Annotated in this window: 48 protein-coding genes; 29 read left to right on the top strand and 19 right to left on the bottom strand. The window is 55.0% G+C overall.

Features of this window, described 5'->3' with window-relative positions:
• The first annotated feature begins 238 nt into the window (after nt 1-238).
• Both ENI00_RS14900 and ENI00_RS14895 read left to right on the top strand, forming a co-directional pair.
• Nucleotides 239-694: a GatB/YqeY domain-containing protein gene (locus ENI00_RS14900; protein ID WP_304104108.1), complete on the top strand. Its 456-nt coding sequence runs from the start codon at nt 239-241 to the stop codon at nt 692-694.
• Between the two features lie 151 nt (nt 695-845).
• Nucleotides 846-2,432: a diguanylate cyclase domain-containing protein gene (locus tag ENI00_RS14895; protein WP_304104106.1), complete on the top strand. Its 1,587-nt coding sequence runs from the start codon at nt 846-848 to the stop codon at nt 2,430-2,432.
• Here the strand turns inward: ENI00_RS14895 and ENI00_RS14890 are convergent.
• The 5 genes from ENI00_RS14890 to ENI00_RS14870 form a co-directional block, all read right to left on the bottom strand.
• The gene (locus ENI00_RS14890) at nt 2,372-2,869 is read right to left on the bottom strand and encodes a DUF2780 domain-containing protein (RefSeq protein ID WP_304104104.1); all 498 of its coding nucleotides are present in this window, start codon (nt 2,867-2,869) and stop codon (nt 2,372-2,374) included. The two genes, ENI00_RS14895 and ENI00_RS14890, sit on opposite strands and share 61 nt — an antisense overlap.
• A gap of 142 nt (nt 2,870-3,011) precedes the next feature.
• Entirely contained in the window at nt 3,012-4,244 is a 1,233-nt protein-coding gene (locus tag ENI00_RS14885) for a cation:proton antiporter (protein WP_304104102.1), read from the bottom strand.
• Nucleotides 4,245-4,267: 23 nt separating this feature from the next.
• Nucleotides 4,268-5,308 carry a magnesium transporter gene (locus ENI00_RS14880; protein ID WP_304104100.1) on the bottom strand — a complete coding sequence of 347 codons (1,041 nt, stop codon included), beginning with the start codon at nt 5,306-5,308 and terminating at the stop codon, nt 4,268-4,270.
• An 89-nt stretch (nt 5,309-5,397) separates the two neighbouring features.
• A complete protein-coding gene (locus ENI00_RS14875; protein WP_304104098.1) occupies nt 5,398-6,714 on the bottom strand; it encodes a substrate-binding domain-containing protein in 1,317 nt (438 codons plus the stop codon).
• A gap of 138 nt (nt 6,715-6,852) precedes the next feature.
• A complete protein-coding gene (locus tag ENI00_RS14870; RefSeq protein WP_304104096.1) occupies nt 6,853-7,707 on the bottom strand; it encodes a YihY/virulence factor BrkB family protein in 855 nt (284 codons plus the stop codon).
• Nucleotides 7,708-7,895: 188 nt separating this feature from the next.
• Between ENI00_RS14870 and ENI00_RS14865 the strand changes: the two genes are divergently transcribed.
• The 11 genes from ENI00_RS14865 (at nt 7,896) to ENI00_RS14815 (ending at nt 20,466) form a co-directional block, all read left to right on the top strand.
• Nucleotides 7,896-9,221 carry a PQQ-dependent sugar dehydrogenase gene (locus ENI00_RS14865; RefSeq protein WP_304104093.1) on the top strand — a complete coding sequence of 442 codons (1,326 nt, stop codon included), beginning with the start codon at nt 7,896-7,898 and terminating at the stop codon, nt 9,219-9,221.
• 340 nt (nt 9,222-9,561) lie between these two features.
• Nucleotides 9,562-10,539 carry a TAXI family TRAP transporter solute-binding subunit gene (locus ENI00_RS14860; RefSeq protein WP_304104091.1) on the top strand — a complete coding sequence of 326 codons (978 nt, stop codon included), beginning with the start codon at nt 9,562-9,564 and terminating at the stop codon, nt 10,537-10,539.
• A gap of 135 nt (nt 10,540-10,674) precedes the next feature.
• Nucleotides 10,675-13,269, top strand: a complete 2,595-nt coding sequence (locus tag ENI00_RS14855; protein ID WP_304104090.1) for a TRAP transporter permease — start codon at nt 10,675-10,677, stop codon at nt 13,267-13,269.
• An 11-nt stretch (nt 13,270-13,280) separates the two neighbouring features.
• Nucleotides 13,281-13,709, top strand: a complete 429-nt coding sequence (locus ENI00_RS14850) for a universal stress protein (protein ID WP_304104088.1) — start codon at nt 13,281-13,283, stop codon at nt 13,707-13,709.
• A 257-nt stretch (nt 13,710-13,966) separates the two neighbouring features.
• Nucleotides 13,967-15,310 (top strand): substrate-binding protein, encoded by a 1,344-nt coding sequence (locus ENI00_RS14845; protein ID WP_304104086.1) that lies wholly within the window; start codon nt 13,967-13,969, stop codon nt 15,308-15,310.
• A gap of 127 nt (nt 15,311-15,437) precedes the next feature.
• On the top strand, nt 15,438-16,472 hold the full coding sequence (locus ENI00_RS14840; protein ID WP_304104085.1) for a branched-chain amino acid ABC transporter permease: 1,035 nt from the start codon (nt 15,438-15,440) through the stop codon (nt 16,470-16,472).
• A 4-nt stretch (nt 16,473-16,476) separates the two neighbouring features.
• Nucleotides 16,477-17,712, top strand: a complete 1,236-nt coding sequence (locus tag ENI00_RS14835) for a branched-chain amino acid ABC transporter permease (protein ID WP_304104083.1) — start codon at nt 16,477-16,479, stop codon at nt 17,710-17,712.
• 2 nt (nt 17,713-17,714) lie between these two features.
• A complete protein-coding gene (locus ENI00_RS14830; protein WP_304104081.1) occupies nt 17,715-18,476 on the top strand; it encodes an ABC transporter ATP-binding protein in 762 nt (253 codons plus the stop codon).
• 31 nt (nt 18,477-18,507) lie between these two features.
• On the top strand, nt 18,508-19,239 hold the full coding sequence (locus ENI00_RS14825; protein WP_304104079.1) for an ABC transporter ATP-binding protein: 732 nt from the start codon (nt 18,508-18,510) through the stop codon (nt 19,237-19,239).
• A 95-nt stretch (nt 19,240-19,334) separates the two neighbouring features.
• On the top strand, nt 19,335-19,790 hold the full coding sequence (locus tag ENI00_RS14820) for a DUF4112 domain-containing protein (protein ID WP_304104077.1): 456 nt from the start codon (nt 19,335-19,337) through the stop codon (nt 19,788-19,790).
• A 28-nt stretch (nt 19,791-19,818) separates the two neighbouring features.
• Nucleotides 19,819-20,466, top strand: coding sequence for a DsbA family oxidoreductase (locus ENI00_RS14815; protein ID WP_304104075.1), 648 nt, complete (start codon nt 19,819-19,821; stop codon nt 20,464-20,466).
• A 39-nt stretch (nt 20,467-20,505) separates the two neighbouring features.
• Here the strand turns inward: ENI00_RS14815 and ENI00_RS14810 are convergent, their stop codons facing one another.
• The 3 genes from ENI00_RS14810 to ENI00_RS14800 all read right to left on the bottom strand — a co-directional run bounded on the left by ENI00_RS14810 (nt 20,506) and on the right by ENI00_RS14800 (nt 24,187).
• Complete coding sequence (locus tag ENI00_RS14810; protein WP_304104073.1) at nt 20,506-21,471, bottom strand: zinc-binding metallopeptidase family protein; 966 nt, start codon at nt 21,469-21,471, stop codon at nt 20,506-20,508.
• Between the two features lie 78 nt (nt 21,472-21,549).
• A complete protein-coding gene (locus tag ENI00_RS14805) occupies nt 21,550-23,847 on the bottom strand; it encodes an FdhF/YdeP family oxidoreductase (RefSeq protein WP_304104071.1) in 2,298 nt (765 codons plus the stop codon).
• Nucleotides 23,848-23,917: 70 nt separating this feature from the next.
• Complete coding sequence (locus ENI00_RS14800; RefSeq protein WP_304104070.1) at nt 23,918-24,187, bottom strand: hypothetical protein; 270 nt, start codon at nt 24,185-24,187, stop codon at nt 23,918-23,920.
• Nucleotides 24,188-24,365: 178 nt separating this feature from the next.
• On the opposite strand from ENI00_RS14800, the gene ENI00_RS14795 reads away from it, so the two are divergent.
• From ENI00_RS14795 to ENI00_RS14775, 5 genes are all read left to right on the top strand, one after another.
• Complete coding sequence (locus ENI00_RS14795) at nt 24,366-25,448, top strand: TRAP transporter substrate-binding protein (RefSeq protein WP_304104068.1); 1,083 nt, start codon at nt 24,366-24,368, stop codon at nt 25,446-25,448.
• A gap of 124 nt (nt 25,449-25,572) precedes the next feature.
• Nucleotides 25,573-26,118 carry a TRAP transporter small permease subunit gene (locus ENI00_RS14790; protein WP_304104066.1) on the top strand — a complete coding sequence of 182 codons (546 nt, stop codon included), beginning with the start codon at nt 25,573-25,575 and terminating at the stop codon, nt 26,116-26,118.
• A complete protein-coding gene (locus ENI00_RS14785) occupies nt 26,115-27,407 on the top strand; it encodes a TRAP transporter large permease (protein WP_304104064.1) in 1,293 nt (430 codons plus the stop codon). The genes ENI00_RS14790 and ENI00_RS14785 overlap by 4 nt, the downstream gene beginning before the upstream one ends.
• An 85-nt stretch (nt 27,408-27,492) precedes the next feature.
• Nucleotides 27,493-28,842 carry a cache domain-containing protein gene (locus ENI00_RS14780; protein ID WP_304104062.1) on the top strand — a complete coding sequence of 450 codons (1,350 nt, stop codon included), beginning with the start codon at nt 27,493-27,495 and terminating at the stop codon, nt 28,840-28,842.
• Nucleotides 28,843-28,896: 54 nt separating this feature from the next.
• A complete protein-coding gene (locus ENI00_RS14775) occupies nt 28,897-29,538 on the top strand; it encodes a response regulator transcription factor (RefSeq protein ID WP_304104060.1) in 642 nt (213 codons plus the stop codon).
• An 8-nt stretch (nt 29,539-29,546) separates the two neighbouring features.
• On the opposite strand, the gene ENI00_RS14770 is transcribed toward ENI00_RS14775, so the two are convergent.
• Together ENI00_RS14770 and ENI00_RS14765 are read right to left on the bottom strand one after the other, a co-directional pair.
• Nucleotides 29,547-31,436 carry a potassium transporter Kup gene (locus ENI00_RS14770; protein ID WP_304104058.1) on the bottom strand — a complete coding sequence of 630 codons (1,890 nt, stop codon included), beginning with the start codon at nt 31,434-31,436 and terminating at the stop codon, nt 29,547-29,549.
• Between the two features lie 156 nt (nt 31,437-31,592).
• A complete protein-coding gene (locus ENI00_RS14765; RefSeq protein ID WP_304104056.1) occupies nt 31,593-32,195 on the bottom strand; it encodes a cysteine hydrolase family protein in 603 nt (200 codons plus the stop codon).
• Between the two features lie 201 nt (nt 32,196-32,396).
• On the opposite strand from ENI00_RS14765, the gene ENI00_RS14760 reads away from it, so the two are divergent.
• Complete coding sequence (locus tag ENI00_RS14760; RefSeq protein WP_304104054.1) at nt 32,397-33,392, top strand: NADP-dependent oxidoreductase; 996 nt, start codon at nt 32,397-32,399, stop codon at nt 33,390-33,392.
• Nucleotides 33,393-33,456: 64 nt separating this feature from the next.
• Here ENI00_RS14760 and ENI00_RS14755 read toward each other — a convergent pair whose 3' ends face one another.
• Nucleotides 33,457-35,889, bottom strand: coding sequence for a response regulator (locus tag ENI00_RS14755; RefSeq protein ID WP_304104052.1), 2,433 nt, complete (start codon nt 35,887-35,889; stop codon nt 33,457-33,459).
• Between the two features lie 213 nt (nt 35,890-36,102).
• Here ENI00_RS14755 and mscL point away from each other — a divergent pair, with 213 nt between their 5' ends.
• A complete protein-coding gene (gene mscL / locus ENI00_RS14750) occupies nt 36,103-36,507 on the top strand; it encodes a large-conductance mechanosensitive channel protein MscL (protein ID WP_304104050.1) in 405 nt (134 codons plus the stop codon).
• 35 nt (nt 36,508-36,542) lie between these two features.
• A complete protein-coding gene (locus ENI00_RS14745; RefSeq protein ID WP_304104048.1) occupies nt 36,543-37,829 on the top strand; it encodes a diguanylate cyclase domain-containing protein in 1,287 nt (428 codons plus the stop codon).
• Here ENI00_RS14745 and ENI00_RS14740 read toward each other — a convergent pair.
• The 3 genes from ENI00_RS14740 to ENI00_RS14730 all read right to left on the bottom strand — a co-directional run bounded on the left by ENI00_RS14740 (nt 37,821) and on the right by ENI00_RS14730 (nt 41,707).
• Nucleotides 37,821-39,629, bottom strand: coding sequence for a PHA/PHB synthase family protein (locus tag ENI00_RS14740; protein ID WP_304104046.1), 1,809 nt, complete (start codon nt 39,627-39,629; stop codon nt 37,821-37,823). The genes ENI00_RS14745 and ENI00_RS14740 overlap by 9 nt on opposite strands.
• A 51-nt stretch (nt 39,630-39,680) precedes the next feature.
• A complete protein-coding gene (gene fabG, locus ENI00_RS14735; RefSeq protein ID WP_304104044.1) occupies nt 39,681-40,436 on the bottom strand; it encodes a 3-oxoacyl-[acyl-carrier-protein] reductase in 756 nt (251 codons plus the stop codon).
• 107 nt (nt 40,437-40,543) lie between these two features.
• Nucleotides 40,544-41,707 (bottom strand): polyhydroxyalkanoate depolymerase, encoded by a 1,164-nt coding sequence (locus ENI00_RS14730; RefSeq protein ID WP_414674264.1) that lies wholly within the window; start codon nt 41,705-41,707, stop codon nt 40,544-40,546.
• Between the two features lie 136 nt (nt 41,708-41,843).
• Here ENI00_RS14730 and ENI00_RS14725 point away from each other — a divergent pair, with 136 nt between their 5' ends.
• Nucleotides 41,844-43,727 (top strand): monovalent cation:proton antiporter-2 (CPA2) family protein, encoded by a 1,884-nt coding sequence (locus ENI00_RS14725; RefSeq protein ID WP_304104040.1) that lies wholly within the window; start codon nt 41,844-41,846, stop codon nt 43,725-43,727.
• Between the two features lie 28 nt (nt 43,728-43,755).
• Here ENI00_RS14725 and ENI00_RS14720 read toward each other — a convergent pair whose 3' ends face one another.
• Both ENI00_RS14720 and ENI00_RS14715 read right to left on the bottom strand, forming a co-directional pair.
• Complete coding sequence (locus tag ENI00_RS14720) at nt 43,756-44,964, bottom strand: MFS transporter (RefSeq protein ID WP_304104037.1); 1,209 nt, start codon at nt 44,962-44,964, stop codon at nt 43,756-43,758.
• 4 nt (nt 44,965-44,968) lie between these two features.
• Entirely contained in the window at nt 44,969-45,589 is a 621-nt protein-coding gene (locus ENI00_RS14715; RefSeq protein WP_304104035.1) for a flavin reductase family protein, read from the bottom strand.
• Between the two features lie 555 nt (nt 45,590-46,144).
• Between ENI00_RS14715 and ENI00_RS14710 the strand changes: the two genes are divergently transcribed.
• Entirely contained in the window at nt 46,145-47,023 is an 879-nt protein-coding gene (locus ENI00_RS14710; RefSeq protein ID WP_304104033.1) for an alpha/beta fold hydrolase, read from the top strand.
• A gap of 190 nt (nt 47,024-47,213) precedes the next feature.
• Here the strand turns inward: ENI00_RS14710 and ENI00_RS14705 are convergent, their stop codons facing one another.
• On the bottom strand, nt 47,214-48,287 hold the full coding sequence (locus ENI00_RS14705; protein ID WP_304104031.1) for a hypothetical protein: 1,074 nt from the start codon (nt 48,285-48,287) through the stop codon (nt 47,214-47,216).
• 234 nt (nt 48,288-48,521) lie between these two features.
• On the opposite strand from ENI00_RS14705, the gene ENI00_RS14700 reads away from it, so the two are divergent.
• The gene (locus ENI00_RS14700; protein WP_304104029.1) at nt 48,522-48,803 is read left to right on the top strand and encodes a hypothetical protein; all 282 of its coding nucleotides are present in this window, start codon (nt 48,522-48,524) and stop codon (nt 48,801-48,803) included.
• Here ENI00_RS14700 and ENI00_RS14695 read toward each other — a convergent pair.
• A complete protein-coding gene (locus ENI00_RS14695) occupies nt 48,800-49,750 on the bottom strand; it encodes a LysR family transcriptional regulator (RefSeq protein WP_304104022.1) in 951 nt (316 codons plus the stop codon). The genes ENI00_RS14700 and ENI00_RS14695 overlap by 4 nt on opposite strands.
• An 88-nt stretch (nt 49,751-49,838) precedes the next feature.
• Here ENI00_RS14695 and ENI00_RS14690 point away from each other — a divergent pair, with 88 nt between their 5' ends.
• The 4 genes from ENI00_RS14690 (at nt 49,839) to ENI00_RS14675 (ending at nt 51,699) form a co-directional block, all read left to right on the top strand.
• Entirely contained in the window at nt 49,839-50,588 is a 750-nt protein-coding gene (locus tag ENI00_RS14690; RefSeq protein WP_304104020.1) for an NAD(P)H-dependent oxidoreductase, read from the top strand.
• Nucleotides 50,589-50,659: 71 nt separating this feature from the next.
• Nucleotides 50,660-50,851 (top strand): hypothetical protein, encoded by a 192-nt coding sequence (locus ENI00_RS14685; RefSeq protein ID WP_304104018.1) that lies wholly within the window; start codon nt 50,660-50,662, stop codon nt 50,849-50,851.
• A gap of 52 nt (nt 50,852-50,903) precedes the next feature.
• Nucleotides 50,904-51,248 carry a PBPRA1643 family SWIM/SEC-C metal-binding motif protein gene (locus ENI00_RS14680; RefSeq protein ID WP_304104017.1) on the top strand — a complete coding sequence of 115 codons (345 nt, stop codon included), beginning with the start codon at nt 50,904-50,906 and terminating at the stop codon, nt 51,246-51,248.
• A gap of 19 nt (nt 51,249-51,267) precedes the next feature.
• On the top strand, nt 51,268-51,699 hold the full coding sequence (locus ENI00_RS14675; protein ID WP_304104015.1) for a DUF3010 family protein: 432 nt from the start codon (nt 51,268-51,270) through the stop codon (nt 51,697-51,699).
• A 35-nt stretch (nt 51,700-51,734) separates the two neighbouring features.
• Here ENI00_RS14675 and ENI00_RS14670 read toward each other — a convergent pair whose 3' ends face one another.
• Nucleotides 51,735-52,244 (bottom strand): acyl-CoA thioesterase, encoded by a 510-nt coding sequence (locus ENI00_RS14670; RefSeq protein ID WP_304104013.1) that lies wholly within the window; start codon nt 52,242-52,244, stop codon nt 51,735-51,737.
• A 171-nt stretch (nt 52,245-52,415) separates the two neighbouring features.
• Between ENI00_RS14670 and ENI00_RS14665 the strand changes: the two genes are divergently transcribed.
• Nucleotides 52,416-53,378 (top strand): DnaJ C-terminal domain-containing protein, encoded by a 963-nt coding sequence (locus ENI00_RS14665; protein WP_304104012.1) that lies wholly within the window; start codon nt 52,416-52,418, stop codon nt 53,376-53,378.
• The last annotated feature ends 91 nt before the right edge of the window (nt 53,379-53,469 follow it).

Raw genomic sequence — 53,469 nt, 5'->3', positions numbered from 1 at the left:
GAAGAAGGTCTTTGACCAATGGGGACTCGTGTCGTTGCTTGATACAGTATTACGGCTTCAGCGCCGACCATGAACCGCCGTATACGGAACCGTACGTACGGTGGTGTGAGAGGACGGCGGGAGTAATCCCGCCTCCTACTCGATTTGGTAATTGAACCTGTGCCGGTTTTCCGTTAAATCTAGCGCCTCTCTCAATTCGAAATAGGTTCCCTTAACCCCCAATAGCAGGAGTCAGACAATGGCGGAATCATCACTTAAGGAACAATTGAGCAACGCGGTAAAAAACGCGATGCGGAGCAGGGATAAAATCCGGCTTGTCACTTTGCGCATGGCGCAGGCTGCCATCAAACAGATCGAGATTGATGAGCGCCGCGACCTGAATGACGAGGACGTTTTGAAGGTGCTGGACAAAATGCTCAAGCAGCGCCGCGATTCCGCCAGTCAATACGATGCTGCCGGCCGCGAGGAGTTGGGCGACAGGGAACGGGCGGAAATGGTGATTGTTGAGGAATTCATGCCCGCCGCCCTCGCTGAGGATGAGCTGGGCGGCCTGATTCGTGGAGCAATCCGCTCAACCGACGCCCAGGGGATGCAGGACATGGGACGTGTGATGAACGAGCTGCGTCCCCAGGTACTGGGCCGGGTCGAGATGGGCTATTTGAGCAAAAAAGTACGGGCCGCGCTGGCGAGCTAATGGGCCGCAACATCGGGCCTGCCCGCCGAATTTACAAGGGAATGGGGATCCATTTTTTGAATACAACAGAGAATGAGCTCGCGCCTTTTGTAACTCAACTCGTGGCGCGAATAGTGACCCAAATCGAGACTCAAATAGCGACTCGAATGCTATGAAGCAGCATCCCTCATTAATGGTGATTCTGCTGGCGCTGGTTGGGTTGGGGTTTTGTGCCGCCCTCAGCCGTGGCTTGTACCTGGAGGAAACCGAAAGCATTACTCAAGAGTTTCGTGCGGATGTTACCCAGCTTACGACCGCCTTTGAACGTGAAGTGCTGCTGAACCTTGAAATCCTGTTCGCTTTGAAGACCTCTGTGGGCATGATGCCGGAGATGAATGCAGAGCTTTTTGGCAGGCTGACTCGGCCGATACTTGAACGCACTCCGGCTATCAAGGCGCTTGCCTGGGCTCCGGTTGTCAAACAGGAGGATCGGACCGGGTTTGAGCAACGGCAGCAGAGTTGGTATCCCGGGTTTGTGTTAACTGAGGAGTCGGCGACGGCGGGCGCTGTGCCGTCGAAAGAGCCGCCTTGGCTCGTTCCTGTGCAGTTCATTGAGCCTATAGCGGATAATCGGCCTGCTATGGGTTTTGATTTGTCGAGCGAGAATAAGCGGAGGACGGCCCTGTTGACCGCGAGAACGACCGGGCGAATGGTCGCGACGGCTGCCATCGAACTGGTGCAAGAGCGGAACCACCAGAAAGGCTTGCTGGTTTTTGCGCCCTTGTACCGCGGTGCCTCCGATACCACACCGAAGGACCGCGAGATGCGCCATTATGGTTTCTTGAACGGCGTATTTCGAGTCGGCGAACTGGTGAATCAGTCGATTCCGACGGCCATCGACAGCAACATCCTGATTCAGGTTGTGGATCGCACTGAGGCGGACCCGGATGTGATATACAGCACTGGCCGCTCCAGCGATGAGCGCTGGCTGAGAAGCCTGATCCACGAAGTACCCCTTGCGCCCATCGCGGGCCGACATTGGGTGATTCAGGCCATGCCCGGGAAGACGTTTGTGAGTGCCAGGCGCGGATACCTGCCTTCCCTTGTTATTGGATTCGGCTTTTTCTTTATCACCTTGTTAGTGTTCTTTGCAGTGCGAAGCCTGCGGCAGAATGCGGAACTGAACACTGCCAAGCACGAGCTGGAGAGAATGTCCCTGACCGATTCGTTGACCGGGCTCGCCAATCGCCGCCATTTTGATCTTTATCTTGAGCAGGAGTGGTTGAGGGCTTTACGCCAGAGTCAGCCGATTTCGATGGTCATGCTGGATGTTGATTACTTTAAGGCATTTAATGATGCTTATGGTCACCCGGGCGGTGATCAGTGTCTGAAACAGGTTGCGCAAGTATTGGAACAGGTGGTGCGGCGACCGACCGATCTGGTCGCGCGTTATGGCGGTGAGGAGTTTGCTCTGATATTGCCCGATACCCAGGATGCTGCTGCGGTCGCTGAGGCCTGCCGTGTTGCCATTCAGGCGCTTGGCATTGTCCATGAATTCTCAGATGTGGCGCAGGAGATCACCATCAGTGCAGGCGTATGTAGCCTGGTTCCGACGAGGGAACTGTCACCCGAGTTACTGATACTGCAAGCCGATAATGCACTTTACGAAGCCAAGGAAGCTGGCCGCAATCAAGTGTTTCAGCCGGCAGGCGCCCAAAGGCCTTGCAGTTGCCCCAGCAACGAGGAGCCAACGCCTTGATCTCCCAGGAAGCCCATTATAATCGGCACAAATTGCTGGATCATGGAGCTGTCCATACCCAGCGCCGAAAAGGCTGACTGAACTCCGCCCATGGACGAAACATTAGAGAGCAGGCTTTCGCTCAGACCGCTGTTGCCGCCCAAAAGGCCTGACAATCCCGACGCTTTGCTTGCGACCGCGCCCATAGTGTCAGTGCCAAGCTGATTTTTCGCCAGTTGTAACAATGCGCCTGTGCCACCAACCGCCTGAGTTTTGGTGATGCCCAGTTGACCCTCGAGTTGACCGACCAATTGCCGGGCATCGCCATTGACTTCGGTTGCGGATGAGAGGGCTTGTGTCGCGCCGGGCATCATGTCATTCAGGCTCAAAGCGCCAGCGGTCGGTGCTAACAGATAGATGCTTGAAACAAAAAGAAACTGTTTGAGAATCGCGTTCATTGATACATCCTGCGGGGTGTCGTCGAGGTTCTTTGTATATTGGGACGATTTAAGCAAAATAAAAGTGCGGAAAACCGAAACACAAAGGATCTCTCGTTGCGGTAATCCTGGCCCGGTGGGCACGCAGGCGCGGCCCGTTCTGCTAAGCCGCGCTCCCCAAAAATCGCTTTACCGTCAAACCCTGGAACAGGATGGAAAACACCACCACCACATAAGCCATGGGCAGAATCAGATCCCTCTCCGGCCCGGCGGGCAGTGCCAGTGCCAGCGCAACGGAGATGCCGCCTTTCAGGCCACCCCAGGTTAACGCCAAAATGGAACGTGAGGTGTGTTCCTGAAACGGTTTTAACGCCATCACCGGTAAACCCACCGCTATCAGGCGCGCCAGCAGCACCAGCGGAATCGCGGCAAGCCCGGCTAGCAGTACCGGCAACGCAAAGGTGACGATCAGAACTTCAAGGCCTATCAGCAAAAACAGAACGGCGTTCAGTACTTCGTCGATTAATTCCCAGAACGTATCCAGATTTCGCTCGGTCGTTTTTGACATTGCATACCGCCGACCATGATTGCCGATCATCAGCCCCGCGACTACCACCGCCAAAGGACCGGACATATGCAGTCGGCTGGCAAGTGCGTAGCCGCCCGCCACCAGCGCAATGGTCACCAGAATTTCGACCTGATAATTGTCAAGCCCACGCAGTAGCCGATACCCCACCCATCCCAGTAAAAAGCCTAACGTCAATCCACCCCCCGCTTCCTCCAGAAACAGCAGGCCGATGCCCGGGAGCGTCGCGTCGGTATCACCCTCTGCAATGCGCAGAATGGCGACAAATACGACCACAGCGACGCCGTCATTGAACAGGGATTCGCCCGCAATTTTGGTCGACAGTGATTTTGGGGTGTCTACCGATTTAAGAATGGCCAGTACCGCGACCGGGTCGGTGGGGGCAACCACAGCGCCGAAGAGCAGGCAGTAGATGAACGGCAGTGGAATCGTGAGCCAGCCCAACGCGAGCCACATTGCGCATCCCACTAAAAATGTGGTGACCACAACACCCAGGGTCGCCAGCAGCGCCACCAGCCATTTCTGGTCGGCCAGATCGTCGAGGTTTACGTGCAGGGCGCCGGCAAACAATAAAAAGCTCAACATGCCGTTCAGTAATGTTTCACCCAGATCAACCTGCCCAATCAGTTGCTCTGCCCAGTGGGTCAGATCCTGTCCGCCCAAATGGCTGACACCCACCAGAGCCAGCGAAAATGCCAGCGAAAATGCCATCACGGCGATACTGGTGGGCAAGCCAATAAACTTGGCATTGATATAGCTGAACAACGCGGAGAGGCTCAGCAAGATGGCGATAATTTCAAACAGCGTCATGTGTTTCTTCGCATTCAGTCCGGTTATAGCACCAGTGAGGTGGCCAGGAACAGCATCAGACCCATGCCGATGATGTCGGTGAAGGTGGTTAGAAAGATGCTGCTTGCGGTGGCCGGGTCGGCACCAAAACGCTTGAGCAGCAACGGTACAGCCACCCCGAAAATGCCGCTGCCCATGCAGGCGCCGATCATGGCGATAAAGATGACAAGACCAAGCATGGCGGGGTTGGCGGAATCGGTGGACACGGCGTAGGCGTACATGGCGATGCCCGCGATTACGCCTACGGCGGCGCCATTGAGCGCGCCCAGCAGAATTTCCTTACGCAGCAATTGTCTGATCGGGTAATCGTTTATTTGCCCCAGGGTAATGCCTCGCAGGGTGATCGCCAGTGCCTGGCAGCCGGTATTGCCACTTTGCCCGGCCAGTACCGGCAAGAAGGCGGCCAGGGCGACGATCTGGGTTATTGTGCTCTCAAACATGCCGACCACGAAGGCGGCGGCAAAAGCGGTGAGCAAATTTACTTGCAGCCAGGGGTGACGCATGCGAAAGGCAGCAAGTACCGGCGTGTTAATCTGCTCTTCTTTTGCCACGCCATACTGTGAGCCGGCCTGTGCGCTCAGTTCCGAGGCAATGCGTTCATACAGTTTCCAGCCGCGCACCTCACCCACCACGTGCTGCTGTTCGTCCACCACCGGGTACATCCGGTAGTGGCGATAAAGCACCTCGCTGACCGCGTCTTCCACTTTTGTGTCTTGCTGAAAGGCGAAGGGCTCGCGCGTCATGATGCTGGACAACGCCTCGGAGGGTTTGGCGAGAACCAGGTCGCGCATACCCACCACACCAACCAGGCGGTCATGTTGAGTCACGAAGATGTAGCTGATCTCGGAAACGTCCGTGCTCTTTACCATGAACGTCAGCGCCTCGGCGACGGTATTGCTGTCCGGTAGCGTGGCGGTTACCGGTGTCATCAGTTCGCCGACGGTTTCTTCCGTACCGGAGAGCACCGCAAGTGTGGCGGCGGCGTTCGGTGCAGCTACTTCGTCCAGCTCCATAGTCTGCGTCATGTCGCGCTCCGGTATTAGTGTTCGAGAGTCAGTGTTGGAGGTCTGACTATAACAGGGGGCTGAGCGGGGAGTGAAGCAGGTCTGGCGCGCTAGCGGGATCTGATCCAGATCTCCACTCGGCCATTGCGTTGGTTGCCGCTGCCGCCAACAGGCATGTATTGCCCGTATCCTGTGTAGGCTACGTCTGGGACACCTGATTGTTGCAGTGCTTTGCGAACTGACAATGCCCGCAGTTCAGAGATCATCTGCGCCCGCAGTTCGTGGCTCTGCATGTCTGCAAATCCGATCAACAAAAGATCTCCAGCCGATTGGTTCTCTTCTTCAAGGTAACGTTGCAGCCTTTGCAAATCCCGCTGTGCCTTGTTGTCGAGTTTTGTGCGCCCTTCGGAAAATCGGAAGTTGACGGTCAGCCGTTGGTAATTTTCGATCAGTCGACGAAAGGTATCCGGAGCGGAATCGTCCAGCGTCGGTTTGATGGCGATGAGATTCTGGGAAATAAATCCGGACTCCGCAACCAGAGTCTGGCCTTTCGGGCCAAGAGCAAACTCGATCAAGCCGGCAGCCAGAGGCGGTGTCTGTTCTCCGATCGTGTACATGAACAGGCGCCGAGAGAGCGGGTAGTCTTCGCTGGCCACGGTCAGTTGGTTGGGGAGAAGTGCCGGCGCGTTGCCCTCTGAAATTGCCAGCAGTTTGCTGTTGCGTACTGAGGCGAGGCCCGAAAATCCGATCCCGCTGGGATCCTGGCTGACGTCGTCGGAAAGCTGATCGTTGGATTCGTAGCGCTGCGCCGTGTCATTCAGTGTGTAAGTTTTACCCAGTATCAGGGATTTGAAGGTATCCCAGGTGCCTGAACGGTTGTCTCTGGCGTATAGCCGAATGGCACGGTCCGCGCCACCAAGCTCAGACCAGTTCTGAATCTGCCCCGAAAATATCTTGCCCAGGGTGTCGATGCTCATCTGGTTGATGGGGTTGGATGGGTGAACCAGTATCGCCAGACCATCGATGGCAATCACGTGTTCGTTCTCCAGGGCCGTCAGGTCAGCCTGGCCTCGAAGCTGTTCCGCTTCTTCAGGCTTTACCGGGCGTGATGATGCCCAAATGTCTGCATTGCCCGCCGAAAGTGTCTTGAAGCCGGTACTGGAGCCGTGGGCCGCGACTAATACATCGGTTGTGCGGTTTCCAATTCGTGTGAAAATGACGTTTTCGTTTGCCTCGCCCGTGCCCTTTGATGAGATCGGATTATCGCTTTTTTCCTCCAAAAAGCCGGTCACCAGCATCGGCGCCAGGGTTGCGCCAATGGTATTGGAGCCGTGAATTTCCAACTCATAGGCTTGAGTTGATAGTGAAAGAGTGGCGGCTAAAACAAGTCTGAACAATGTGACAGGCGTTCGTGTGGCTCGAGACATTATGAGAAAAGCCTATTCAAGACAGATGGTTGAGATCTGTTCAGAATGCTTCATCAATATGACATTGGTGTTTCAGATGCTGTGCAGCGCCTTTTGGTTGGTGAGACTGCAAGTACTACTTGGACGCCATCGCCGGTATCAGTCCGGGGAGACATACCAGGGCAGGCCCAGCTGTTCGCTCCGCTCCAGCTCCGCAATGACCTGGGCGCCGATCAACAGGATAATGGACGCAATTTCCAGGCTGATTAATATCACAATGATGGTGGCCAAGGAGCCATATATGACATTAACGAAGGATATATTGATGAAGTAGTACATCAGCAGCAAACGGGTAGCTTCCCAAAGCGTGGCTGCAACCAGTCCGCCCACCAGGGCTCTGCGAGGAGAGATGCGCACAATGGGTAAAACCTTGTAGATGGCGCTGAACAGAATAAACACACCCACGAAACTGATCAGGTACAGAATTAACCCCGGGGCGTCGTAAAACGCGTTGATCAGGCTGAACAGCAAAGTCAGGGCTAACAGCCCCGCGCCCAGTATCAGAATGAAACCATACGGCAGCACGGCAGACACCCAAAAGCTGCGACGCGGGGTGTCCGGTCGGTGGAAGATGATAGCAATGGAACCTTCCAGCATGCTGAAAGCGAACGAACTGAAGAACAGCATTACCGGGAGGCCGACAATGCCGATGATGTCCCTGGATGCCATAAAAGCCTTAACGGCATCCAGCAACAGGCTGACATGAGCCGGAGCAAAATGCTGTGCCTGTACTGCCATAACTTCCAGCAATTGGTCTTCGTTCACCACGTGAGTCAGTAATACTGCCAGCAGGGCGAGCATCGGCACGGCCGACAACAGCACGTTATAACCAACGCCACCTGCCAGCAATACCCCGTGATTGCGCAGAAAATTGCGTAAAACCCGGTAGGAGAATTGCAGAAACTTCCGGGCCTGGCCTGTGTGTGGCTGGTCGCTATCGGTTGTGCCTGTCATCGATTAATCCTGATACAGAGTTTGGGTATTTCTCACGTCAGATAGAGTGCGATGTTATCTCGGTGTCAAAATATTTAACACTTTTATGCCAGCGTTGACTCGCTGAATGAAGATTTTTTCGCGCAGAGAAAGCAATTGCAGCGAAATCGGCTTAGGCTTGAGTTGTTTTGGTCCTGGAGCTCACGATTATGACCCCGCGTTATCTGTTATTACCCATAGGTCTGACACTCACACTGACTGCCTGTGGGACCGTCGCTCAGCTTTCCGTTGCTGAGGGAACCGGCCCAAACCCGACGTTACCCGGCCCGGACGAATCTTTGATTCCTACCGTCAATATTGCCACAGCGATCGGCTGGCCCACAGGCGGAAAACCGGATGCCGTTGCAGGCACTCAGGTGGTCGCCTTCGCAGACGATCTCAAGCACCCTCGCTGGCTTTACGTGCTGCCTAATGGTGACGTGCTGGTCGCTGAAACCAACGCGCAGCCGAGGCCAGACAGTGGCGGCGGCCTTCGTGCCTGGATCCAGGGAATGATCATGGAGGAGGCCGGTGCCACGGTTCCCAGCGCAGACCGGATTACCCTGCTGCGGGACAGTGATGGTGACGGCGTAGCCGACAAACGCTCGACGTTATTGAAAAACCTGAACTCTCCCTTTGGCATGGCGCTGATCGGTAACAACCTTTACGTTGCCAACACGGATGCCGTCATGCGCTTTCCATACGAGCAGGGGCAGACTCGTATCACTGCCGAAGGCGTCAAGGTGACCGATCTGCCCGCTGGAAAAATCAATTATCACTGGACCAAGAGCCTGATTGCCAGCCCGGATGGCGACACGCTATACGTTGGTGTGGGCTCCAACAGTAATGTTGGCGATAACGGTCTTGAGCAGGAGAAAGGCCGCGCGTCCATTTGGGAAATTGACCCGGACACCGGTCAGCACCGGGAGTTTGCCACTGGCCTGCGCAACCCGGTGGGTATGGCATGGCAGCCGGAAAGCGGCAAGCTCTGGGTCGCCGTCAATGAGCGTGATCTGCTCGGCAATGATCTGGTGCCTGATTACATGACCTCGGTGACAGAGGGTGGTTTTTACGGTTGGCCCTTTAGTTATTATGGTCAGAACGTGGATGAACGGGTAAAGCCGCAGCAACCGGAAAAAGTAGCGCAGGCCATCAAGCCAGACTACGCCCTCGGGCCGCACACCGCGTCGTTGGGGCTGGCCGCCGCCGAGGGCAATACCTTACCTGAGCAATTCCAAAAGGGTATGTTTGTGGGTCAGCACGGGTCCTGGAACCGCAAACCTCGCAGCGGCTATAAAGTCATCTTTGTTCCCTTTGCAGATGGGAAACCTAATGGGCAACCGGTTGATATACTCACCGGGTTTGTCAATGAAGACGACGAAGCCCAGGGTCGACCGGTTGGCGTTGCCATCGACAAGCGGGGAGGGCTTTTAGTGGCGGACGATGTGGGCAACATAATATGGAGGGTCAGCGGCGCAGAATCGCCGGTGCAGTGAACGGCGTCTTTTCGGCCATATATTGGCAATGAATCTTGACCTGGTGGTCGGTTGTCTCCAGGATAGCGGCCGGCTTCGGCCTGGCTATGATGCGTGATTGAGTCATGCGCCTGCCCGGGGCAGTGGGGCCTCTGAGTGTCAGGATCTGAAAATCAACCTTTACTTAACGTAGGTCCTGTCTAAACTGGAATTAAGGAAAAAACACCTCGTCAAACAGGCGTTTTTCCGCCAGTGAATTTTTTCGCTAAAGTTGTAAGAGAGGTCAAACTGTCGGTAAATCTGCCGGATGCAGCTCTTGCCGCCTTCTCTTGACCAAAATAACAATTATTGAGGTGTATTTATGAAACGCCATGCTTTATCCGCCGCATTCACCGGCACCCTGCTGAGTGTTGCCATGTTCGCCTCTCCGGCGATCGCGCAAGACAAAGAGCAGTTTATTACCATCGGCACCGGTGGACAGACAGGCGTTTACTATGTCGTCGGTCAGTCGATCTGTCGTCTGGTGAACCGTCTGGACGATGCCAATATCAAGTGTAATGCGCCGTCCACCGGTGGTTCAGTTGCCAACATTAATGGCATCAAGTCTGGCGAACTGGATATGGGCGTTGCTCAGTCTGATGTTCAATACCAGGCTTACAACGGCACCGGCAACTTTGAAGGCGACGCCTTTAAGGATCTGCGAGCTGTGTTCAGGGTCCATGGCGAGCCGTTGACCTTGCTGGCCCGTGCTGATTCCGGCATCGAAACTCTGGATGACCTCAAGGGTAAGCGCGTAAACATCGGTAACCCCGGCTCTGGACAGCGCAACACCATGCAAGTGGTGATGGACGCCAAGGGCTGGACCATGGATACGTTCTCTCTGGCTTCCCAGTTGGATGCCGCTGAGCAAGCTTCGGCGCTCTCTGATAACAACATCGATGCAATGGTCTATGTCGTTGGGCACCCCAACGGTTCGATTCAGGAAGCGACCACAACCGTTGATGCTCGCCTTATTCCGTTGAATGATAAGGACATTCAAGGAATCGTCAGCGAGTACCCATACTACAGTGCATCGGTCATTCCCGGTGGCTTGTACAAGGGGAACCCGGACGATGTTGAGACCTTCGGCGTGGCGGCGACTTTCGTGACCACGGCCAAGGCCGATGAAGAAGTTATTTACCAGACGGTCAAGGCGGTTTTCGACAATTTTGATCGCTTCAAGCGCCTGCACCCGGCCTTCGAGAACCTGGTTGCCGAGGATATGGCCACTCAGGGGCTTTCAGCGCCACTGCATAAGGGTGCCGCCCGCTACTATCGCGAGCGCGGTTGGATTGAGTGATCTGGTGTTGATGAACGTTACAACCAAGTGAATGATGCGCGGATGCTTACAAGTATCCGCGCATCGCGTTTGCGGTGTCGTTTTTTAGCGCAATAATATCAACAATAACCTGATCGACGGCGAATAGGGCTGAGTATGGCTGACGATACGACAAAACCTCGAGACTCGAGTGCCGATTTGGAGGACATGGTAGCCTCCAGTGATTCTGGGGCCCGCAAACCAGCAGGCATGCCCGGAAAACTTTTGGTGAGTATTGCGGCTGCATGGTCGCTCTTTCAATTGTGGATCGCGTCACCGTTGCCTTTTATGGTGGGTTTTGGCGTGTTCAACGCCACAGAAGCCCGCTCTATTCACTTGGCTTTCGCGCTTTTCCTCGCTTATATGGCTTACCCGGCATTCAAGCGTTCGCCCCGTGATCGCATTCCCATCCAGGATTGGGTGCTGGCCACAATGGCCGCCTTTTGTGGCGCCTACATGTTCATGTTCTACGAGCAACTGGCCCAACGCCCCGGTGCGCCGCTAACGCAGGACGTGATCATCGGTGTGGTGGGTATTGTGTTGCTGCTTGAGGCGACTCGCCGAGCGCTTGGGCCACCGTTGATGGTCGTGGCGTTGGTTTTTCTGATTTACAGCCTTGCCGGTCCCTGGATGCCCGGTATTCTCTCCCATGGCGGGGTCAGTCTTTATGGTCTGATCAATCACCAATGGTTAACGACCCAAGGTGTTTTTGGTATCGCGCTGGGGGTTTCAACCAGTTTTGTGTTCCTGTTTGTGTTGTTCGGTGCCCTGCTCGACAAGGCAGGGGCGGGTAACTACTTCATCAAGGTGGCTTTCTCGCTGCTTGGCCACTACCGGGGTGGGCCGGCCAAAGCTGCCGTGGTGGCGTCTGCTATGACCGGTCTGATTTCCGGCTCATCGATTGCCAACGTGGTTACCACGGGCACCTTCACCATTCCTATGATGAAACGCGTCGGCTTTTCCGCCGAAAAGGCCGGTGCCGTTGAGGTTGCGTCGTCGGTCAACGGTCAGATCATGCCGCCGGTTATGGGCGCGGCCGCCTTCCTGATGGTCGAGTATGTGGGTATTTCCTACGTCGATGTTATTAAACATGCCTTCCTGCCAGCGCTGATTTCCTATATCGCGTTGGTTTATATCGTTCACCTTGAGGCTCTCAAGGCCAACATGCAGGGTCTTGAAAGCGCCAATCCGGCCAAGCCGATGTTGAATAAGGTGATCGGCTTTCTCGGTGGGCTTCTGCTCATTATGGTTGTGGCTCTGGCCGTTTATTACGGCCTCGGTTGGCTCAAACCGATTCTTGGCGATGCGACGCCCTGGGTGATCGCCGTTGCGCTGGCAGTGATCTACATCGCGTTGCTCAAGCTGGCAGCCGGTTACCCTGAGCTCGAGATGGATGATCCCAATCAACCGATTTATTCGCTGCCGCAAACCAGGCCCACGGTTCTGGTAGGCCTGCAATACATCTTGCCGGTGGTTGTGCTGGTTTGGTGTTTGATGGTGGAACGTTTGTCGCCAGGGCTGTCGGCCTTTTGGGCCACGGTGTTCATGATTTTCATCATTCTTACCCAGCGCCCCATTACCTCGATCTTCCGCGGGCGCAGTGACATGCGCGCAGACCTGCGCGAAGGCGCCATGGATCTGTGGGTTGGCCTGGTTACCGGCGCCCGCAACATGATCGGCATCGGCATCGCGACAGCCACTGCTGGCATCATCGTCGGCGCTGTGTCGCAGACCGGGGTGGGATTGGTGCTGGCCGAGGTGGTAGAAATCCTCGCGATGGGGAACTTGCTGCTGATCCTGTTGCTTACCGCGGTGCTCAGCCTGATTCTTGGTATGGGCCTGCCCACGACGGCGAACTACATCGTGGTCTCGGCGTTGCTGGCACCGGTTATTGTTCAACTGGGGGCAGAGAACGGCTTGTTGGTGCCGTTGATCGCGGTGCACTTGTTTGTGTTCTACTTCGGCATCATGGCGGACGTTACGCCGCCGGTGGGGCTGGCGTCCTTTGCGGCGGCTGCGGTTTCCGGGGGCGATCCCATCCGGACGGGTTTTCAGGCTTTCTACTACAGCCTTCGTACCGCGGCGCTGCCGTTCCTGTTCATCTTCAATACCGATCTGTTGCTGATCAATGTAACCTTCCTTCAGGGCATCCTGATTTTCGTGGTGTCGACCATCGCCATGCTGATCTTCGCCGCGGGGACTCAGGGCTACATGATCACCCGCAACCGCTGGTACGAATCCGCCATGTTGCTACTGATTGCGTTCACGCTGTTCCGGCCCGGGTTCTGGATGGATATGATTCATGACCCCTATGAGTCCATGCCGCCTGCGCAATTTGTGGAGGCCCTGGGTGATGCCGATGCAGACTCCACCCTGCGCTTGCAGATTGCAGGTCGCGATGCCTACGGCGATCGTATGACGACCTACATGACCCTGCCAGTGCCGGATGGTGAGACCGGGCAGGAGCGGCTCGATAACCTGGGCATGGAGCTGTTGATCAAGGGTGATACCGCGATCGTTGACATGGTGGCCTATGGCAGCCAGGCGGCGGATCTTGGCTTCGACTTTGACCAGGAAATCATCGAGGTGCTGGCGCCTGTCGACCGCTGGACCAAGGAACTGATGTGGATTCCCGCCTTCCTGATATTCGGACTGATCGTGGTGATGCAGCGTCGACGTCGTGAGCCGACGGCGGTTACCGCCACTGCCTGAAGGAGATTGCCATGTACAGCAAGATCATGTTGCCAGTGGACCTCAACGAGGAGGCGTCCTGGTCGAAGGCGCTTCCCACGGCTTTGGCGCTGTGCAGAAGTTTCGACGCTTCGTTGCATTTGGTCACGGTTCTGCCGGACTACAGCATGCCCATTGTGGGGTCGTATTTCCCCAAGGGTTTCGCCAAAAAGGCCCGTGAGGCGATAGCGAAAGCCCAGCGTGCTTTCATCAACGCGAACGTGCCCGAGGACGTTCGCACGCAGAGCGTCATTGTTGATGGCTCACCCTGGGAGGCGATCATCAACGCGGCCAAGAAAATCGAGGTTGACCTGATCGTCATGGCGTCCCACAACAAGCTCAAGTTCGCGGATTATGTGCTGGGCCCCAACGCCGAGCATGTGGTGCATCATGCCAAGGTGTCGGTCATGATTGTGCGCTGAAGGGCTTTTGGCCGACTTTCAACCTCTCCGATAAAGCAACACCCCCAGCTTTGAGCTGGGGGTGTTGTCGTTCCTCTTCGCTTTGTTGTTCACCCCCGTCCCCAAGCACTAAGTATTAGACATTAGTTGTAACTTTGATGAACTTTCATTGCTTAATTGGCTGACCTCTGGAAAGTTAGAGTTGTGAGCGCGCCTGTCCAAAAAGTAATCAAGGGTGTTCAGCGACTAAAAAACAAGAACAATTCCGGGAGAACCACATGTCTGATTATTATCTGAACCGCCGAAAGTTCCTTCAAGGCAGCGCTGTTTTAGGTGCTGGACTTGTCGCTCCAACGATCTTTTCCAGAGCCGCCAGTGCGTACACCAATGAACCGGGCAAAGGCAGCGTAGTACTTGGGTTCAACGTTCCTCAATCCGGCCCTTATGCGGACGAGGGTGCCGATGAATTGCGCGCCTACAAACTGGCCGTCAAGCATCTCAATGGCGAAGGCGACGGGGGCATGCTGGGTACGTTTTCATCACAAACGCTCAAAGGTACCGGTATTCTCGGCCGCAAGGTCGAATACGTGACTGGCGACACTCAAACCAAATCGGACGCCGCTCGTGCGTCTGCCCGTGCAATGATTGAAAAAGACGGTGCCATCATGATTACCGGGGGTTCTTCGTCCGGGGTTGCGGTTGCTGTGCAGTCGTTGTGTCAGGATGCCGGCGTCATCTTCATGGCTGGCCTGACGCATTCCAACGACACGACTGGCAAAGATAAAAAAGCCAACGGCTTTCGCCATTTCTTTAACGCCTACATGTCGGCGGCGGCGCTGGCACCGGTGTTGTCGCAACACTACGGGAACGACCGTAAAGCCTACCACCTGACAGCGGACTACACCTGGGGCTGGACGATGGAGGAGTCGATGATTGCCTCGACTGAGGCGCTCGGGTGGGAAACGGTGAATACCGTTCGCACGCCTCTGTCGGCAACGGACTTTTCGTCTTATATTGCGCCAGTCACCAATTCGGGGGCGGATGTTCTGGTTCTGAATCACTATGGCTCCAACATGGTGAATTCACTGACCAACGCGGTTCAGTTCGGTTTGCGCGAGAAAATGGTCAACGGTAAGCAATTTGAAATTGTTGTTCCGCTGTATTCCCGCCTCATGGCCCGTGGTGCCGGTAAAAACGTAAAGGGCATTTTCGGATCCACTAACTGGCACTGGTCGCTGCAGGACGACGCTTCGAAGGCGTTTGTCGCATCCTACGGCAAAGAGTACGGCCAGCCCCCTTCACAGGCAGCACATACGTGCTATGTGCAAACTCTGCTATACGCTGATGCCGCAGAGCGCGCGGGCAGCTTTAACCCGTGTGCCATCGGAGAGGCGCTTGAAGGCTTTGAGTTTGACGGACTGGGCAATGGCAAAACGCTCTATCGCGCCGCCGACCATCAGTGCTTCAAAGATGTGCTCGTGGTTCGCGGTAAGGAGAACCCAACGTCGGAGTTCGACTTGCTGGAAGTGGTCAACATCACGCCTGTAGAGCAGGTCATTTACGAACCCAACCATCCGATGTTCGCGGGTGGCTCACTCGGTAAGTGTAATCCGGGCGTCTGACCAAAGCGCTTGGCTACTACCTCTGTGAAGAAGTGCATCGGCCCCGCGGGTTGATGCACTTCCGTCAGTCAGATCTGAATATGCCTGTTGCACTTCAGGTGCCTGTTATCAGACAAGGTAAATACCGATGGATGCCATCCTTCTGCAAGTACTGAATGGGCTGGATAAAGGCAGTGCCTATGCTCTGATCGCATTAGGGCTAACCCTGATATTTGGTACTCTGGGCGTGGTGAATTTCGCCCACGGCGCGTTGTTCATGATTGGCGCGTTCTGTACCGTCACCTTCAACAACTTATTATCGTTCGAGAGAGTCACGCTTTCCGCGACCGAGCTGAGCCCCTGGGGCACACCACTGGAAATTCACGTTCCTTACGTTGAACTCTGGTTCGGCGATTTTGGCGCAACGATGATCGATTACTCCGTGTTCTGGTCCCTGCTGTTTGCCATCCCGGTGATGCTGCTCATTGGCATTGTGATGGAGAGGGGGCTGATCAAACACTTCTATAAACGACCTCACGCCGATCAGATCCTGGTGACCTTCGGGTTGGCCATTGTGCTGCAGGAGGTTATCAAATCGGTTTATGGGGCAAACCCCATTCCCCAGCCGGCACCGGCCGCGTTTGTCGGCTCCATTGATGTCGGGGTCTGGATCGGTATGGCGGAGAACTCTGTTATCTACCCGATCTGGCGGCTGGTTTACTTTCTGTTTGCGGGAGTCATTATCGGAGGTATCTTCGCTTTTTTGCGCTACACCACATTCGGCATGGTGGTGCGGGCCGGCATGGCTGATCGGGAAACCGTCGGTTTGCTGGGCATCGACATCGACAAGCGGTTTACGGCGATGTTTGGTCTGGCCGCCGTGGTGACCGGTATGGCGGGCGTGATGTACACCCCGATTCTGTCGCCGAACTACCACATGGGCATGGATTTTCTGGTGCTGTGTTTTGTGGTTGTGGTCGTGGGCGGCATGGGGTCACTGACCGGTGCGGTGGCGGCAGGTTTTCTGCTCGGCATTTTGCAGAGTTTCGCGTCTATGCCGGAGGTGAAGGACTTCCTATTCGGGTTCTCCATCGATCAGGTCATTATTTACTTGGTGGCAGTCATCATCCTGCTGATCCGTCCCCGTGGACTCATGGGGCGCAAAGGCGTCATGGAGACTTGATGTCATGCTGAAAACATTCCGTACCAGCGATAGGACTCTGATGGTCCTGTTCACTATTTTCGTGCTTGCCGCGCCGCTGATCATGGCGCCGCTTGGGGCAGGTTACCCTGACCTGATGCAACGTTTCGCCATTTACGGCATCTTTGCGATTGGCTTTAACATTCTGTTCGGGCTGACCGGTTATCTGTCGTTTGGTCACGCGGCGTTTTTGGGCGTCGGCAGCTATTCTGCGGTCTGGATGCTCAAGCTGCTCAGCATCAACATCGTGCCTGCCATCATTTTTGCTGTGGTGGTGTCGGGCTTGTTCGCGTTGTTGATTGGTTTCATCTCGTTGCGGCGGTCCGGGATCTACTTTTCTATCCTGACCCTGGCGTTCGCCCAGATGTCTTATAATCTGGCGTACTCGGTACTGACCCCCATCACCAATGGCGAAACCGGTCTGCAACTTGACCTGACCGACCCCCGCATCCTGGATACCGTCAACGAGACCAGTCAGGTGGCATCGCCATCCTTTCTTGGGCTTGAGATGGGAGATACGGCGGTGGTGCAATTTCTCGGAATGGATTTGCAGTTTAACGTCGGGTTTTATATCAGCGCGCTGATTTTGATTGGCATGTTCTACCTCTCGTTGCGCATATTCCGGTCGCCGTTCGGGATGATTCTGCGGGCGGTGAAAAGCAATCAGACCCGTCTGAACTACACGGGTTTCAATTCGCGGCCCTACACACTGACGGCGTTTGTGATCTCCGGCATGTATGCGGGTCTGGCGGGTGCCTTACTGGTGTGCATGGACCCGCTCGCAGGCGCAGATCGCATGCAGTGGACCGCCTCCGGCGAAGTGGTTCTGATGACCATTATGGGGGGCGCCGGGACGTTGATTGGACCGGTGCTCGGGGCCGGCATCATCAAGTACTTTGAGAACATCTTCAGCCGCATCAATGAATCGGTGGTCGAGGGCTGGTTCTCGGCGTTGCCTGATGGGGTGACGGATTTTCTTACCGCCGTGGTGTCGCCATTTTTAGGCAGCGGCTGGCACATCTCGCTGGGGTTGATCTTCATGCTGGTGGTGATCTTTCTGCCGGGCGGCCTGGTGGAGGGGGCCAGCCGGATTATGAATCTCGTCAGGCGGTTGTCGCAGACCCGTAAAACCACGTCATCTCCGAGTGTCGCCCGTCCTCTGGGTGACGATGAGTCGCCAGAGGAACCGCCGCCCGGTTCCGTCAACACGAGGGAGTCTTAGCCGTGGGGATACTCGAAGTAAAAGGCGTTAACAAGCGGTTTGGCGGTCTTCTGGCGCTGGATGATGTCAATCTGTCGATTCAGCAAAACACCGTTCATGCCATTATCGGACCCAACGGCGCGGGCAAGTCCACGTTGCTGAACTGCTTTATTGGCAAGCTTCTGCCAGACAGTGGCACGGTCAAATTTGACAATAGCAGCCTGATTGGTCTGAAGCCTTTTCAGATCAATCAGGCTGGCATTAGCCGCGTTTTTCAGACACCGGAGGTGTTTGCCGACTTAAGCATTCTGGAAAATGTGATGATTCCGGCCTTCGCTCATCGCGACGGTGCCTTTCACCTCGCGCCCTTCAGGTCACTGGCGAAGGAAACCGCCATACGTGAGCAAGCCGAGAAAATACTGCAGGATGTGGGGTTGGTTGATGAACGTCACCAGTTGGCGTCTGCCATGTCCCGGGGCAACAAGCGAAGGCTGGAGATGGCTATGTGCCTGGTTCAGCAGCCCAAATTGCTGTTGCTGGACGAGCCCACGGCGGGTATGGCTCGGGCTGACACCAACAACACCATTGATTTGCTGAAATCCATCAATGAGGCCCACAACATTACGTTCGTAGTGATTGAGCATGATATGCACGTTGTGTTCAGCCTGGCTGACCGAATCAGCGTGCTGTCACAGGGGCACGTGATTGTTGAGGACCATCCCTCTAACATCAAGGGCCACCCCAAAGTTCAGGAAGCCTATCTGGGCACCGCAGAGACACAATGAGGCTACGGGCATAATGAAAGAAAAACCCAACATGAATGCCACGCATGCATCGTCCGAGCCCGCCTTTTTTTCGGTTTGGGATCTGCATGCCTATTACGGGGAAAGTTACATCGTTCAGGGCGTGACGATGAATATCCATGAGGGGGAAATTCTCGCGTTGCTTGGACGTAACGGGGCCGGGAAAACCTCGACCCTGCGCGCCATCGCCCGGGTAGATTCGCCGGCGGTTACCCATGGTGAAATCTGGCTGGATCATCAACCTCTGCACACCATGAAGGCGTATCAGGCGGCCCAGAGTGGGCTGTCTCTGGTTCCCGAAGATCGGCGTATTATTTCAGGCCTGAGCGTTTTGGAAAACCTGAAGTTGGCTCAGTTGGCGCCGTCTCCTGGCTGGTCTATTGATCGTATCTTCGAGCTGTTTCCACGCTTGGGAGAACGGCGTAACCAGGAGGGCACCACCTTGTCGGGCGGCGAACAGCAAATGCTGGCGATCGGCCGGGCACTGGCGCGGAATATCAAGCTTTTGCTGCTGGACGAGCCCTACGAAGGGCTGGCGCCAATCATTGTGCAGGAAATCGAGCGCACGCTGAAAGAAATCAAGGCGCTGGGGATGACCACCGTAATCGTCGAGCAAAACGCGATTGCGGCGCTGAAGCTGGCGGACCGGGCGGTCATTCTGGAGTCCGGTCAGGTCGTGTTTGACGGCCTGGCGAGTGAGGTTCTGGAGGACGAGCAGCTTCGCCAGACCTATCTTGCCATTTGAGGGTGAATCACTCGAAAATCCTGACAAATCTATTTCTTGATAACCTCCAACTAAAGGCTTCATGTAGAATGCGCTGAGCTGGTAAAGGAGGTTAAGTGAAAATTACCACCAAAGCCCAACAACAGGCGGTACTCAAACGTCTGGATAAGTTCAGTCGCTTTACCGACAGCAGCATCGGTATTCCGTTTACTAAATTCCAGATCGGGGCTGAAGCCGTTATCGGCCTGGTGCCGGTGGTTGGAGACATGGCAGGCCTGTTGCTGTCCGGTTATGTGTTGGTCGAGGCTCAGCGGGCTGGCGCCAGCAAGGATGTGAAGCTGCTTATGCTGCGCAATATGGGCATCGATTTTGTCGGTGGCCTGTTGCCGGTAGTGGGGGATGCCTTCGATGCCATTTACAAGGCGAATACCCGCAATACTCGATTGTTGAGAAATTATCTGGAAAAACAGCTCGCTGTAGAACCGCCTCCGCCACCCTTTCCCTGGAAGACCCTGATCGGCTTATCGGTTTTGCTCGCCGTCATAACGGCTGGTTTAATATTGCTTCTTTAGGCCATTCAAAAAATTGACAGGACCCATCATGCACAAAATACAGATCGATATCGTTTCCGACATTGCCTGCCCATGGTGTGCCATTGGCTATGCCCGCCTCGAGCGAGCCATGGCGCAGTTGGTACCAGATTATGAGTTCACCGTTGAGTGGCACGCGTTTGAATTGAACCCGGATCACAGCGGGGAAGGAGAGCCGATTCTGCCTGCCCTGGCCCGGAAGTATGGGCGGAGTGAGGAGGAGATGAAGGCTTCTCAGGGTCAGATGATGACGATTGCGAAGGATCTCGGTATCAACTTCGAGAAACTGCAGGAGCGATTAACCTGCAATACGTTTGATGCCCATCGGCTTGTTAAATGGGCCGGTGAGCAGGGTGTGCAGACCGGTATGAAACAGGCGCTGTTCGAGGCCTATTTCGGCAGGGCAGACGACGTTTCCAACCGCGACGTTCTTGTGCAATGCGTCGAAGCTATGGGGCTGGATCCGGAAAAAGCCAGAGATGTTCTGGATTCCGATCAGTACGCTCATGCCGTGCGCGAAGATGAAGCCAGATACCAACAGGCCGGGGTGACGGCGGTTCCGGCGTTTATTATCAACAACAAGTACCTTGTTTCCGGCGCACAAGAGCCGGATGCCCTGGTGCAGACGTTTCAGGAAATTGGCGCAAAAACCGACTGAACCTGAACCATGGAGGGCTCAGCCGGTTAGCCCAATGCACTAAAGTCCCTGAGCTCCGCGCCGCAGCCAGTCGTTCACGAAGGCAAGTTTGCGGCGAGCGACATCCGATAACACGAAGGGATAGAGATCTTCGAGTCCCATTGAGCGGTTGATGTGGTTGATGCCGGGAACGAGGGAGACGGCAACACGGATCAGGTGCTCGGTATCGGTTTCCCTGTAGGGGTCCCAGTTTTGGTGCGGCAACTCCGGTGCGGACAGGCCTGCCGCAACAAAACTGTCGGTGATATCGGTCAGGTGCAGCAAGTGCGCGGTGGTTTCGGCCCAATCCTCATGGGGGTGCGCAGAGGCGTAGCTGGTCAGAAAGCTCAGGGTCCAGCCAGGTGGTGGGCCCTCTTGATAATATTTTTGGAGCGCAGCGGGATAGTCTGCCCGTTCGTCGCCGAACATGGCTCGGAAGGCCTCCAGAAAATCTTCCCGCAGGCTGAGGCGCCACCAGAGCATGTGGGCGATCTCGTGCCGCATGTGGCCGATCATGGTGCGATAAGGTTCTGCTAGCGCTTCCCGGCGAGTGACGCGTAAAACCGGATCTACCTCGGCCACGCTGATGGTTACCTTGCCCTGAACATGCCCCATGGGCACAGGCGTTGCCCCCTCGGCAAGCATGTGGAAAACCGGCGGCGCGCCTGGGTCCTCCGGCCGGAACCAATGCCAGCGGCCCAGATTGTCCAGTACCCAGCGTTTGGCGGCTTCTGTTTGCGCCCAGTTGGGGATAGCGTTGGGAATGGATGGGTCTGGCGCGAGTTCAGTCATGGCACAGGACCGACAAAATGCGCCTTGCTCGGGAGCAATCCAGTTACAACCGATGATGTCACGGTTGGCGCAAAAAGGCGGCATGGGCACAAACTCCCGCGCCTGCGGGTCGTAAGCGACGGGGGTTCCTTCGGCTGTCGTCAGGTTGTCAAACCAAAGCGAACCTGAGCCTACCGGGTTAGCAAAAACACGCATGGGCCAAGATCTCCAAAATTGCGGCAGTGCGCCGCTCCTAAAATGTTCGCCCGATACTTCTCCTATACCGACTCTATGTCAAATGGCCGGTTCGTCCGGTTCCCGCTCAATGCGAACCGGAACAGACTTGGATCCAGGTGTTTTTGATAGCTGATCGTGGTGGCTCACCGGCACCAACACATTGCACTCCGGATAGTAAGACGCCACCGTTCCTACCGGAATCCGGTAAGGCGTGAGCACCAAGCCCCCAAGGCGGCGATCCACCCCGTCGTCCAGATCCGTAATCATCTGCACACGATCGCCCACGGACAATCCCGCACGTTCAATATCATCAGGGTTCATCAACAGCACATCCCGCGTTCCTTCAATGCCATGAAAACGATCGGAGTAGCCATAGATGGTGGTGTTGAACTGATCGTTTGAGCGCATGGTGAGCAGGCTGTAACGGCCGGGTTTTGTGTCGAATCCCAGCGACGTCAGCCGCTCTGGTGTGGTGAACAGTGCCTTTTTTTCCGGTGTTTTCCATATGCGCTCGTGGGCCGCGATGCCCCGATAGAAGCCGCCTGGCTCGAACATCCGTTTGTTAAACTCTCCGAAATCGTCGGGATAGGTTTGTTCGATAAGATCCCGCACCAGTGAGTAGTCTGCGGTCCACTCTTCCCATTTCACATTCGGATTGTCTGGCAGCAGCGCCCTGGCGATACCGGTTACGATGGCGAGCTCGCTTTTCAGGTGTTCTGATGCGGGCGACCGATGGCCGGTGGACCCGCTGATCATCGAAAAGCTGTCTTCGGTGGAAACCGCTTGCGGCCCGCTGGCCTGTTCGTCCACTTCGGCACGGCCAAGGCAGGGCAGTATATAGGCCGACTTGCCGGGGAAAACATGACTGCGATTAAGCTTGGTAGACACCATTACCGTCAGGTTCTGTTGCGCCCAGCTTTCTTCCATGCGGCGCTGGTCTGGCACAGCACGCAACAGGTTGCCGCCAAGACAGATGCTCGCCTTGACTGAGCCTGCGATCAAACCCTCAACCATTTCGACAATATTTACGCCATCCTTTAACGGCGGATTAAAATCAAAAAGTTGCCGCAGTTTGTCCATGGGAATGAGGCTGGCCTTTTCCGCGATGCCCACGGTGCGTTGCCCCTGAACGTTGGAGTGCCCGCGAACCGGGCAAACGCCCGCGCCAAGCCGGCCAATATTGCCTCGGAGCATCAACAAGTTGACGAGCATGCCCACATTAACCGAGCCGTGGGTATGCTGGGTTAGCCCCATACCGTAGACACCGATCACGCGCTCCGCCTTCATGTATACGTCGGCGGCGTCGAGCAGCGCTTGTCGGGTCAGACCGCTACCGGCTTCGATATGGTTCCACTGGGCGGCCTCAACCGAGCTTAAGAAACTGTCGAACCCCTGGGTGTGCTCATCAATGAAGGCCACATCAATGATGCGTTTGCTGCCATTGCGCTGGGCGGCTTTGTCCGCCTCAATCACATGCTTGCAGATGCCCATAATGGCCGCCACATCGCCGCCGGAGCTCAGTTGGTGATACTGATCGGAAATCTTGGTCTGCCGCCCCGTGGTCATATCAATCGGGTTTTGAGGATCTACAAAAGCCACCAACCCCTGTTCGATAATCGGGTTAAAGGTGACGATTTTACCGCCGCGCTTCTTGGCGTCTCTTAGCGGGTGAAGAAAACGCGGGCTGTTGGTGCCGGGGTTTTGGCCAAAGAAGAAAAACGCATCCGCCTGTTCCAGGTCTTCCCAGATAATGGTGCCAACCGGAGAACCAATCACTTTGCTCAGGCCCACAGAGGTGGTTTCGTGGCACATATTCGAGCTCTGCGGCAGGTTATTGTTGCCGTGCAGCCTGGCCATCAATGCGTAGAGATAGGAGGCTTCAAGCCCCGCGTGACCGGAGGCATAAAAAACCGCGCTTTCCGGGTCGAGAGCGTTGAGGTTCGCCGCAATGTCTTTGAACGCCGATTCCCAATCGACTTCTTCATAGCGATCGCTTTGCGGGTTATAGCGCAGAGGGTGGGTGAGCCTGCCGGTCTTCTCCAGCTCATGATCTGTCCATGTGCGCAGCTGTTGCACGGTGTGCGTCTCCCAGAACGCGGGCGTGCAGCGGTCTCTCGTTAATTCCCACATCACCGCTTTCGCGCCGTTTTCGCAGAACTCAAACGCGCTGTAGTTCTTGGGCTTTGGCCAGGCACACGAGGGGCACATAAGGCCGCCAGGCTTGTTCATCCGGCGCAGCGTGTCCACCGCGGAGGGCGATGCAGACGATTCGATAGAAATACTGGCGATGCCTTTCAGAGACCCCCAGCCACCCGCCGGACCCTTGCCTTCAACGATGTCATCTTTATTGCTCATGTGCAGTTCCTCAGCTCACGCCTGAGCTATGACCAATGTCGCGATGTTCGGATTATAACGCGTTCCCGGCTCAGAATTCGATAAACCGGGGGGCTAGCATCAGCGCAATGCCAATACCGACGATGGCAAGGGTATTGGTGACAAGGTATGGATAGAGTATGAGGGCGATACCGCAGTAACGAGCAACCAGGTTCGACTGCTTTCGCCCGTATATAAAATAGCCCATGCCTATGGAGCTGAAAATCAGCCCCCAGATCAGGTTAGCGGTTTCCATAACGTGCATGCCTCCGGTTGACTCCCCACCCGGGAGTTCAACGAGCTTACCAAAGGTCTGCTTCATTGGCTTGCGATGACACTCCGGCTCGGGTACGTAAGTATTTACCGCAACATCCTTGCGTAGTATCGCCCCACAAATTGGTTAGTTAAGCGGATAAAAAATCACCTGTTGACCTGTCACTCTTTTCGACACGCTCAAAACGGGCGTCATTCCTAAAAACAAACACAACAGGAATAACACCATGAAGAAAGTCATAAAGGCGGCAGCGATTGCCGCCGTATTGTCCACCGCACTCTTCGCGTCTTTTTCTCACGCGGCCGAGAAGGTCTACACGCTCAAGCTGGCGGAGACCTGGGGTCCGAACTTCCCGATTTTTGGAGACACCACCAAAAATATGGCGGCAATGGCAGAAAAAATGTCCAATGGCCGCCTGAAAATCCGCATTGATTCTGCGAATCGTCATAAAGCACCTTTCGGTGTGTTTGATATGGTGAAAGCCGGCCAGTACGACATGGGCCACTCCGCGTCCTACTACTGGAAAGGCAAGGTCCCCAATACCCTGTATTTCACCAGTATGCCCTTTGGTATGAACGCCCAGGAACAGTGGGCCTGGTTCTATGAGGGCGATGGCATGAAGCTGATGCAGGAGGTTTACGAGCCCCACAATATGCTGTCGTTCCCGGGTGGTAACACCGGAAATCAGATGGGTGGCTGGTTCCGCAAAGAAATCAAAACGCTGGACGATCTTCAGGGTCTGAAAATGCGAATCCCCGGGTTTGCAGGTGAGGTCTTTGCGGAAGTGGGCGTTAACCCGACTAATATTGCCCCGGGCGAGCTTTACACCGCACTTGAGCGCAATACCATTGATGCCGTTGAGTGGGTTGGCCCGGCTCTGGATCTTCGCCTTGGCTTCCAGCAGATCGCGGACTATTACTACACCGGTTGGCACGAGCCCGCCACTGAGTTGCAGTTCCTCGTGAATAAAGACGTGTGGGAAAAACTGCCGGCGGATCTGCAAGAAATCCTGCGGGTATCCATGCGCACTGCGTCCTACGACATGCTGACCCAGTCTGTGGATGCCAACGCAGACGCATGGGCTACCATTCGCGAGAAATATCCGAATGTACAGATCAAAACGTTCCCGGATGACATCTTTAAAGCCATGGTGGCGGCTAACGAGAAGGTTCTGAAGGAGTATTCCAAAGGAAACGAGCAAGGGCAGCGCATTATCAAGTCGCAGCAGGATTACCTGAAGAAGGTACGTGCCTACACCAACATTTCCGAGCGCGCCTACCTCGACACTATGGCCAAGCTGGAAGAATAGGTTTCCCCATCCCCCGTTAGTTAAATGCCGGGCCTTCGCAAGAAGCCCGGCCCCCGAATGCTTTTCAAAAACTCATATCCAATCCTGACCGGTCCGAAGTATAGCTTCGGCAAGAGGAACTCCAATGCGTTGGTTGATTGCTGTGGACAATGGGCTGGGAGCCCTCTCAAAAGCCTGTGGCTGGGTCGCAAGCGTGGCCTTCACCCTGATGGTGCTTAACGTCTTTTACGATGTGCTTGCGCGCTATGCGTTTAACGAAGTATCCATTGGGATGCAGGAAATGGAGTGGCACTTATACGCCGTGGTTTTCCTCATGGGCATTCCTTATGCCATGAGAACGGATGGTCACGTGCGCGTGGACGTTTTCTACGCCGGCCGCAGCGAGACGTTTAAAGCCTGGGTGAATCTCATCGGCGCGCTCTTTTTTGCGCTTCCTATCGCCGGCCTTATCACATGGATGGGGTGGGACTATATGCTCGAATCCTATCAGATGGGCGAGGGCAGCGGTGATCCGGGCGGCCTGCCCTATCGATTTATCATCAAGGGTCTGATTTCTTTTTCGACGTTCTTTTTGGCCGTTGCCAGTCTTGGTATGGCGACCTTTGCACTGCGAGTGCTTGGCAAAGACGCAAGCTACGAAGACCAGGTTGGCGCAGGAGGTCTGGCATGATCGGCATGATAATGTTCGTAGTTTGCCTTTTTATGCTGCTGTGGGGCTTTCCGGTTGCCTTTACCTTTGGCGGCGTTGCCCTGATCTTTGGCCTTATTGCCGAAGGCCCGCAACTGTTTGCGTTTATGCCGTTCCGCATTATGAGCATCATGCAGAACACAGTGCTGATGGCGATACCTTTGTTCATCTACATGGGCATTGTGCTTCAGCGCACCCGCCTGGCTGAGCAGTTGCTGGAATCCATGGGGCGTTTGTTTGGCAGCCTGCCCGGCGGCCTCGCGATCTCCACGATCGTGGTTGGTGCGCTGTTGGCGGCGTCGACCGGTGTGGTGGGGGCCAGCGTTGTTGCCATGGGTTTGATCTCCCTGCCGGTCATGCTGGCGAACGGTTATGACAAAAAGCTTGCCTGCGGCACTATTTGCGCGTCAGGCACGTTGGGGCAGATTGTTCCGCCGTCGATTATTCTGATTATTCTCGGAGACGTTCTCGGCTTGCCGGTGGGGGATCTGTTCAAGGCGGCGGTGATCCCGGGTGTTGTGTTGGTCGGGTTGTATGTCGCCTACATTTTGTTTGTCAGCTGGCGGTCGCCGGAATCGGCACCGGCCATGCCGCGAAACAACGATGACACGCGAACCCAGGAAATAGGCAAAGCGCTGATAGCGATTATCCCGCCGCTGGCGCTGATTGTGGTGGTGCTGGGCTCAATCTTTGCCGGTATTGCGACGCCGACGGAGTCTTCTGCGCTGGGTGCCGTTGGCGCTCTGTTGCTGGCAGTGGCCTATCGGCAGTTCTCCTGGACGATGCTGTGGGAGAGCTCCCGGGATACGGTCAAGGTGACGGCGATGGTGTTCGCTATTCTGGTGGGGGCCACGGCGTTCTCGATGGTGTTCAGCTACACAGGCGGTGATTACCTGCTGGAAGACTGGATGCTGCAGTTGCCGGGCGAGAAGTGGGGCTTTCTCATCCTCACCATGCTCATCATTCTGGTGCTGGGCTTCTTCATCGACTTTGTTGAAATCTCATTCATCATTGTGCCGATTCTGGCTCCGATCGCGGAAATGCTGGGCATCAACATGCTCTGGTTTGCGATCCTGATTGCCATGAACCTGCAGACCAGCTTCCTGACCCCGCCGTTCGGATTCAGTCTGTTTTATCTCAAAGGCGTATCACCGCCGGAGGTCAAAACCACCGACATATACCGCGGTGTCATGCCGTTCATAATGCTGCAGGTGCTTGTGCTGATCGCCATTCTGATCTTCCCGGCGTTCTTTGGTATGTCATCGACATGAGAATGCCGTAAATTGAGAGCCTGGCAGGCGTGACGAGTCTGTTCGTCACGCCTGCGCTTTTTCTCGTATTAGTTGGACCACATAAATGTCCCTAAGAACAAAATTGATATTGCTTGCGTTGGTTCCACTGTTGGTTGTTACCGGAATATTTTCAGTGGTAACTCTGCATCAGGGCGATATTCTGACCAAACGGGAACTGCAGGTTTTTGAGCAGAACCTGCGACGGTCCAAGGAAACCGCGTTGAAAGACTATGTGTCTATCATGCGCACCGCCATCGACTTTATCCGGCAGAGCTCCGCCACCGATGAGGAGGCCCGTAAACGGGTTGTGGCCTTGATGCAGAAGGCCTCGTTCAGCGATGACGGCTATTTTTACGCTTACAATAAAGAGGGGCTGACCCTGGTTCATGCCACTCAACCTGGTTTGGTGGGGCAGGACCTGTACAATTTTCAGGACAGTAGCGGCAATTATCTGATTCAGAATCTGATACGCATCGCTGAAAATGGCGGTGGCTATTATCAGTATATGTGGCAACAGCCGACCACCGGTAAAGAAGTGGATAAGGTTGGCTATGTCGAACAGATTGCGGATTGGCAGTGGATGTTCGGCACGGGATTGTACATTGATGACATTGCCACCGAGATGCGGTTGATCGAAGCCGGTGTGGATGCCAACGTCAAGCAAACCTTACTGGCCATTCTGGCGTCGTTGTTGCTGGCAATTGGCGTTATTGTGTCTATTGGGGTTCTGTTCAACGTGCATGAAAATCGCCTGGCAGACCAGAATCTCAAAGAACTGAGCCACAAAACAGTTCAGCATCAAGAGGAGGAACGGCGCCGGGTTTCGAGGGAGTTGCATGACGGCATCAATCAATTGCTGGTGTCTGTAAAATACCGGTTGGAAACCGCGATGACTCATATTCCTGTGTCTGAATCTGCCGCCCACGAATCCTTGATGAAAGGTGGAGAAGTGCTGAACCGGGCAATTCAGGAGGTGCGGTCTATTTCCCATGATTTGCGCCCCAGCGTGTTGGATGACCTGGGGTTGATGGCAGCGCTTAATCAGTTGTTGGACGATTTTCGCGAGCGCAGCGGTATCGACCTAGACATTGATATTCAGTCCCCGCAGAGCGATATTGCGGAGGAGGTTGCCACAACCCTGTATCGCATTGTTCAGGAGGCGCTGTCGAACATCGAAAAGCACGCCCGGGCGTCCAAGCTGGTATTGAGTTTGAACGAAGACGCGGAAGGGCTTTTTTTGTGCATTACGGACAACGGCGTGGGAATCGTGGAAAAGGATGTCTACGCTTCGAGGGGCATTGGGTTACGTAACATGCGCGAGCGAGTGGAGTTTCTGGGCGGGGAGTTTTGGGTCTCGCGCCGGCCCGGTAACGGAACCCGTATCACGGCCTCGTTCAAAGAATTTCAGGCGTAGTCGAACCCATATTGACACGCACAGAGCTGCTGTAAATCTGACGGTACCAGTCATATGAGTGAACCAGGATCTGTATTGAAAGTCATGTTGGTGGATGACCATATATTGGTCCTGGAAGGCATCAGGGCGCGGTTGCAGCAGGAAAAAGGGATAGACGTAGTAGGCCAGGCCACCGACGGCAACAAAGCACTTGAGCTGGTGAACGACCTGAAGCCAGACGTTGTCATGATGGACATCAGCATGCCCAACATGAACGGGATAGAAGCGACAAAAATTTTCAAAGAGCGCTATCCCGATCTGAAAATCCTTATTCTCAGCATGCACGACAACCGGGAATATATTTCGCAGTTGATGTTTCACGGTGCCAAAGGCTACATTCTGAAAGATGTATCGGCTGACGAGATGGTTCGTGCCCTCAGAACGGTGGCCGACGGTGCCACCTATATCTGCTGCGCGGCCACAGAGACGTTATTTCGCCACGGCGAACCAATCGATACGGGCGAGAGTAAACTTACCCGGCGTGAAGAGGCCATTCTTGGCAGAGTGGCCAAAGGATTCAGCAGCAAAGCGATATCCAACGAATTGAACATCAGCGTGAGAACCGTTGAATCCCATCGTCAGAATATTAAAACCAAGCTGCATTTGAATACGACCGCAGAGCTGACCAAGTATGCGTATGATCAGGAGCTGCTTTAGCCGAGCCATCAAATACCCAGTTGCAGCCCGATTTCAATCACCCGGCCAGAGGGAATCCGGTACAGGGACGTCGCATGCAGGGTATTGCGCACCATTAACGCAAAAAGTTTGTCGCGCCACGCCATCATGCCGTCTTTCTTCCGGTCTGCAATCACCGATATCCGCCCCACGAAATAGGTCGCATCGTCCAGATCAGCCGGTAACTCGCGATGTTCAATGCAGTAGGACAAATCCGACGGAATATTGAATCCCTGCATGAAGCCATAGTTGAGTTTGACCTCATACAGGCCCTCGCCGAACGCCTTCACTTGCATGCGTTCGTCATTGGACACCCGCGGTTTACGCGTCATTTTCACGTTAACGATCACGATCGTCTCAGGCAGCAGAATGTTGTGCTTTTTCAGCTGTAACAACGCATTGGGCACTTCTCCCGTGCGCCCAGTAAAAAATATGCCGGTGCCGGGCGCGCGTTGGGGTGGCTCGTGCTCGAGATGTCCCAGCAGCGTTTCAACGGTAATGGTATTGGCTTCGTAGGATTGGAGTAAAAGCTCGGTGCCACGGCGCCAGGTGACGATCACAGTGAAGATGATCGCCCCCATGGCGACCGGAAACCAACCACCTCGCGGGATGGTTTCCGCGTTGGCGGTAAGAAACGCCAGGTCAACCGTCAGAAACAGCAGCAGAAAAGTGCTCGCCTTGGCCAGGCTCCAGCCGCCGCGCTCCCGGGCCACATTGAATGCCAAAATGGTGGTCACCAGCATGGTGGCGTTCACACTGACACCGTAGGCCGCCGCCAGATTGTTTGAGGAGCGGAACGTCAGCACCAGGGCGACCGCAGCGATCATCAAAAACCAGTTGATACCCGGCATGTAAATCTGGCCGTGGGAGTGCTCAGACGTTTGTTGTACCCGCAAGCGCGGCATAAAACCAAGCTGCACCGCTTGCCGGGTGAGAGAGAACGCGCCTGTGATGACTGCCTGAGAAGCAATGATGGTGGCGGCCGTGGCCAAGCCCACGAGAGGAAACAGCGCCCAGTCTGGCGCCAGATGAAAAAACGGCTGCAGAGTGCCTTCGGGTTTGTCGAGCAGCAGAGCGCCCTGGCCGAAATAGTTCAGCAACAGGGCCGGCAGCACAAAGCAGAACCAGACCAGCCGTATCGGGGTTACGCCAAAATGGCCCAGGTCGGCGTAAAGGGCCTCCCCACCAGTGGCGACCAGAAACACCCCGATTAGTACCAGAAAACCCGTAAGATTATTGCCGGCGAGAAACTGCACCGCGTACCAGGGAGCCACGGCTTTCAGCACTTCCGGGTGATCCATAATGCTGTTGATCCCGAGCGCCGCCAACGTCAGAAACCAGACCACCATGATGGGGCCGAACATTGCCCCTACCTTGGCTGTGCCGAACTTCTGCATGGCAAACAACATCACAAGAATGGTGACGGTGATGGGTAGCACATAGTTGTGCAACGTCGGTGCGGCCACTTCCAGACCCTCCACGGCACTGAGCACCGAGATGGCGGGCGTCAGCATGGTGCCGCCATAGAGCAGGCCAGCGCCGAACAGACCGAGCAGAATCAGCGTGCGCCGGCGCCGGCTGTCCTGATCTTTATCTGGCCGTAACAGCGCCAGCAACGCAAAAATACCGCCTTCGCCATGGTTGTTGGCGCGGAGAATAAAGACCATATACTTCAGGGAAATAACGATGATTAGCGCCCAGAAGATCAGCGACAAAATGCCAAGAATGTTGGCTTCTGTGATGGGCAAAGGACTGACCCCGCGAAAGCACTCACGCAGGGCGTAGATCGGGCTGGTGCCTATGTCGCCGTAGACGATTCCCAGCACCGCCAAACCGACCGCTGTGCGGCCGGGTTTCGTGGCCTCTTCGGATTCAGCCATCGCTACTTCCTTCTTCTTGGGTCTGAGTAATTTATACAGTCTAGTTTAGTTGTGGAACTATTGAGGAAGGTTACTGATTCATAGATTCCGAGCCGAGGGGCCGGGAGAGCCGGGCGCTCACGCATTATGCGAGTTAGCAACCCGGCAACAGATTGATCAGGCCGGCAAGTCCGTGACCTGGTCCACAACGGCAGCGTAAAGATCCTGCGTTGAAGCCAATGCGCCATCGTGTACTTCCTGGGCAGACAGTATCTTGCCGTTAGCCGATTTGAGCGCGCGGGTGGCGGTTGTGCTGGCCACTACGGTGGGTGAATACCCCAGGTTAAACCCGCCGTGTGCGGTGGAATTGACGCACATATGGGTCATGAAGCCCGCGAGAATGATGTTTTTAACGCCCTTCGCTTTGAGCTGGTCATCCAGATCCGTCTGTACAAACGAGTTCGGAAAGTTTTTGGTAATGACCGGCTCGTTGTCTTTCGGCGCAACGGCGTCGGCAATGGCGCCAATGTGGGCGTTAACGTCATAGGGAGAACCCGGGCCGGCATCGTGACGAATATGAAATACCGGAATGCCTTTGGCGCGAGCCAATTCCAGAAGTTTTCGACCCTCTTCCATGGCTTCGTTGGCGCCTTCAAGCTTCATGACGCCCTCAAGATACGTGTTCTGGTAGTCGATCATGATCAGAGCCGAATCGGACAGGCTTGAGGGTGCGGGGCTCAGGCCGTTCAGTTCTCTGAGTGTGGTTGATGCTGTTGTCATGATGGTTCTCCGGCGGTTGGTTTTGAAGCAATAGCGTAATATGCGCTCCTTGCGCGGTATATACGACGAAAACGTCGTTTCGATGGGCTTTTGGCCGTGTGCCTTTTTAACGTTTGGCAACCTGCCCTTTTATTCAATGCCATGGCACCCATATCCGTAGTAGATGATGGTTCCATTAATCACCGCAGGAGATATGTGCGAATGAGTACTTACAAAGCGATTAACCTGATCAAGCACAACGAAGGGAAGGTTGGCCCGGAACTGTTCGAGGTGGTGGAAAAGACCGTTCCGGAACCCGCCGACGGCGAATTTCTGATCAAGCAAACCTACATGTCCCTTGATCCGGCCATGATGGGCTGGATGACCTCAGACACCGACAGCTACATTCCACGGGTGGAGCTGGGCACCGTCATGCGTTCATCGGGCATCGGCGAAGTTGTTGCGTCCAACAACGCTGACTTTGCGGTGGGCGACCAGGTCATGGGGATGTTTGGCTGGCAGGAGATGGTTCTCACAGACGGTGCGGGCGTAAGCAAGGTAGATAAAGCCTTGCAGCCGGAAATGGCATTGTCGGTGTTTGCGCTCCCGGGACTGACGGCCACCCAAGGGCTTTATAGCTGCGGACATCCCGAGGCGGGAGAAACGCTGGTGGTATCAGGCGCGGCCGGCTCTGTCGGTTCCATCGTGGGGCAATTAGCCAAGGCCGATGGCTTGCGCGTGATTGGCGTGGTCGGCACCGATGAGAAAGCGAACTGGATTGTTAACGACTTGGGCTTCGACGGTGCGGTGAACTACAAGACGGATGACCTGGGCGCGAAACTGAACGAATTGGCACCTGAAGGCATCGATGTTTACTTCGAGAACACCGGTGGCCCGATTCAGAACGCCGTGTTCGAGCGGATGAATGCCCACGGTCGTATTGTGGTGTGCGGGATGATTGCCGATTACGCCTCCGCTAATCCAAGCCCTGGCCCCAACTGGATGCGCATCATCAAGAAACGCCTGTCCATTCAAGGGTTCACCATGCCTGATCACATGCACAAGGCGCAGGAACTGCGGGCCAAGCTCGCGCCCTATGTTCAGAACGGACAGGTCAAATACCGGGCACACGTTCTGGAAGGGCTGGAGTCGGCTATGAACGGCTTGACCCTGTTCCTGACCGGTGAGAACAAAGGCAAGTTGATGGTAAAGCTTTAATTCCGGCTTTGTCTGAGCACTGCACAGAGTCCGCGTGACTGTGCAGCGTGGTTTCAGCCGATGGTCATAGATCGTAGCTCATGGCCACCTTCGGTTCCTGGATGAAGTAGCCCTGAAAATTGCGAATGTCGCGTTCCCAGAACCAGGACAGCGCTTTGGCGTCTTCTACGCCGGTTATCACAATGTGCTGGCTGGAGTTGAGGGTGGCCTTCAGTCGCTCCAGGAGTTGCTCCAGAATCGGTGTTTGCTGAACGCGGGCGCCGAGTGTCGGCACCAGTTTCACGAAATCCACCCAGCCAAGTTCCTTTAGTAGCTCCACCGATGCAGTGTCTGTGTCAACGTGTTCGATGATGAGCCCGCAGCCCATGTTATGAACCAGCTTCGCTATCTTTTTCGCCTTGGGAACATCTTTTAATACGGTCGGGCATGAAAGCGCCAGGTAAATACGGCGTTCGCCTTTGATGCGAGCGTTGCGAATGGCCGTGCTCAGCAACGTAAGCAAACGCTCCACCTCGACCATGGGGGAGGACAGCTTTATGCTGACTGAATGGCTGGCGGAGGCTTTGCCCTCCAGCAGTGTCAGGCTTTCTACGGCATGTTGAATGACCCAGCGATCCAGCTCATAGAACTGGCTTCGGGTGCCTTGAGGCAAGCAGGGCAGGAACTGCGAAGGCAGAAACACGGCATTGTTTTCGTCCACCAATCGCACCTGCGCTTCGAATAGCGTGTGGTCAGTTTCCATGTTGACGATGGGTTGGTAGTGGAGCTTGAACGCCTGCGCTGCGATCAATTCTTTGATTCGATCGTTCAGTCTGGATTCGGGAGGGCGTTCGGGCGTCTGTTGCCACACCAGAGAGTTGCTGCCGGACTGCATGGCTTTGCCACAGGCCTTTTCGACCTCATTCAATGCTTTGTCTTCATCCGGAGTCGCGTTCAGGGTCAGTGCGCCCAAGCTCAGAGTGACCGGTGCGGGGGTATTCTTCAAGGCCCAGGCGGGGTTGTTCAGGTTGTAATGGAAGCGCTCAAGGAAGGCTTTGCCATCGTCGGCGGCCTTTGCGGTTAGCCGGAACAGGAAGCTGCCTCCTCCCAGAGCGCAGCCCGAGTCGCCAACGGCGAGTTGGTTCGCGAAGAGCTTTTCCATGCTTGCGTTCAGGTTTGCCATGGCGCGGGCACCGTGCTGGGCTCTCAGGTACTCCTGGTTGTCTATGCTGGCCTGCACCAGGTAGTGCGCCTGATCTTCCGTGTCGTTCTCAATGTTGGCGAGCAGGTCAACGAGTTCAGTCAGGAAATAGTCGTAATTTTGCAGGCTGCGGGATTCTTTGCGCTGGCTGACCAGGTTGATGCGCGCTGCAATCAGTTTGGCTTTCATCAAATGCCGGTGCAAAGAGCTCAGGAAGTTTTCGCTGTCCAATGGCTTCTGGAAGAGCTCGTTACCCGCAATGCTGTGCTGTTCAAACAGCTCTTGTGTTTCAGGCGAGGCCGATACAAAAAGAATCGGGATGGTCATGTAGCGAGCGTCTTGCCTGAGCACCCGTGCAAGCTCTATGCCCCGGCATCCGGGCATGTCGTGATCAAGCACGATGGCATCGGGCTGGAACTGTTCGATATGCTCCAGTACGCGTGCCGGTTGGCTCAGGCCTGCAACTTCATAGCCTTCTTCGGTCAGCATCACGTTGTAGTGGGCGAGGAGATCAATGTCGTCGTCCACCCAGAGTATCCTTGGCCGGCCAGTAGGAGTGTTCTCCAGCAACTGGTGCATGCGTTTTTTGAGCACGCCCATGTCGATCGGTTTGGTCAGGTAGATGTCTGCGCCCGCTCTCAATGCCCGCATGCGGGCGACCATGTCGCTTCTGGCAGACATCACGATCACCGGGGTATTGGCGCCCGTTTGGTGTCTCGTGCGCTCCAGCCAGCCAATACCCTCCAGAGGGCCCTGGGGAAAGCCTATGTCCAGTAGAATCAAATCATGGAAGCGCTGGTCGGTTCGCTGATTGTAGGTGTCTGGGTCTTCAAACGTTTCGGCGCAATAACCTTGTTGTTCCAGCCAGTTTTTCAGATGTGCGGCCTGGTTTGCATCGTCTTCAATAACGGCGATGCGAAACGGCTGGTCTTTGTCAGTGGAGATTTGTGGTTCGCTGGCAGTCGCTTCACTTTTGGTGTCAGCGTGAGAGGCCGCTTCAATAGCGCGTTCGAGGGCTTTAAGTGAGCGGTCAATTTGCTGGCGCTCTGCGGCGTTAGCATCGGGCTTCACGAGTAGCGATTGTAGCTGTTCTTCAAGTATGCGCGCGGTATCGCTGATATCGGGAAACTGAAAGGTGGCGCCGCTGCCGTTCAGCTTGTGGGCGCAGTGGTGCATGAACGCGAGCGCTTTCGGATCCCAACTAACGTGCAGGAGTCGGTTCCAGGAATCTCTGAGCTCCCCCATGCGATTGGGCAGGCCGGCAATGTATCTGTTTTTAAGTTTCTTGAGCTTCTGCCCTGGACTGGCTTCAGCCATTGCTGTACCTCTTGTATCTTGGAATTGAACGCTGCGGCTACTTCGCTATGTGGCATCCTCCACTGTGAATATAACCTTCTTTATGGTTACTTACTGCTTAACAATTTTAAAGCTGTACACAAAGTGATTGTCAGCCTAAATTCATCAGGAAATACCCTGTGGCTATTCTTGCCGCATGGGTTTGGGTGAATCACTCTAACAGAGGGTTGGCTTATGAGCATGATGAAGGAATTCAAGGCGTTTGCGATGCGCGGCAATGTGATCGATATGGCCGTCGGTATCATCATCGGTGTCGCGTTCGGGAAGATTGTTTCGTCATTCGTGGCGGATATCATCATGCCACCACTGGGTATGTTGCTGGGGAATGTTAACTTCACTAACCTGGCCGTTGTGCTGAAGCCGGCAACGGCGGATGTGGCTGCCGTCACCTTGAATTACGGGATGTTTATTCAGACGATAGTGGATTTCCTGATCGTGGCGCTTGCAATATTTTTTGTTGTAAAATGGATGAACTTCCTGAAGAAGAAAGAAGTAGCCGTGCCTGCACCCCCTCCTTTAGCGACCAGGGAAGAAACGCTTCTGGGTGAGATCAGAGACCTTCTGAAGCAGAAACCATAAGATGTCCCATAAACCCGACCCGGGTAGGAGCTCGAATGTCGGATGCCGTTATCAAGGGCGAGCAGTTCATAAAAATCATCATTGATAACGCGCCAAATATGATGGGCTACTGGGACAGGGATTTACGCTGTCGCTACGCCAACGTCGCCTACAGTGAGTGGTTCGGAATGCCGCCCGAGGAGATTATCGGGATCGGATTCCAGGAACTGGTGGGCGAGCAATTGTTCACGCTGAACGAGCCGCATATTCGCGCAGCTCTGGCGGGCGAGCCGCAGCGTTTTGAGCGCACTCTGAACAAAACCGATGGCAGTGTGGGGCATATCATCGGGCATTACATTCCCGATGTTGATGCCGACGGCACGGTCAAGGGGTTTTCAATTCAGGCCAGTGAAGTAACGAGTCTCAAGGAGGTTGAGGCGAAGCTCAAGCTGGCAGCGTGTGTGTTCGAGAATACGCTTGATGGCGTTATGATCACAGATGTTGATGGAACCATCTTGTCGGTTAATCCGGGATTCGTTGAGATTACCGGCTATACCGCTGATGAGGCCGTCGGACAAAACCCCCGTATTTTGCAATCCAACCGTCACGATCGGGCTTTCCACGCGTCCCTGTGGAAAGAGATTCAGGCCAACAGTCTTTGGCATGGTGAGATATGGAACCGCCGTAAAGACGGGGAGCTCTACCTGCAGCGTATGACCATCAGTATGGTGCTCGGCGACAATGGCGAACCCTCGCGCTATGTCTCTGTGTTCAGTGATATTACGGCGCTCTCTCGCAAGGATGAATACATCAAACACCTGGCGTTTCACGATGCCTTGACCGATTTGCCCAATCGTACGTTGCTGATGGACAGGATTGATCAAAAACTTCTGCATTCTGATCGTGATCAGAGCCAATTCGCATTGATGTTTCTTGATCTTGACGGTTTCAAGCTCGTCAATGACCAGCTCGGTCACTGCGTTGGCGACGACCTGTTAAAAGATGTGGCAAAACGGCTGTTGGCGCTGGTGCGAAGATCTGACACCGTGGCCCGTGTCGGTGGGGACGAATTCATATTCATCCTTAACGATCCGCAGGGAAAAGACGAAATTACCGACGTGGCGAATCGTATCGTCAGCTCAATTAACGAGCCAACAGACATTCTGGATGGAGTGCTCCATATAGGGGTATCCATTGGCATTGCCATGTTCCCGTCAGACGGGCAGACGTCTGTTGAGTTAATTCGAAACGCTGACACGGCAATGTATGCGGCAAAAGCCTCGGGCACCAATCGCATCAGCTTTTTCTCCGCTGATCGCTTTGGATGCAACGGGTCAATCTAACGTTGACTGGCCCTGAACATAAGCTCCGGGAGCTGGCTCAATCACCGGCAGCTCGCCTTCTCCAGCGGTTCGGGCTTTCACCTCCCCACCCCCAAACTGTTCAATCCAGGCAGCCCAGTCGGGCCACCAGGAACCTTCAAACTGTTTAGCGCCTGTTAACCACGCATCCGGCGTAGGGCTGTTGTCTTCGTTGAGGCGGTAACCGTACTTCTTTCGGTCTGGCGGGTTGATGATTCCGGCAATGTGCCCGGAGCCGCCGAGTATGAAGCGCACGGGGCCTGCGAAACAGCGTGAGCCCTTGTAACTGGAGGTCCAGGGGGCAATGTGGTCTTCTATGGCCGATGCAAAGTAGCTCGGCACTTTGACCTTGCCCAGATCAATCGGAGTGCCGGCCAGTTCAATGCCGCCGGGCTCTCGCACCCGGTTTTGCATATACATGTTGCGCAAGTAGAAACTGTGCATGGCGGCAGGCATGCGGGTGGCGTCGGCGTTCCAGTACAGCAGATCAAAGGGCGCTGTGTCCCGACCGAGCAGGTAGTTGTTAACAAAGAATGACCAGATCAGGCTGTTGGCTCGCAACATGTTGAAGGCGGTCGCCATGGAGGCACCGTCAAGATAGCCCTGTTTGTTCATGGCTTTCTCGAGTTTGCTGATGGCGTCTTCATCAATGAACACTTCCAGATCACCAACGTCTGAAAAGTCCAGTAAACTGTTGAGAAACGTCGCGCTTTTGATTCGATCGTCGTCGCGGGCTGCAAGCCAGGCCAGGGTGCAGCCAAGCAGGGTGCCGCCAATGCAGTAGCCGACGGTATTGAGCTCGCGCTCGCCGGTTGCTCGTTCAATGGCATCCATGGCAGCGATGGGGCCTTCGAGCATGTAGTCTTCGAAGCTCTTGTGCGCCAGTGCCGCCCCCGGGTTGATCCAGGAGATAACAAACACCGTGTGGCCGTGTTCGACCCAATACCGGATGAACGATTTTTTCTCACCCAGATCGAGAATATAGTATTTGTTGATCCAGGGCGGAACCACCAACAGGGGCCGACGATGCACAGCATCGGTGGTTGGCTTGTACTGAATCAACTGCATTAGCTCGTTCTGAAAAACAACGTCGCCCGGGGTGTTCGCCAGATTGCCACCCACCGTAAACGCGTCCGGGTCAGACATCCGAAAGGGCAGGGGGCCGTGGCCCTGATCCAGATCACGCATCAGGTTGCCCAGGCCGCGCAAGAGGTTTGTGCCCCGGGTTCGGATGGTTGTGCGCAGTACTTCAGGGTTGCTGAGAATAAAGTTGCTGGGGGCGAGCGCGTCGGTCATCTGGCCGGTGAAGAATCGAAGTTTTCGCCTGGTGTGCTTGTCCATACCGCGCACGTCGTCGATGGTGTCCATGATCCAGCGATTCGACAGCAAGTAAGCTTGTTTGATGACGTTGAACGCCAGGATTTCGTCCCAACCCTGGTCCCGGAAGCGTGCGTCGCCCTGTTCGGGTTCTATTACGGCTAATGGTTTGTTGCGAATGCTGCTGGACACCAGGCCCGACCAGAATCGAGTGCTGTCTCTGATAAGACGCATTTGCGCGAGGATCACGGTGTCTGGCTGGGTTGCGAGCTTTCCGGTCAGGGATACAAAAGGCTTGGCCATGCTTTTGATGCTGACGGGGCTGGGCGGGCTGGGGCGCAACCGACGCATAAGAGAGCGTTTCAGCAGGTTGCCACCGTGCACGCTTACTTTGAGCACGGTGTTGCGCACGACATTGAGCTCGGATTCTTCCGGGTGCTCGGTTTTAATCGGTTTTTCAGACATGATCACACTCTCTGGCCGGGGTTTACCCGGGATCACGGGGGGTCTATATCTTTACATATATACGCCGCCGTTCACGTTAATCTGCTGGCCGGTGATGTAGTCTCCTTCCGCCGCCAGAAACACCACTGCCCGGGCGATTTCCTCGGGTTGGCCAAAGCGCCCCATGGGTACCCGTGCGACGATTTGAGAGCGAATGTTCTCGGGCACCTGAGCAAGCATTTCTGTTTCGGTAAAGCCTGGCGCAATAGCGTTGACGGTAATGTTGTACTTCGCCATTTCCAACGCCAGAGTTTTGGTGAACGCGATGATGCCACCCTTGCTCGCTGCGTAGTTAGCCTGCCCGAAGTTGCCGGCCTGGCCTACGAAAGAGGTGATGTTGACGATGCGACCGTATTTCTGTTCCATCATAATGTTCAGCACTTCGGAACAGGTTGCGTAAACACTCCCCAGGTTGGTATCCAGAACGTGGTTCCAGTCATCGTCGGTGAGTTTTCTCATGGATTTGTCGCGGGTTATGCCGGCGTTGTTCACCAGAATGTCGATGCGCCCCCACGTCTTGAACACATCCTGTACCACACCGCGGGCCGCGGGCATTGTGGAAAGGTCCGCTTTGATAGCCAGTGCGCGAACCCCGGCCTCCTCAATTTCCCTGACGACTTCGTCGGCGTCGGACTGGCGTGAGCAGAAGTTGATTGCGACGTCTGCACCGCGTTGAGCGAGTTGAAGTGCAATGTGTCGGCCGATGCCACGAGATGCGCCGGTAACGAGGGCTACCTTACCTTTCAGGTCTTGCATGACACTCTTCATATCCTTCTCCCTGGAGCGATGCTTTCATTTGAAGCTAGCAGAGGCCCCGCGACATCTCAAGGTAACCGTCCAAAGAAGCTTTCTAAAAACCCCGCCCAAACAACCCGTCATGCCGCACGGATAAAATCCCGTAACCGGGGCGCAATGGTTTCGCGCCACTGGCTACCGTTGAATACACCGTAATGGCCAACACCCGGTTGCAAGTGATGCAGTCGGCGAGCTTCCGGCACGTTGACGCACAGATCGTGGGCAGCTCGGGTTTGGCCCGGGCTGGAAATGTCGTCTTTCTCGCCCTCGATCGTCATCAAGGCGGTGTCGCGAATGGCGGCCGGGTTCACCAGCCGGCCATGGTGTTTAAAACAGCCCCGGGCCAGGTGGAACTCTTGGAAGACACGCTGAATGGTGTCCAGATAATACGTTGCCGGCAGATCCATTACCGCCAGGTATTCGTTGTAGAAGTCGCGGTGGCGGCTGACTTTACCGGCCTCACCATCGCGAATGGATGTGAACAGGCCACGATAGGCATCCACATGGCGGTTGAGATTCATGTTCACAAATCCTGCCAACTGCAGGAATCCGGGATACACCTTGCGCAGGGCGCCCGGGTAGGGCGCGGGCACAGGGTGTACGAGGTTGCGTTTGAACCAGCTCAATTTGTGTTTGGTCGCCAGCTTGCAGGGCGTGGTGGGGTCAACTCTGCCGTCTATTGGGCCGCTCATCAGCGTTAGCGAACGAGGTGTCGCCGGATGGCCGTCTTCAGCCATAATGGCGGTTGCTGCAAGTACCGGCACCACAGGCTGGCAAACTGCCAGTACGTGCGTGTCTGGGCCCAGGTGGTCGATAAAGTCGATAACGTAGTCGATGTAGTCGTCGAGGCCAAAATCGCCTGCGGACAACGGAACCTGGCACGCATCACGCCAGTCGGTAATATACACGTCGTGATCCGGCAGCATGGCTTCTACGGTGCCGCGTAGCAGCGAGGCAAAGTGGCCGGACAGAGGCGCGACGATGAGTAGCTTGGGGTCATCTGGCCGCTCCACGTTGCGCTGAAAGTGCTTCAGTTGTGCAAAGGATTTGCGGCTCGTGATGACTTCACGAACGTCGACTTGCTTGCCATCACACAGGGTTGTGTGCAAATTAAACGCGGGTTTCGAGTAACGCCGGGTGAGGTCTCCGAACACGCCGTAGGCTGAGGCGATGCTGCGGGCTCCGGGAACGTGTGAAAAAGGGCTTAAGGGGTGTTGAAGCAACTTGCTCTGGGCGCCGGTCATCATGCGTACGGGGTTCAACGCGGCGCGGCCTATTTCATGGGCAAAATACATCATGGCATGGTCCTGAACGGGCTTTGGGAGCCACTGTGAAAATTACATTACCACATTTTTTTGCAAACAAGGTTGTGACCTACCGATGACCACCTATTTCATTCAGGCGTTTATTTACTTGCTGGCGGCGGTGATTGCGGTACCACTGGCAAAACGTTTTGGCCTGGGCTCGGTGCTGGGTTACCTGGCTGCCGGCGTGGCGATCGGGCCTGTGATGGGTTTGGTGGGTCAGGAATCCGATACGATTCAGCATTTTGCGGAATTTGGCGTTGTGATGATGTTGTTTTTAGTGGGCATGGAGCTTGACCCAAAATCGCTCTGGGCCCAGAAAGCGCGCCTTGTAGGGCTTGGTGGTCTTCAGGTCGCGCTGACAGCGGCGGCGGGAATGGCGGTCGCCTGGTGGCTTGGCCTGCAATGGCAGACGGCATTGACCATTGGCCTGATTTTCGCGCTGTCGTCTACCGCGATCGTGTTGCAAACCCTGAATGAGAAGGGTCTGGCGAAAACGGCGGGCGGCCGCAGCGCGTTTGCGGTGTTGCTGTTTCAGGACATCGCCGTTATACCGATGCTTGCTCTGATTCCGCTTTTGGCGTTGCCAGGTTTGAAGGGTGGGCCCGGCTCATCGTTCAGTGACGATTCCGGTTTTAGCCTGGTTGCAGGTCTGCCGGGGTGGGGGCATGCTCTGGTTGTGGTGGGGGCGATTGCAGCGGTTATTGTTGGCGGCTATTACCTGAGCCGTCCGTTGTTTCGCTATGTGGTGCAGTCCCGGCTGCGAGAGATTTTTACTGCCACTGCCTTGATGCTGGTTATTGGTATTGCTGCACTCATGAGCATCGTCAACTTGTCGCCGGCCCTTGGGGCTTTTCTGGCCGGTGTCATATTGGGTAACAGTGAATTTCGCCATGAGCTCAAAGCCAGCATCGAGCCGTTCAAGGGCCTGCTGTTGGGCCTGTTTTTCATCACCGTGGGCGCCGGGATCAATTTTGAAGTTCTGGCGGCTCAGTGGGGCATTGTTGTAGCCCTGGTGGTGGCAGTCATTGTGGTAAAAGCGTTGATTCTGCTGGTTCTTGCGTTGAAGTTCGGCGTTCACGGCAGCAATGGCTGGCTGTTCACCCTTGGGTTGGCGCAAGCCGGCGAGTTCGGTTTTGTGTTGCTCACCTACAGTGTTCAAAACCGGGTGATACCGGCCGATATCGCGCAGATTCTCTCTTTGGTGGTGGCGCTGTCGATGTTCCTCACACCGCTGCTGTTCATCGTTTATGATCGTGTTGTGCTGCCTCGGTACCGGCGTTCGACAAACGACGAGCGGGAAGCCGATGCCATTGATGAAGAGGCGCCGGTCATCGTGGCTGGAGTGGGGCGTTTTGGACAGGTTATCTACCGGTTACTGCGAGCCAACAACATCCCCGTGGTGGTGCTCGATCACGAAATTGAACAGATTGAAAATGTTCGTAAAGTCAATATCAAGAGCTTTTTTGGTGATGCCAGCCGACCCGGGTTGCTGGAAACCGCGGGCATTGAACAGGCGCGTCTGTTGGTTGTTGCGATTGACGATCGCGAACGCACGTTGGATATAGTGAAGCATGTAAAGAAGTTCTTCCCGGGGATCTGGGTATTGGCGCGGGCATTCGACCGTGGCCATGGCTACCAGCTTCGGGAAGCCGGTGCTGACGATGTGGTCAGTGAGACTTACCATTCTGCATTGGAGCTTGGTGGGCATGCGCTCACGGCTCTGGGGGTTCATCCGATGCGTGCGCGGCAGATGACTTGGGCGTTTATTGACCATGAGATGGCCCACGAAAACGAGCTATTCGAGGCCTGGAAGGAAATTGAGGAAGGCATCAGTTTCAACCGTCGTTATGGCGAGCTGTTCATAAAACTGGAAGAGGCGCTCAGCAGCACTATGCACCGGGATTGGGAAGAGCCCAGAACTGAAGATGTTCCGGTCTGGACGCCGCCCGACAAGTGAATAGCGAAGCCTGACATCTGATTTTTGATCAATTCGTGTGGTGGCCACGTTTTAAAAGAATCAGCAAAGCCAAAGCCGCCATAAAACCTACAAAAACAGAGAAGATAAAGCCCGTCGTTTTGAGGCTGATCACGCTGGCCATTAAACCGATGCCAATCACCGGCACGGAGATGGCGATGTAGGCCACAATAAAGAACGTTGAGGTAACGGCCGCGCGCTCCTCTGGTGGACTGGCTTCGGCAATAGCGCCCATGCCGGCGCGAAAGGCAATGCCCTGTCCCGTTCCAGCGATGAGTGCGCCGGCCATGAACAGGGCGAGCGATTGCATCTGGATACCGAGCGCGACCGGCGCAACGCCTGCCACGAGGGTGGCGCACCCGATGGGCAAACGCAGGCGCAGGGGCAGTTTACCCTGCAGAAACTGGCCGAGCGTTGAGGCAATAAAGATACTGCCCGCGACAACCCCGATCAGCAGCCGGTTATCGTAACCCAGCACATTGCCCATCATCGCCGGCGCAATCGAGGTGAAAAAGCCGCACACTGCAAAACCCGCAAAACCTGCAATGGCAGCCGGCACAAACACACTGCGAACGTCCGGAGGCACGTTCAGTCGCTGCAATGACAGCTTCGGATGAGTGGGTTTTTTTACGGTTTCAGGCGCCAACCACACGCAGGCGAAGGCCAGGACGGCAAGCCCGATGTGCACAAGGTACGTCAACACCAGTGGCGTCGGCAGGTATTGTGACAGTGCGCCCGCGAGCATGGGGCCAAGACCCAAGCCACCCATGTTCGCGGCGGTTGCGACAAACGTCGCCCGCTCGCGCCATTGGGGCGGCGCCAGTTCCAACACCGCCACGGTCGCGGTGCCGGTAAAAATGCCGGCCGAGATCCCGGATAGCACGCGGCCTGCAAGAATCATCGCCAGACCGTCGGTTTGCCAAAAAACCAGATCACTGACAATGGAGCACAGGAGACCACCAAGCAGTAATGGCCTGCGGCCCAGTTGATCAGACCAGCGTCCGGTAGCGACCAACGCGGCTATCACACCGAAGGCGTAAGCCGCAAAGATGATCGTGATCATCAGCTGGGAAAACCCGAAGGCTTCCCGGTAGATGGGGTACAGCGGGGTCGGCATGGTGGTGCCGATCATCACAACGCTGAACGAGAAGGCAACACCGAGAAATGCCAGGCAGGCTGTTAAGCTGCGAGGATTCATGTTCGACGTGGATGGTTGCATGGACTTACCCAGGCCGGTGCATCTGAAACCTGTTTGACGCGTTTACCGTGAAGTAATCGGCAGGCCCGCCGCCGCGCATCACGGGTTCGGCCGCTGCGGTGTCGTATACGCCATCCTTCAGCAGGTGCTGTGCGATATGCACGCCGACAACTTCACCGAATACCATCCAGGTGTCTGTTTCCTGCCCGTCAGCGCCCTTGAGGCGAAGCACTTGGGAAACGCGACACTCCATGGTGACCGGGCTTTCCGCCACGTGCGGTGCCGAGATCACCCGGGAGGGCTCTGGTGTGAGACCGGAGAGTACAAATTCATCAACTTCCGGCCCCACCGCGGCGCAACTTTCATTCATCGCCTCACTGAGTGAGCGGGTTACCAGGTTCCAGCAAAATTCGCCGGTTTCTTCGGCGTTGCGCACGGAATCCTTGTAACCGATGCTGCAGAACCCGACGACCGGGGGCTTATAGTTGAACGCGTTGAAGAAGCTGTAAGGCGCAAGGTTGAGCACGCCGTCACGGCTTTTGGAGGATATCCATCCTATGGGGCGAGGAGCCACCAGCGCATTGAAAGGATCGTGCGCCAGCCCGTGGCCATTGGCGGGTTCGTAGAAGTGGCTGTTTTCGGGCATAAAGCGCTCCTCGGGAGTTGGTTAATTTGTCGGTTGGATGGACGCCATGCGTGTCAGCGTGGCAACCGTTCCCAGATTGTAACTTCAGACAAGGTGTGCTGGTGCATGTGTTCGGTTTCACGAATGACGAAGGGCACCTTTCTGGGTTCCCCGTCTTTTTTGGAACCACCGATCCACTCGGCCCTGGGCGTGTGCTCCTCCAACCCGAGTTCCTTCAGAGTAAGGGTATGATAACTGACCAGCTAGGCTTCTACGACAAGTGAGTATCGAACGTAATTCTGGTCAGCCCCGGTCAGCCCTGGTCATGACGGCGGATCCACGCAGCGATAAAACGCCTCGAGCATGCTGTATGCGCCTTCAGTTACCATCGTTGAAATTTACCGTGTGTTTGAATGGGTTTATCGCGAATATACACGTAAGGCATTTGGCTTGCGCACTTCGATGATGTCAGGATAAAGCCCTAAATCCTGTTAATAAATGCCTCCAATAAGGGCCTCCAATAAGGGCCTCCAATAAGGGCCTCCAATAAATTCCCACGAAGGATCAATCCCTGCGATGCTATTAAACGCGCCCAGAGAGTTGTCTACACCCCGCGGCAGGTTTGCCTATCGAGACACCGGCAGCGGCGGTGCTCCGTTGGTAATGATTCATGGCTGGCCGGAAAGCTCCTATTCCTGGCAGCACGTCAGCCGCCATCTGGACGCCGGTTTTCAGGTTATTGCGCCGGACCTGCGTGGGCTGGGCGACAGTGAGCGCACGGTTGGCGAGGCGCATTACCACAAAGCCGAGCTTGCGCAGGATGTTATCAGCATGCTCGACGCGTTGGGAATAGAGCAGTTTCAACTGGTAGGGCACGATTGGGGTGGCATTGTTGCCCAGGAAATTGCGCTGGCGATACCCGAGCGGGTTACACGATTGGGCATCATGAATATTGCTGTGATCAATAATCTGAAAGGTAACATGGAAGTGGTTAATAAAGTGCGCTCAAGCGGCGGGGCAATCTATTGGTATCAGCATTTTCAGCAAGCGCCTGGCTTGGCAGAAGCAATGATTCCGGGAAATGAGGTAGCCTGGCTTCGATACTTTTTGAAAGGAGCCGAGCACCCTGTACCGGAAGATTCCATTGCAGAATACGTGCGTATGTACGCCATCCCCGATACACCAGCTTGCGCAGCCAACTATTACCGCACCTTCAATAATGACGCCAAACGTTGGGCGACCCTGACCGATCATGTGTGGCCGATGCCGAGTATTTATATCTACGGCAACCGGGACAAAGTCATCATTCCGGAATATCTGAATCACATTGAAGGCTGTTTTAAGGCTATTCGGGTTGTTCAGGTAAAGGCGGGCCACTTTCTTCATGAGGAGAAGCCGGAAGAAGTTGCAGCGACTATCAATGGCTTTTTTCAACCTGCGCCGGTCGCGTCATAATGGGTCTGTGCTTGCTATGAAATTTCCGATTGTTACCGTTACGCTGGTTTCAGCAGCGTTGCTGCTTGTGCTCTGGGATCAAACCCGCGATCAGCCACAACCCGTTGATGCAAGTCGCTTCACGGACCTGTCGAAAAATCCCGTTGTGCTTGGCACAGCCGTAGATTGGGTGGTCACGCAAGTGCCCGTTTTATGTGAACAGGCCACCGGTCAGACCAACGGCGACGAGGGCTATTCCGCCTGTGTGACGCGAGCAAAGGCACGGTCCTCGGCCTGTCGCCGTGGGGTTTATGACCACTTTCCAAGCATTGTGGCCTCGGATGCAGTTTTTCGGGATATGTCGATTACGTTGATCGATTGTTTTGTGCGTAAATCCAAATAGGCACGTCTCCGGCGTGTACGGCAAGGGCTTATGACGTTTCTGGGTAATTGCTTCTAAGCGTTGCTTGTTGACGCAAGATTCTTCCGGTTCACTGTCGGATGTCGCTATTTTGGGTGGGGGCGGCGCCCAGGCTTTTAGCAACTGCCCCGCTTCCTGATAAAAGTGAGGCACAGCTTTTTCCAACTCCTCTACAAATACCTTTCGTCCGTTGAATTTGCCGGCGAGATCAATCTCATAAACGACTTCAAGCGCTGTAGCGGCAGTGTTGGAAGTATCGGAATCGAGCAACTCAGGCGAATCGCGCAAGTCTTTTAACGCTTGATAAGTTGCCTCCGCTTTGCCGGGCCTCGTTGCGCGAATATAAAAACCCTTGGGATCCGTCTTTTTAAGTTGGCGCAGGATCCAGTTGGTTCTCGCTTTGGTGCTTTGCTTATCCTTGGGTGCCGTGAGATGCATAGAACAATAAATCATGCGTCTTTGCAGATCCGCTGTAACGTCGAGGTCGGCAGCAGCATTGATGATGTTGAGAGAGCATTGCAGGGAAGGAGCCTTGCAAAAAGCGTCTGCATCGTCTTTCAAGCGTTTGGCAGGATCAAGACGGTGGTCGTTCTTCAATTTTAGCGATACATCGCTAACTGTGAGGCGGGACATTATCAGGCAAAGATCTCGTTGCTCCTGATGCCAGGCCGCAATTGTGTTTTGAACGTCATCGCTTGCTTTTGCAAGGGGCGCGTTGCTTTTAACTTTGTTTACTACATCTTTCCACTCAGAGTTCATTTGATCAAAATGATTAATGCCGGATTTTTCGCTTTCCAGGTAGCGCAGTATCTCGCTGAGGATAAAGACTTGATCTCCATCGTCAACACCGTCGTTTTTGAGCAATAGTTGGCACTGAGTTCTGATAAATGCCCATGACCAGTGATACAGAGCGAAGGCCCGCGAGTAAAACGGAAACAGACTTTTGCTCTCGAGCGCTGTCTGCAGTTATCGGAATCAGTCGGGCCGGCTCTCCGCCAGCAAGGAAGTCAGGACGGTTGGTCACAGCTAGCTCCATGCTTTTATTCGATTTAGTTTCCTAATTAAGAGTAGCAGTGATGCCTGGTTGCGCCTGTTTGAATGGTAAGGAATTGTAAAACCTGTGATGCAGGCAACACTCATTTCGGGAATAGTATTCCGGACAAGTCCCGTAAAGCGGGAAAAACACTCGATGTCCCTGTGCGCAAGCCTTCTATATCGGAGCGACAAAAAGCTGAGGCGGTGGCTGAATCAATCCGGCAGGCGGCAGAATGGGCCCGTAAATGGCGCTTTGAACAGCGTGAGCGTATTGACGCCGGCGCAGAGCAACCTGATCAAACGATTAATCCGGACACGCTCACCAAGCCCTCCCCACCGAACTAACTCAGACCCGGTAAGGCTCGCCTGACGAGGGACGCAGGTTTACCCTTTCTTCGATTTTTATCACAGATGTAGCGCAGGCTTTCTCTGATCTCTGAGAGAAAAGTGCGTATTCGCGTTACCCGCCGTAAGTCCGGATGAGTCAGCAGCCACAGTTGGGTCGTCAATTCCGGAACGGGTTCGGTAAGCCGTTTGAGGTGCCCGTCGGTATCCCCGATGTAACAGGGCAGTACGGTGATTCCTGAGCCCGCCTGCGCTGCTCTTTGCATCCCCAACATCGAGTCGACACGATAGTGGCAATGATCGCCGCGCCCACTTTCGGCCATCCATTTTTCCAGCGTTGCATCGCCCATGTGTATGTCTGGCCCTATCCAGGACTGTGTTGAAAGGTTTTTAACTGGCAACGGGCAGTGGGTGGTTTGCCATTGTTCTCGCTGGCCGTAAATAGCTTGATTTATGTCCCCGATCCGTCGACCAATGAGTGTTTCCGGCGGAGTGCGGGTGGGGCGTATGGCAATATCGGCTTCGCGCTTGGAGAGGCTGTGAAGATGGTTGGAGATGACGACTTCCAACTCGATTTCCGGATGTCTTGTACGAAAGCTCGCAAAAATCTCGGCAAGAATGCCGAAAAACAAAGTATCTGTGGTGGTAACGCGAATGGTGCCGGTTAGCTTTAGATCTTGCCCTGCAATGCGCCGCTCGGCGCCCAGCACTTCCGCTTGAATGCGGGCGGCAGAAGCTGCCAGATCTTCGCCAGCCATGGTTTGGGTATAGCCAGTGCGTGTCCTGTTGAATAGGCTCACGCCGAGCCTTTTCTCCATGTCCGTCAAACGCCGAAAAATGGTGGCATGGCTCACATGCAGGCGTCGCCCGGCACCTGACAGAGAACCGGTTTCTGCTATCGCAAGCACAATCTCGAGGTCATTCCAACGAATAGACTGTTCATTCATGCAAATTAGAATGTCATATTTTCGGAATGTCTGTTCTTAAATGAACAGGCTAGCCTGTCATCAGACATAGGGAAAGAGGTGTTTTTGTATGAACGTGCTTATATTGTTGGCCCATCCAGAGCGGGCATCATTTAATGGCGGGCTGGTCGATTTGGCAGAAGAGTCGATGAAACAAGCCGGTCATGAGGTTGAGATAGACGATCTTTACGGGGAAAGTTTTGATCCGGTTGAACGGGCATCCTGGTATACGCAAAAAGCGAATCGCACGTATTTTGCACCACTGACTGAGCAGCGGGCTCACTATCAGAGCAATTCATTGCCCGAAGACGTTCAGCGGGAAATTTCCCGGCTGGAATGGGCAGACCTTGTGATTTTCCAATTTCCTCTTTGGTGGCACGCCCAGCCGGCGATACTCAAAGGCTGGTTTGACAGAGTGTTGGTATACGGAGGACTTTACTCTGGGAGCATGCGCTACAACCACGGATATTTTCGAGGCAAGCGAGCTATTTGTTCCGTCACTACCGGCTCGCCGGAACATGCATTTATGCCGTTTGGGCGTGCCGGCAACATAGTGGAATGGTTGTGGCCGACCCACTCGTCGCTGTATTACGTGGGGTATGAGGTGTTGGCACCTCAGGTGACTTATGGGGTTCAGGGCGGCGGCATTGCTTATCAACAAGAAGACTCATTCAGTAATCATCTGGAAACCGCGAAGAAGGTTTGGGCTTCACGGTTATCGGGGTTGGTGGGCGAGTCCTCTATTCCGTTTACCGGATGGGATGACTGGGATGTGAACGGGGTACTGAAAACCAGCCACCCAATGCGTTGGCGGCTATGATCAGTTTGCTCATGCCAAAACAGTCAGTCTCCCAGAAATAGTGGGAACAGAATTCAGTAGCCGAGGCATTCGTGAAAAAAGACTTTTTTGCACACAAGGCGCACTCCTGTGGACAAAATCCTGATCGCGTCAATAACGTAAGCAACATCGCCACGGTCGCCCGTCAGGCGGGTTTTGAAAACGTCGAGGTGGTGTCTGCCAGTGTGATCAAAAGGGAGACCGGCGATTACCCCGTGTTTTTGCTGATCGCCTCAAGGGTATAGCCAGTGATATTGTACGCGCAACCTTCCTTCTCCCAAGTACCGGGATTTCAGTATGTCTGATAAATTTTTCTTTAAAGGCCGGCAGGATGCGCGCCAGCACCACACTGCCCATGGCGGCTTCAAGACCAATGCCAGCCAAAAAAGCGGTAGCAGGAAATATCCGTTGACGCTCGTTGTTACCAGTGAAGCCCGCAAGCAGGAAGTTGAAGCTCTGGCGGCTAAAGCTCATCTGCACGCGAACATTACACTCGATACCCGCGAGGGCGCTGAGGAATCAATTGCTGAGCTGACGGCCATTCTGAACATGGGCGGTACCGTTACGCAGGCTAAAACGCCTTCCCGCAACGATCCGTGCAGTTGCGGCAGTGGTCTCAAATTCAAGAAATGCTGTGCCTGATACCCAAAGAGGAATGCCCATGCTTGTTTGTGGTGTTGAGCTGAGCGGAAGCGATGCCGTGGTGTGCTTGTTGAACCTGGAGATGGGGCAGTTCAGCCTGCCCGAAAGCAAGGTTCGTAAAATCACCCTGAAGAAGAATCACACCGGTGAAGATCTGCGGCAGTTTCAGGCGGCTTTTGCCGAGTTTTTGGCGGAACACGACGTTAAAAAAGTGGCGATCAAAGAGCGCATGCCCAAGGGCAAATTTGCCGGCGGTGCGATCAGCTTCAAGATGGAAGCGGCTATTCAACTGATGTCGGGGACGGATGTGGAGGTTCGCCTGCTGCAGCCTGCGACAATAAAATCCACGCTGTCATCTAACCCTTTGCCGATTCCGTTTGCCGAGACGGGTTTGAAGGTATTTCAGGAGACCGCATTTGTTGCAGCTTATGTGGGGCATCTGGCGAAATAGCGCCCTGACTGCCGCGCTAAAGCATTTCGGCTCGGCTAATTGTCTTCGTCATCCGCCACTTTCGCCAGTTGGGCTCGAGTCTTAAGCCTCCCCTCTCTGCGGATTTCTGCGTTACCAAAGCGTCGCTTTTGTTCCTCGCCGTCCGGAATAACGCCGGGAACGTCCACGGGCGTGTCGTTTGCATCCAGCGCTACAAACGTGAAGAAGGCAGATAGGATATGCCGGGTCTCGCCGGTGTAGCTGTTCTCGGCCTCAACGCGGGCGCCAATTTCCATAGAGGATCCCCAGCTGCGATTTAGCGATAAACTGAATAGCAGTGTATCGTTGCCTTTGGCAGGGGCGCGAAAATGAATGGAATCCACCGCGGCCGTCACGCAAACGTGAGCCGAGTGGCGCTCGGCAACCACCAGCGATAGGCGGTCGCATTTTGCCATGATCATGCCGCCGAATACGGTGTCGTGGGCGTTCATGTCATTGGGGAACACTTTGTAAACGTGTTTCTCAATGGCGGATGCGGATACGGATTTGGACGGCTTTTCGGGCATAACATCCTTTCTCTGTGTGGGTTTTGGGCTAAGATTGCTCTTTAGCTTACTCTTTGGATTATTCTCTACATTACACCATCTTTGATAGCGCCGGGTTGAGCTTGTATTTCTGACATCTGGGCCAATTATATAAAGCCAGAGAACAATGTTTGACCAAATGCGAGGAGTTCAATGGACTTCAAGGATTATTACGCGGTATTCGGTGTGAGCGAGTCTGCCTCCGCTGAGGAGATCAAAAAGGCGTACCGGAAGCTGGCCCGGAAGTATCATCCGGACGTCAGTAAGGAAGACAACGCCGACGAAAAATTCAAAGATCTCGGTGAGGCTTACGAAGTTCTGAAAGACCCGGAGAAACGCGGCGAATACGATCAGTTGCGCAAACACGGCGCGCAGGCAGACGGTTCGTTTCAGCCGCCTCCGGGATGGCAAAGCTCATCGGGATTTGGCGGTGGTGGTTACACCGATGCAGATTCCAGCCAGTTCAGTGATTTCTTTGAAGAAATGTTCGGTGGTGGCAGAAGAGCTGGCCGCGGCGCGGCTGGAGGCTTCCGGCAGAACGTGCGTATGCGTGGGGAAGATGTTCACGCCCGGTTGTCGTTGTTTTTGGAAGAGGTTTTCCACGGCTGTGACAAGCAGGTATCCTTTACGGTACACGAAGCCGATAAGCAGGGTCGCATTGTGGCCCGTCAGAAAAACCTGAAAGTAAAAATTCCGGCCGGTATGCGCGAAGGGCAGCACCTGCGTTTGAAAGCTCAGGGTTCTCCGGGGTCTGGCGGCGGTGGTCCGGGCGATTTGCTGATTGAGATCGAATTGGCGCCACACCCGATGTTCAGTGTTGAAGGCAGGGATGTGGTGGTGACGGTTCCGATAGCACCCTGGGAAGCGGCGCTGGGCGCAACTGTAACGGTGCCCACGGTAGGCTCAAAGGCTAATGTAAAAGTGCCCAAGGGAACGTCGTCGGGGCGTAAGCTTCGGCTCAAAGGCAAGGGGTTACCGGGCAAGCACCCGGGAGACCAGATGGTGATTCTTCAGATAGCGATACCCGAACAGCACTCTGCAGAAGCAGAAAAGCTCTACGAACAGCTTGCCGAGGCTGAGAAAGCATTCGATCCACGCAGCAAACTCCATCTGTGAAGGGGAGAGTAAAGGATGAGTGAGAAACACAGCATTCTGACCGTTGAAGTGGTGGACCCTGATGGCAGCACGTTTACCCTTCACGATGTGT

Source organism: Marinobacter antarcticus (assembly GCF_011049865.1).
GTDB lineage: Bacteria > Pseudomonadota > Gammaproteobacteria > Pseudomonadales > Oleiphilaceae > Marinobacter > Marinobacter antarcticus_A.
The sequence above is the reverse complement of the archived record's forward strand: the minus strand, read 5'-3'. Positions and strand labels throughout refer to the sequence as shown.

Excerpts from the sequence above, each read along its gene's own strand:
- ENI00_RS14725 (WP_304104040.1), top strand. The coding sequence starts at position 41,844 with ATGACCACCTATTTCATTCAGGCGTTTATTTACTTGCTGGCGGCGGTG.
- fabG (WP_304104044.1), bottom strand. The coding sequence starts at position 40,436 with ATGAAGAGTGTCATGCAAGACCTGAAAGGTAAGGTAGCCCTCGTTACC.
- ENI00_RS14760 (WP_304104054.1), top strand. The coding sequence starts at position 32,397 with ATGAGTACTTACAAAGCGATTAACCTGATCAAGCACAACGAAGGGAAG.
- ENI00_RS14885 (WP_304104102.1), bottom strand. The coding sequence starts at position 4,244 with ATGACGCTGTTTGAAATTATCGCCATCTTGCTGAGCCTCTCCGCGTTG.
- ENI00_RS14890 (WP_304104104.1), bottom strand. The coding sequence starts at position 2,869 with ATGAACGCGATTCTCAAACAGTTTCTTTTTGTTTCAAGCATCTATCTG.
- ENI00_RS14710 (WP_304104033.1), top strand. The coding sequence starts at position 46,145 with ATGCTATTAAACGCGCCCAGAGAGTTGTCTACACCCCGCGGCAGGTTT.
- ENI00_RS14770 (WP_304104058.1), bottom strand. The coding sequence starts at position 31,436 with ATGGCTGAATCCGAAGAGGCCACGAAACCCGGCCGCACAGCGGTCGGT.
- ENI00_RS14740 (WP_304104046.1), bottom strand. The coding sequence starts at position 39,629 with ATGTCTGAAAAACCGATTAAAACCGAGCACCCGGAAGAATCCGAGCTC.
- ENI00_RS14850 (WP_304104088.1), top strand. The coding sequence starts at position 13,281 with ATGTACAGCAAGATCATGTTGCCAGTGGACCTCAACGAGGAGGCGTCC.
- ENI00_RS14700 (WP_304104029.1), top strand. The coding sequence starts at position 48,522 with ATGGTAAGGAATTGTAAAACCTGTGATGCAGGCAACACTCATTTCGGG.
- ENI00_RS14855 (WP_304104090.1), top strand. The coding sequence starts at position 10,675 with ATGGCTGACGATACGACAAAACCTCGAGACTCGAGTGCCGATTTGGAG.
- ENI00_RS14800 (WP_304104070.1), bottom strand. The coding sequence starts at position 24,187 with ATGAAGCAGACCTTTGGTAAGCTCGTTGAACTCCCGGGTGGGGAGTCA.
- ENI00_RS14730 (WP_414674264.1), bottom strand. The coding sequence starts at position 41,707 with ATGACCGGCGCCCAGAGCAAGTTGCTTCAACACCCCTTAAGCCCTTTT.
- ENI00_RS14690 (WP_304104020.1), top strand. The coding sequence starts at position 49,839 with ATGAACGTGCTTATATTGTTGGCCCATCCAGAGCGGGCATCATTTAAT.
- ENI00_RS14825 (WP_304104079.1), top strand. The coding sequence starts at position 18,508 with ATGAATGCCACGCATGCATCGTCCGAGCCCGCCTTTTTTTCGGTTTGG.
- ENI00_RS14865 (WP_304104093.1), top strand. The coding sequence starts at position 7,896 with ATGACCCCGCGTTATCTGTTATTACCCATAGGTCTGACACTCACACTG.
- ENI00_RS14670 (WP_304104013.1), bottom strand. The coding sequence starts at position 52,244 with ATGCCCGAAAAGCCGTCCAAATCCGTATCCGCATCCGCCATTGAGAAA.
- ENI00_RS14695 (WP_304104022.1), bottom strand. The coding sequence starts at position 49,750 with ATGAATGAACAGTCTATTCGTTGGAATGACCTCGAGATTGTGCTTGCG.
- ENI00_RS14895 (WP_304104106.1), top strand. The coding sequence starts at position 846 with ATGAAGCAGCATCCCTCATTAATGGTGATTCTGCTGGCGCTGGTTGGG.
- ENI00_RS14715 (WP_304104035.1), bottom strand. The coding sequence starts at position 45,589 with ATGCCCGAAAACAGCCACTTCTACGAACCCGCCAATGGCCACGGGCTG.
- ENI00_RS14775 (WP_304104060.1), top strand. The coding sequence starts at position 28,897 with ATGAGTGAACCAGGATCTGTATTGAAAGTCATGTTGGTGGATGACCAT.
- ENI00_RS14720 (WP_304104037.1), bottom strand. The coding sequence starts at position 44,964 with ATGCAACCATCCACGTCGAACATGAATCCTCGCAGCTTAACAGCCTGC.
- ENI00_RS14880 (WP_304104100.1), bottom strand. The coding sequence starts at position 5,308 with ATGACGCAGACTATGGAGCTGGACGAAGTAGCTGCACCGAACGCCGCC.
- ENI00_RS14810 (WP_304104073.1), bottom strand. The coding sequence starts at position 21,471 with ATGCGTGTTTTTGCTAACCCGGTAGGCTCAGGTTCGCTTTGGTTTGAC.
- ENI00_RS14765 (WP_304104056.1), bottom strand. The coding sequence starts at position 32,195 with ATGACAACAGCATCAACCACACTCAGAGAACTGAACGGCCTGAGCCCC.
- ENI00_RS14805 (WP_304104071.1), bottom strand. The coding sequence starts at position 23,847 with ATGAGCAATAAAGATGACATCGTTGAAGGCAAGGGTCCGGCGGGTGGC.
- ENI00_RS14845 (WP_304104086.1), top strand. The coding sequence starts at position 13,967 with ATGTCTGATTATTATCTGAACCGCCGAAAGTTCCTTCAAGGCAGCGCT.
- ENI00_RS14815 (WP_304104075.1), top strand. The coding sequence starts at position 19,819 with ATGCACAAAATACAGATCGATATCGTTTCCGACATTGCCTGCCCATGG.
- ENI00_RS14745 (WP_304104048.1), top strand. The coding sequence starts at position 36,543 with ATGTCGGATGCCGTTATCAAGGGCGAGCAGTTCATAAAAATCATCATT.
- ENI00_RS14755 (WP_304104052.1), bottom strand. The coding sequence starts at position 35,889 with ATGGCTGAAGCCAGTCCAGGGCAGAAGCTCAAGAAACTTAAAAACAGA.
- ENI00_RS14790 (WP_304104066.1), top strand. The coding sequence starts at position 25,573 with ATGCGTTGGTTGATTGCTGTGGACAATGGGCTGGGAGCCCTCTCAAAA.
- mscL (WP_304104050.1), top strand. The coding sequence starts at position 36,103 with ATGAGCATGATGAAGGAATTCAAGGCGTTTGCGATGCGCGGCAATGTG.
- ENI00_RS14875 (WP_304104098.1), bottom strand. The coding sequence starts at position 6,714 with ATGTCTCGAGCCACACGAACGCCTGTCACATTGTTCAGACTTGTTTTA.
- ENI00_RS14680 (WP_304104017.1), top strand. The coding sequence starts at position 50,904 with ATGTCTGATAAATTTTTCTTTAAAGGCCGGCAGGATGCGCGCCAGCAC.
- ENI00_RS14835 (WP_304104083.1), top strand. The coding sequence starts at position 16,477 with ATGCTGAAAACATTCCGTACCAGCGATAGGACTCTGATGGTCCTGTTC.
- ENI00_RS14840 (WP_304104085.1), top strand. The coding sequence starts at position 15,438 with ATGGATGCCATCCTTCTGCAAGTACTGAATGGGCTGGATAAAGGCAGT.
- ENI00_RS14795 (WP_304104068.1), top strand. The coding sequence starts at position 24,366 with ATGAAGAAAGTCATAAAGGCGGCAGCGATTGCCGCCGTATTGTCCACC.
- ENI00_RS14675 (WP_304104015.1), top strand. The coding sequence starts at position 51,268 with ATGCTTGTTTGTGGTGTTGAGCTGAGCGGAAGCGATGCCGTGGTGTGC.
- ENI00_RS14780 (WP_304104062.1), top strand. The coding sequence starts at position 27,493 with ATGTCCCTAAGAACAAAATTGATATTGCTTGCGTTGGTTCCACTGTTG.
- ENI00_RS14785 (WP_304104064.1), top strand. The coding sequence starts at position 26,115 with ATGATCGGCATGATAATGTTCGTAGTTTGCCTTTTTATGCTGCTGTGG.
- ENI00_RS14665 (WP_304104012.1), top strand. The coding sequence starts at position 52,416 with ATGGACTTCAAGGATTATTACGCGGTATTCGGTGTGAGCGAGTCTGCC.
- ENI00_RS14870 (WP_304104096.1), bottom strand. The coding sequence starts at position 7,707 with ATGACAGGCACAACCGATAGCGACCAGCCACACACAGGCCAGGCCCGG.
- ENI00_RS14900 (WP_304104108.1), top strand. The coding sequence starts at position 239 with ATGGCGGAATCATCACTTAAGGAACAATTGAGCAACGCGGTAAAAAAC.
- ENI00_RS14860 (WP_304104091.1), top strand. The coding sequence starts at position 9,562 with ATGAAACGCCATGCTTTATCCGCCGCATTCACCGGCACCCTGCTGAGT.